This is a genomic window from Chryseobacterium sp. AG363, assembly GCF_003610675.1.
GTDB classification, from domain to species: domain Bacteria; phylum Bacteroidota; class Bacteroidia; order Flavobacteriales; family Weeksellaceae; genus Chryseobacterium; species Chryseobacterium cucumeris.
This window is the reverse complement of the sequence record NZ_RAQF01000002.1, coordinates 295,459-353,129: the sequence shown is the minus strand read 5'-3', so window position 1 is coordinate 353,129 and position 57,671 is coordinate 295,459. Positions and strand designations below refer to the sequence as shown.

The 57,671-nt window shown below is 37.8% G+C and carries 48 protein-coding genes and 1 pseudogene (2 of these 49 only partly in view); 15 read left to right on the top strand and 34 right to left on the bottom strand.

The window, feature by feature from the left end; all coding sequences use genetic code 11:
- Positions 1–272, bottom strand: partial view of a hypothetical protein gene (locus DEU39_RS01600; RefSeq protein WP_120230679.1) — the start only. 1,129 nt of this gene lie to the left of the window's left edge; 272 of the gene's 1,401 nt are visible here — the first part of the coding sequence; its start codon is at positions 270–272; its stop codon lies beyond the left edge, outside the window.
- A gap of 656 nt (positions 273–928) precedes the next feature.
- Between DEU39_RS01600 and DEU39_RS01595 the strand changes: the two genes are divergently transcribed.
- From DEU39_RS01595 to DEU39_RS01575, 5 genes are all read left to right on the top strand, one after another.
- Positions 929–1,414, top strand: a complete 486-nt coding sequence (locus tag DEU39_RS01595) for a sigma-70 family RNA polymerase sigma factor (protein WP_183037357.1) — start codon at positions 929–931, stop codon at positions 1,412–1,414.
- 93 nt (positions 1,415–1,507) lie between these two features.
- On the top strand, positions 1,508–2,404 hold the full coding sequence (locus tag DEU39_RS01590; RefSeq protein ID WP_120230677.1) for a FecR family protein: 897 nt from the start codon (positions 1,508–1,510) through the stop codon (positions 2,402–2,404).
- A gap of 159 nt (positions 2,405–2,563) precedes the next feature.
- The gene (locus DEU39_RS01585; protein ID WP_120230676.1) at positions 2,564–5,662 is read left to right on the top strand and encodes a SusC/RagA family TonB-linked outer membrane protein; all 3,099 of its coding nucleotides are present in this window, start codon (positions 2,564–2,566) and stop codon (positions 5,660–5,662) included.
- A gap of 10 nt (positions 5,663–5,672) precedes the next feature.
- Positions 5,673–7,034 carry a RagB/SusD family nutrient uptake outer membrane protein gene (locus tag DEU39_RS01580; protein ID WP_120230675.1) on the top strand — a complete coding sequence of 454 codons (1,362 nt, stop codon included), beginning with the start codon at positions 5,673–5,675 and terminating at the stop codon, positions 7,032–7,034.
- Entirely contained in the window at positions 7,034–9,535 is a 2,502-nt protein-coding gene (locus DEU39_RS01575; RefSeq protein WP_120230674.1) for a prolyl oligopeptidase family serine peptidase, read from the top strand. Before DEU39_RS01580 ends, DEU39_RS01575 begins: the two co-directional genes overlap by 1 nt.
- A gap of 15 nt (positions 9,536–9,550) precedes the next feature.
- Here DEU39_RS01575 and DEU39_RS01570 read toward each other — a convergent pair whose 3' ends face one another.
- From DEU39_RS01570 to DEU39_RS01495, 16 genes and pseudogenes are all read right to left on the bottom strand, one after another.
- The gene (locus DEU39_RS01570; RefSeq protein WP_120230673.1) at positions 9,551–9,808 is read right to left on the bottom strand and encodes a DUF6520 family protein; all 258 of its coding nucleotides are present in this window, start codon (positions 9,806–9,808) and stop codon (positions 9,551–9,553) included.
- A 110-nt stretch (positions 9,809–9,918) separates the two neighbouring features.
- Positions 9,919–11,409 carry a DoxX family protein gene (locus DEU39_RS01565; protein ID WP_120230672.1) on the bottom strand — a complete coding sequence of 497 codons (1,491 nt, stop codon included), beginning with the start codon at positions 11,407–11,409 and terminating at the stop codon, positions 9,919–9,921.
- Positions 11,410–11,533: 124 nt separating this feature from the next.
- A complete protein-coding gene (locus tag DEU39_RS01560; protein ID WP_120230671.1) occupies positions 11,534–12,292 on the bottom strand; it encodes a helix-turn-helix transcriptional regulator in 759 nt (252 codons plus the stop codon).
- 281 nt (positions 12,293–12,573) lie between these two features.
- Positions 12,574–13,050: a DUF3872 domain-containing protein gene (locus DEU39_RS01555; RefSeq protein WP_120230670.1), complete on the bottom strand. Its 477-nt coding sequence runs from the start codon at positions 13,048–13,050 to the stop codon at positions 12,574–12,576.
- A 15-nt stretch (positions 13,051–13,065) separates the two neighbouring features.
- Complete coding sequence (locus DEU39_RS01550; RefSeq protein WP_120230669.1) at positions 13,066–13,623, bottom strand: conjugal transfer protein TraO; 558 nt, start codon at positions 13,621–13,623, stop codon at positions 13,066–13,068.
- A 10-nt stretch (positions 13,624–13,633) separates the two neighbouring features.
- Positions 13,634–14,518: a conjugative transposon protein TraN gene (gene traN / locus DEU39_RS01545; RefSeq protein ID WP_120230668.1), complete on the bottom strand. Its 885-nt coding sequence runs from the start codon at positions 14,516–14,518 to the stop codon at positions 13,634–13,636.
- Between the two features lie 24 nt (positions 14,519–14,542).
- Entirely contained in the window at positions 14,543–15,877 is a 1,335-nt protein-coding gene (gene traM / locus DEU39_RS01540; RefSeq protein WP_120230667.1) for a conjugative transposon protein TraM, read from the bottom strand.
- Positions 15,858–16,139, bottom strand: a complete 282-nt coding sequence (locus DEU39_RS01535) for a nitrogen regulatory IIA protein (RefSeq protein ID WP_120230666.1) — start codon at positions 16,137–16,139, stop codon at positions 15,858–15,860. The genes traM and DEU39_RS01535 overlap by 20 nt, the downstream gene beginning before the upstream one ends.
- A gap of 54 nt (positions 16,140–16,193) precedes the next feature.
- Positions 16,194–16,817: a conjugative transposon protein TraK gene (traK, locus tag DEU39_RS01530; protein ID WP_120230665.1), complete on the bottom strand. Its 624-nt coding sequence runs from the start codon at positions 16,815–16,817 to the stop codon at positions 16,194–16,196.
- 2 nt (positions 16,818–16,819) lie between these two features.
- A complete protein-coding gene (gene traJ, locus DEU39_RS01525; protein WP_027374822.1) occupies positions 16,820–17,845 on the bottom strand; it encodes a conjugative transposon protein TraJ in 1,026 nt (341 codons plus the stop codon).
- A 15-nt stretch (positions 17,846–17,860) separates the two neighbouring features.
- On the bottom strand, positions 17,861–18,493 hold the full coding sequence (locus DEU39_RS01520; protein ID WP_120230664.1) for a DUF4141 domain-containing protein: 633 nt from the start codon (positions 18,491–18,493) through the stop codon (positions 17,861–17,863).
- A 21-nt stretch (positions 18,494–18,514) separates the two neighbouring features.
- A pseudogene (locus DEU39_RS01515) lies at positions 18,515–21,090 on the bottom strand (TraG family conjugative transposon ATPase).
- An 8-nt stretch (positions 21,091–21,098) separates the two neighbouring features.
- Positions 21,099–21,455: a DUF4133 domain-containing protein gene (locus tag DEU39_RS01510; protein WP_120230663.1), complete on the bottom strand. Its 357-nt coding sequence runs from the start codon at positions 21,453–21,455 to the stop codon at positions 21,099–21,101.
- Position 21,456: 1 nt separating this feature from the next.
- Positions 21,457–22,281, bottom strand: a complete 825-nt coding sequence (locus tag DEU39_RS01505) for a DNA adenine methylase (RefSeq protein ID WP_228436755.1) — start codon at positions 22,279–22,281, stop codon at positions 21,457–21,459.
- A 41-nt stretch (positions 22,282–22,322) separates the two neighbouring features.
- On the bottom strand, positions 22,323–22,631 hold the full coding sequence (locus DEU39_RS01500) for a DUF4134 domain-containing protein (protein ID WP_120230661.1): 309 nt from the start codon (positions 22,629–22,631) through the stop codon (positions 22,323–22,325).
- 189 nt (positions 22,632–22,820) lie between these two features.
- Positions 22,821–23,615 (bottom strand): hypothetical protein, encoded by a 795-nt coding sequence (locus DEU39_RS01495; RefSeq protein WP_120230660.1) that lies wholly within the window; start codon positions 23,613–23,615, stop codon positions 22,821–22,823.
- A gap of 437 nt (positions 23,616–24,052) precedes the next feature.
- On the opposite strand from DEU39_RS01495, the gene DEU39_RS01490 reads away from it, so the two are divergent.
- Together DEU39_RS01490 and DEU39_RS01485 are read left to right on the top strand one after the other, a co-directional pair.
- Positions 24,053–24,772 carry a hypothetical protein gene (locus DEU39_RS01490; protein WP_120230659.1) on the top strand — a complete coding sequence of 240 codons (720 nt, stop codon included), beginning with the start codon at positions 24,053–24,055 and terminating at the stop codon, positions 24,770–24,772.
- A 31-nt stretch (positions 24,773–24,803) separates the two neighbouring features.
- Entirely contained in the window at positions 24,804–25,574 is a 771-nt protein-coding gene (locus DEU39_RS01485) for a hypothetical protein (RefSeq protein ID WP_120230658.1), read from the top strand.
- Positions 25,575–25,676: 102 nt separating this feature from the next.
- Here DEU39_RS01485 and DEU39_RS01480 read toward each other — a convergent pair whose 3' ends face one another.
- The 5 genes from DEU39_RS01480 to DEU39_RS01460 form a co-directional block, all read right to left on the bottom strand.
- Positions 25,677–26,078, bottom strand: coding sequence for a hypothetical protein (locus tag DEU39_RS01480; protein ID WP_120230657.1), 402 nt, complete (start codon positions 26,076–26,078; stop codon positions 25,677–25,679).
- Between the two features lie 63 nt (positions 26,079–26,141).
- A complete protein-coding gene (locus DEU39_RS01475) occupies positions 26,142–26,747 on the bottom strand; it encodes a hypothetical protein (RefSeq protein ID WP_120230656.1) in 606 nt (201 codons plus the stop codon).
- A 4-nt stretch (positions 26,748–26,751) separates the two neighbouring features.
- On the bottom strand, positions 26,752–27,048 hold the full coding sequence (locus tag DEU39_RS01470; RefSeq protein WP_228436593.1) for a DUF3408 domain-containing protein: 297 nt from the start codon (positions 27,046–27,048) through the stop codon (positions 26,752–26,754).
- Between the two features lies 1 nt (position 27,049).
- On the bottom strand, positions 27,050–27,451 hold the full coding sequence (locus DEU39_RS01465) for a DUF3408 domain-containing protein (RefSeq protein ID WP_120230654.1): 402 nt from the start codon (positions 27,449–27,451) through the stop codon (positions 27,050–27,052).
- A 1-nt stretch (position 27,452) separates the two neighbouring features.
- The gene (locus DEU39_RS01460) at positions 27,453–28,220 is read right to left on the bottom strand and encodes a ParA family protein (protein WP_120230653.1); all 768 of its coding nucleotides are present in this window, start codon (positions 28,218–28,220) and stop codon (positions 27,453–27,455) included.
- A gap of 695 nt (positions 28,221–28,915) precedes the next feature.
- Between DEU39_RS01460 and mobA the strand changes: the two genes are divergently transcribed.
- Positions 28,916–29,344, top strand: coding sequence for a conjugal transfer protein MobA (mobA, locus tag DEU39_RS01455; RefSeq protein WP_120230652.1), 429 nt, complete (start codon positions 28,916–28,918; stop codon positions 29,342–29,344).
- Positions 29,341–30,618 (top strand): conjugal transfer protein MobB, encoded by a 1,278-nt coding sequence (gene mobB, locus DEU39_RS01450; RefSeq protein WP_120230651.1) that lies wholly within the window; start codon positions 29,341–29,343, stop codon positions 30,616–30,618. Before mobA ends, mobB begins: the two co-directional genes overlap by 4 nt.
- A 40-nt stretch (positions 30,619–30,658) precedes the next feature.
- Here the strand turns inward: mobB and DEU39_RS01445 are convergent, their stop codons facing one another.
- Together DEU39_RS01445 and DEU39_RS24620 are read right to left on the bottom strand one after the other, a co-directional pair.
- Positions 30,659–31,276, bottom strand: coding sequence for a hypothetical protein (locus DEU39_RS01445; protein ID WP_120230650.1), 618 nt, complete (start codon positions 31,274–31,276; stop codon positions 30,659–30,661).
- 165 nt (positions 31,277–31,441) lie between these two features.
- Positions 31,442–31,696, bottom strand: a complete 255-nt coding sequence (locus tag DEU39_RS24620; RefSeq protein WP_120230649.1) for a hypothetical protein — start codon at positions 31,694–31,696, stop codon at positions 31,442–31,444.
- Between the two features lie 181 nt (positions 31,697–31,877).
- Here DEU39_RS24620 and mobC point away from each other — a divergent pair, with 181 nt between their 5' ends.
- From mobC to DEU39_RS01415, 5 genes are all read left to right on the top strand, one after another.
- A complete protein-coding gene (gene mobC / locus DEU39_RS01435) occupies positions 31,878–33,863 on the top strand; it encodes a conjugal transfer protein MobC (protein WP_120230648.1) in 1,986 nt (661 codons plus the stop codon).
- 154 nt (positions 33,864–34,017) lie between these two features.
- A complete protein-coding gene (locus DEU39_RS01430; protein WP_120230647.1) occupies positions 34,018–34,833 on the top strand; it encodes a hypothetical protein in 816 nt (271 codons plus the stop codon).
- A gap of 18 nt (positions 34,834–34,851) precedes the next feature.
- Positions 34,852–35,925, top strand: coding sequence for a ComEC/Rec2 family competence protein (locus tag DEU39_RS01425; RefSeq protein ID WP_120230646.1), 1,074 nt, complete (start codon positions 34,852–34,854; stop codon positions 35,923–35,925).
- Positions 35,922–40,808, top strand: a complete 4,887-nt coding sequence (locus DEU39_RS01420; RefSeq protein WP_120230645.1) for an ATP-binding protein — start codon at positions 35,922–35,924, stop codon at positions 40,806–40,808. The genes DEU39_RS01425 and DEU39_RS01420 overlap by 4 nt, the downstream gene beginning before the upstream one ends.
- 4 nt (positions 40,809–40,812) lie before the next feature.
- Complete coding sequence (locus DEU39_RS01415) at positions 40,813–41,343, top strand: hypothetical protein (protein ID WP_120230644.1); 531 nt, start codon at positions 40,813–40,815, stop codon at positions 41,341–41,343.
- Here DEU39_RS01415 and DEU39_RS01410 read toward each other — a convergent pair.
- The 8 genes from DEU39_RS01410 to DEU39_RS01375 all read right to left on the bottom strand — a co-directional run bounded on the left by DEU39_RS01410 (position 41,340) and on the right by DEU39_RS01375 (position 53,737).
- The gene (locus DEU39_RS01410; RefSeq protein ID WP_214588873.1) at positions 41,340–41,876 is read right to left on the bottom strand and encodes a hypothetical protein; all 537 of its coding nucleotides are present in this window, start codon (positions 41,874–41,876) and stop codon (positions 41,340–41,342) included. The genes DEU39_RS01415 and DEU39_RS01410 overlap by 4 nt on opposite strands.
- 33 nt (positions 41,877–41,909) lie before the next feature.
- Positions 41,910–42,650: a hypothetical protein gene (locus DEU39_RS01405; protein WP_120230643.1), complete on the bottom strand. Its 741-nt coding sequence runs from the start codon at positions 42,648–42,650 to the stop codon at positions 41,910–41,912.
- A 238-nt stretch (positions 42,651–42,888) separates the two neighbouring features.
- On the bottom strand, positions 42,889–48,210 hold the full coding sequence (locus DEU39_RS01400; protein ID WP_120230642.1) for an N-6 DNA methylase: 5,322 nt from the start codon (positions 48,208–48,210) through the stop codon (positions 42,889–42,891).
- Positions 48,197–48,634 (bottom strand): DUF1896 family protein, encoded by a 438-nt coding sequence (locus tag DEU39_RS01395; RefSeq protein WP_120230641.1) that lies wholly within the window; start codon positions 48,632–48,634, stop codon positions 48,197–48,199. Before DEU39_RS01395 ends, DEU39_RS01400 begins: the two co-directional genes overlap by 14 nt.
- A gap of 174 nt (positions 48,635–48,808) precedes the next feature.
- Positions 48,809–50,893 (bottom strand): type IA DNA topoisomerase, encoded by a 2,085-nt coding sequence (locus tag DEU39_RS01390; RefSeq protein ID WP_120230640.1) that lies wholly within the window; start codon positions 50,891–50,893, stop codon positions 48,809–48,811.
- 5 nt (positions 50,894–50,898) lie between these two features.
- Positions 50,899–52,284, bottom strand: a complete 1,386-nt coding sequence (locus DEU39_RS01385; protein ID WP_120230639.1) for a DUF3945 domain-containing protein — start codon at positions 52,282–52,284, stop codon at positions 50,899–50,901.
- Positions 52,285–52,355: 71 nt separating this feature from the next.
- Positions 52,356–52,655: a helix-turn-helix domain-containing protein gene (locus DEU39_RS01380; RefSeq protein WP_061084772.1), complete on the bottom strand. Its 300-nt coding sequence runs from the start codon at positions 52,653–52,655 to the stop codon at positions 52,356–52,358.
- A 239-nt stretch (positions 52,656–52,894) separates the two neighbouring features.
- Positions 52,895–53,737, bottom strand: coding sequence for an RteC domain-containing protein (locus DEU39_RS01375; protein ID WP_120230638.1), 843 nt, complete (start codon positions 53,735–53,737; stop codon positions 52,895–52,897).
- Between the two features lie 472 nt (positions 53,738–54,209).
- On the opposite strand from DEU39_RS01375, the gene DEU39_RS01370 reads away from it, so the two are divergent.
- Positions 54,210–54,821, top strand: coding sequence for a Crp/Fnr family transcriptional regulator (locus DEU39_RS01370; RefSeq protein WP_120230637.1), 612 nt, complete (start codon positions 54,210–54,212; stop codon positions 54,819–54,821).
- A 562-nt stretch (positions 54,822–55,383) separates the two neighbouring features.
- On the opposite strand, the gene DEU39_RS01365 is transcribed toward DEU39_RS01370, so the two are convergent.
- Both DEU39_RS01365 and DEU39_RS01350 read right to left on the bottom strand, forming a co-directional pair.
- On the bottom strand, positions 55,384–56,529 hold the full coding sequence (locus DEU39_RS01365) for a hypothetical protein (RefSeq protein ID WP_120230636.1): 1,146 nt from the start codon (positions 56,527–56,529) through the stop codon (positions 55,384–55,386).
- 850 nt (positions 56,530–57,379) lie between these two features.
- On the bottom strand, positions 57,380–57,671 hold the final stretch of the coding sequence (locus tag DEU39_RS01350; protein WP_120230633.1) for a site-specific integrase. Its footprint extends 1,019 nt past the window's final position; only the last 292 of its 1,311 coding nucleotides appear in the window; the start codon falls outside the window, past its right edge — the gene reads right to left on this strand; the stop codon is at positions 57,380–57,382.

Genomic DNA, 57,671 nt, shown 5'->3' with positions numbered 1-57,671 from the left:
CGTTTTGCATCAGCTTCTTCCCTGATTAAAGCCATCTGGCGTTCAACCTCTTTGTTAATCTCTTCCTGATCGTCTTGGTGGGTAGTCTTTTTTTTATAAAGATTTGAATTAGCATTAATATTTGGGGAGGCAGGTCTAGGGGTGGGTTGATTATTCAGACCCGCAGGTATACTGTAAAGATTGCTAACACTAGGTCTTTGCGGCAGATTTGGAATCTGTCCATAGATATAGTGATAGCATAAAAATAGGCTAAATAATAATATTTGTCTCATCTCATAGGTGTGTTTTTAAGGTTAATTTTGGCTTCGCAATATATTTTAATTTATAACACTACGGTATCCGTATTTTCACGGAAATATTATCAGATTCTCTGATAGATTGTTCTTTATCAAAGATCTATAAGCGAAATTATTCTGTCAGAACGACAAAACATGTCGTATAATAGATAAAATTATAAGGTATTAAACTGATGCATTCCTGGGAAAATACAAAAGGCATGAAACCAGATACGTCATCTTTGAGAGGTACTGCGAAGAACCCATAACCTAATGACGACCTAGCCCATGCCCGTATGACGATGCACAGGCGTAAGTCTGTCAATAGGAGGTTATTTGGAAGTTTCGCAGTTTTCTCAAACCTTTTTGACAGCTTACGCTTTATTTTCGATAAAATTTAGGGTACTAAGATATAAATATTTTTATAAACGATAATTATTATCACTAAAATATGATATAGCTTTCAAAAATTCTGATAAATGGCTAAAATCGCCGATAAAGTACAATTCAGTTAAGTGTTTACACCACAAAAATGCAAATATATTACTAAAATATACAATTTTAATAAATTATACTTAAATTTGTAGAACTGCGAAATTCCTAAATAACCTAGAATGCCGTTATTTTCACGTCATACAAACAATCACGATCTTATGTTTCAGCAAATTTATGATACATATTGGAATCGTATTTTTGTTATGGTGGCCCGAAAAGTCAAAGACCGCGATGATGTATTCGACGTTATGCAGAATATTTTTTTTCATTTATGGATTTACAGGAATTCACTTAACCAGCAGAACACTGAAAGTGCAATCGTAAAAACTTGCGTTCAGGAAATTTCAAAATACTTCTCGAATCTGAATAAGCAACCTTTTACCACAGAACTAAGTAATCTCCAATTATTCGATGACTCTGCCGAACTTCTCCAGGCTCAGCTTGAAAAAGACAGAGAACTGGAACTTTTGAAGTTGAATATTGACCAGCTTCCTCCCATAAGAAGGAAAATTTTCACCATGAACAAGTATGAGGGCATTACTCAGGAAAAAATCGCAATACAACTCAATTTATCCACTAAAGCTGTAAAAAAACAGATCGGAAAGGCACTTATATTTCTTCGAGAACATCAAAACAATTCTTAAAATTTGTTAAAATCAGTTAATTTCAGTTAAAGTTCTGTTTTACAGGGGGGCTATTATTTCCGTTTTCGGGTATACATAATAAAGCACTTTATTATGAACAGGAGAAAACACTCACAACCAACTGCGATAAATGAAGCAAAAGAGTTATGGGATAGCCTCACAAATGATTCAGATGTAGATATAGAGCCTCCTACAGAGCAGGAAGCAAAAGAGTTTCATCGAAAACTTTATGCGAGAATAGAAGCACATGAAGCACAAAAGAGAAGGAGAAAGACGTTCCGTTATTCTTCCATGCTGGTCGCCGCTTCCCTAGTTATTATTTTCAGTATTATAGCCTACAGAACGCTCTTTCTTCCTGAAGTCTATAGGGCATATCATGATGATTTGAAAGTTACTTTAAAGGACGGATCAACAGCTATCTTGGCAAAGGGAGCCATATTAACGGTAGAGAAATCATTTCCAGCAGCAACAAGAGATGTCTTTCTCACAGGGGATGCAGTTTTTAATGTAACCAAATCCAAAAATCATCCCTTCATCGTACATGCCGGACTTTATGAAACAAAAGTTTTGGGTACAGTTTTTAAAATCACGCAGGATAAAACAACCTTCAATGTTGACCTGTATGAGGGTAAAGTGCAGGTTATAAAAACTGAAAAACCAGCAGAAACATTTATTATACATCCGAAAGAAACATTCTCCAATCAAGGATCTAAAAATGTTGCGACCATTGTTGATACTAAAAGTACAGGTCAATCTCAAAGCAACAATTCGGCAACAGTTTCACTAACTGATTTAGAACTTTCTAATGCCATAAAAATATTAGAAAATACCTACGGCATAGTAATTCAGTTCCCGCCAGCTTTTGCAAATTCAAAAATTAGTGCTACAAAAGAAAAAGCCACAGCAGCGGATTTGATAAGACTCATCTCACTCAAACTGAACCTAAAAACCACAAAAATAAATGATAAAACATTTCAATTGGAGGAATAGACTATGGTCGATCCATACTCCTGCCTTGATTCCATACTCCTAATGAACCTGGTGTTGAAGAATACAATAAAGAGACCGACGGGTGCAACCGTCGGCCAAGAAGTATTCAACCAATAACTGTTCGATAGATTATTAATTATAAATACTAATGCAAAAATAATGAAAAAACTTTGCAGAGCAGTACTATTGATTCTCGTCTTATCAATAGGCTGCCAAGGGCTGTATGCCCAAGAAAAACTCTCCACAAAGAGGGTAAATTTTGAAACTGGAAAAACAACTGCATCAGAAGCTGTAGGGAAATTTCTATCAGAAAATGTAAAAGATAAGATTTACTCAAACGATGATCTTAAAGATTATTCAGTTCAGCCAACTAAATGTAAAAATGAACTGGTAATGGACTGTCTCAATAAAATTTTGAGGGATGTTCCCGTCGAAATTTTTATCGACAATAATAGCGTTATCATCAGGCCGAAAAAAGACAGCCCCAAAGCTTCTACTACAGAATTATCCCAACAATCAACCGCTCACAGAGACACCGTAAGCGAATCATCTGATATCCACACCATTGATGAAATAACCATAAACGCCGGATACTACAAGGTCAGGGACAAAGATAAAACTGGAAGCATTGCGAAAGTTTCAGCGAGGGATATTGAGAACCAGCCTGTGACAAACGTTCTATCAACTGTTCAGGGACGAATGTCAGGGGTTAACATTGTTCAAAATAGCGGTGTGCCCGGTGCAGGATTTGAGATTCAGATCAGAGGTCAAAACAGCTTAAGAACAGGATCTTTTACAGAACAAAACGGTAATGTCCCACTCTATGTTGTGGATGGCGTTCCCTTTAGCGAAATAAGTCCCCAGAAATCCCAGATCTCATCGACAATCATTCCCGGAGGGAATATCAACCCGTTAAATACAATCAATCCAAATGATATCGAAAGTATTGAAGTGCTAAAGGACGCCGATGCCACTGCAATCTATGGTTCAAGAGGAGCAAATGGTGTTATACTGATCACTACGAAAAAAGGTAAATCTGGCAAAGTGAGCCTGAATTTTTCTACCAATTATGGAATAAGCGAAACTATCTCCAATCTTACCCTCCTCAATAAGGAGCAATATCTAAACATGCGCCGCACAGCCTATAAAAATGATGGTATTGCCACCTACCCAGCAAATGCCTATGATGTGAATGGTGTATGGGATCAGCAGAATGAAATTGATTGGCAAAAAATTTTGATAGGTAAAAAGGCTACAACAAGCAATACCCAGTTATCGGCAAATGGAGGAAGTAAAACCACAAACTTTTTAGTGAGTTTAGGGCATAACGAACAGACAACGGTATATGGACAGGACTTTAAATACACCTCTAATAATTTTAGCTCAAATCTATCTCATCGCTCAGAAAATAACCGATTTCAGATCAACGTTTCAAATTTGTTCACACAACAAAAAAACAATGTTATTTATAGTGATCTGACAACGAGAGCGTTCACACTATCTCCTATATCACCTCAGCTCTACAATCCTGATGGAAGTCTGAATTGGGCTAACAATACATTTACAAATCCGCTAGCAGCCTATAATGCATCATATAACAATGACACAAAATTGTTCCAAACAAATTTAAACTCAGAATACAAGCTTTTTAAGGACTTTAAACTTAAGGTCAACACAGGACTAAATTATACGACAATCGATGAGTTGGCCCTACAACCAAATACCATCTATAATCCAAACATTGGAAGTGGTCTTTCGAGTGCAAATTCACAGGCACGCCAGAAAAAGCAAAACATTTTCTCATTTATTATAGAACCACAGATAAACTGGTCAGAAAGCTGGGGCAATCATAATCTACAGATCCTTTTCGGAGGAACTTTTCAGAGTATGGTCCGAGATACCGAAGAAGAGCTGGGTTTTGGTTTTGAAAGCAATCAGTTCATCAGTAACATAGCCGCTGCAAAAACTTTAATGAAGCTCGAAAATTCCAATATTGAGTATAAATACGCCGCAATCTATGGTAGGCTTAACTATCAATTTAAAGATAAATACATACTGAATTTAACAGGTAGGCGTGACGGTAGTAGTCGATTCGGACCAAATAATAGGTTTGCAAATTTTGGTGCAATAGGTGCAGCCTGGAATTTCTCGAAAGAAAATCTATTAAAAAATCTTGAATGGTTAAGCACAGGTAAGTTACGTGCCAGTTATGGATCGGCCGGAAGTGACAATATCGGTGATTTTCAGTTTCTTAATAATTACATTGTTTCATCAACATTGATCTACAACAATATTACCGGCCTATCCCCTTCCCGCCTTTACAACCCAGATTACAGCTGGGAAATAACAAAAAAAATGGAAGCCGCAGTTGAGCTAGGCTTCTTTAAAAATAGATTAAACCTCAGTACAGCCCTTTACCGCAACCGTTCTTCAAGTCAGCTAGTAGGATATCAACTTTCGGCAGTGACAGGCTTTTCCAGTGTTATGGCAAATCTGAACGCGACCATCGAAAATAAGGGACTGGAAATAGAAATTACGGGGCGCCCGATAGCAAAGAAAGACCTTCAGTGGGAATCAAGTTTTAACATAAGCTTTCCCAGTAACGAGCTGCTATCATTTCCCGGACTGGCAGGCTCATCCTATGCAAATCAATATGTTATTGGCCAGCCCACAAATATTGTAAAATTATATCAATTCGAGGGAATTGACCCATCAACTGGTCAATATAGGTTTAAAGATTTTAATGGTGATGGTAAAATTACTAGCCCGGAAGACAGACAGGTTGTGGCCGATATTGGTATCAAATATTTTGGAGGATGGAGCAACAACTTCCGATACAAAAACTGGGATCTATCCATTCTCTTTCAATTTGTTAAAAAGAAAGGTTGGAATTACAACTCCATCATGTCACTACCGGGAACAATGAGCAATCAGCCCACACAAGTGCTTGATGTTTGGTCACCACAGAACCCTACAGGTTACTACATGCCATACAGCACCGTAAACACCAATATACATAACCTCTTCCGTACAAGTACTGCTGCCGTATCTGATGCTTCCTTCATACGTTTAAAAAATATTCAGCTTGCATACACCATACCACTAGCTGAGGGTATTTTTAAAAATGCTAAGATTTACTTTCAAGGCCAGAACCTTCTGACCTGGACAAATTTTTTTGGCGTAGACCCTGAAGCATTGACATCCGGTTTTTTACCTCCACTCCGAACATACTCTTTCGGAATTCAATTTAACCTTTAAAAAAAAGAAAATGAAAAAGCTAAATTTTATTATACTGACGATATGCATTTTAACAGTCGTATCCTGCGATAGATTATTAGATGTAAACACTCCTGATAATCAGATCGACCAAAATAAGGTTTTCGAGGATGTTCAGACAGCAAATGCTGCTCTCGCTGCACACTATGCAGACCTGATGAAAAGTTCTCCAATTGCAGGAGGTGATTTTGAGACTTATTTGAGCTCATATACAGATGAACTCCGAAATTATACGACAACTGCATCTGATAGCAGAGATCTGTTTTTAAATCTGCACACCGATACAAACAGTATCATGTTGAACGTGTGGTCAACAGCGTATAAGCACATCTACACTGCGAATGCAATTATAGAAGGAGTCTCAGGTTCAAATGGAATTTCAGCCACTGACAAAAAGTGGTTCCGCGGGCAGGCCCTTCTAACAAGAAGTATTATGTTCTTCTATTTAAACCAGCTTTTTGGGGATATTCCTTATCCAGAATCGACAGATTACAAAGTCAATAATGTCATTGGAAAAACAACCTCGATCACGGTGCTGACTAATTTGGAGCGTGATCTTCTGGAAGTCACTTCGCTACTTCAAAATGAATACAAAGATCCCGAAAGGATATACCCGAACAGATATGTAGCGAACTTACTACTAGCTAAAGTATACATGGCGGGGCAAAATTGGAATAAAGCTGAAATTTTATTAAAAGAAATTATACAGAGTCCATTGTATCAGATCGAACCTGACATTACAAAGGTTTTTACAAAATCTGGAAAAGAAGTATTATGGCAACTAAAACCTCACAATAACGCTTCTTTACAACAGGCCACCATATTTTATTTCAATAATTCATTGCCAAATATTTACGCGATTTCTGAATCACTGATCAACACATTTCAGGATAATGATCTCCGTAAACAGAACTGGATAGGACGTGTAGATTTTGGTGGTGTTTCCTACTATCGAGTGGAAAAATATAAAAACCGTAATAATACCAATACCAACGAGTATTCGATTGTCTTTAGGCTTGAAGAAGCCTATCTCTTATTGGCAGAAACACTGGCTCAGCAGAATAAATTTGATGAGGCACTGCCGTTTGTCAATAAAATAAAACTGCGTGCGCAACTTGCTCCCCTTACAATGCCTATCTCTAAGGAACAACTTCTGCAGGAGGTCCTACTTGAAGATAAGAGAGAGTTTTTTGTCGAAATGGGCCATCGTTTTTTGGATTTAAAAAGAACTGGAAAATTGAACACTCTACAGGCGACAAAACAAAACTGGAAAGATTTTCATCAATTATGGCCAGTACCTCAAAAAGAAATTCTATTAAATGCTAACCTGAAACCTCAAAATCCTGGATATTAATGCTAAGTATAATAAAAATAATACTGCTGTTTGCAGGCTGCATATGCGTTTCTGGACAAAGCCACCAGGACACTATAACGGCTTGGAAAACGAAGTTCTCCCAATTGGCAGGGTCACCACAACTCGCCCCAGCAGGTAGGTGGATAGCTATCAATAAAATTTCCAGGAATGCCACAGATACTACCTACATTGCTAAAAGTCTGTCGGGAAAACACCTCCACAAGATTGTCGGCAATGCCACCTTCTTAAACGACCAGCTGGTCATTGGAAAAAATAGGGATAACGTCGAAGTTCTCAACCTTCAAAATGGAAGTAAATCTGTGCACGAAAATATCAGCAACGTATATGTATTGCATGCTGCAAACCGTTATGCCTTACTGACAAAGGCAAAGACAATGAAAATATATAATCAGAACGGTAAACTTGAACAATTAAACAATATTGAGGGATTCGGTATTAATAAACTAAATAGATTGTATGTGGTACGCAAAGTTGAAAACAGACGTGAAATCTGGGATCTCTCCTCGGAACATAAGCATTGCGCTTATAGTACGCCTCATGCTATAAGAAAAATTGATATAAGTATTTCTGGCGACCAACTGTTCGTAACCGAAGACATTAAAGGTGAGCCAGACGACCAGCTTGTAATTGTTGGAACAAATGGAAATAACACTATAATCCCCATCCCCAAGCTGGCAGAAACAAGTTTTACGGAGATCCAGAAGGGTAAGGCATTTTTACTGCAGGCAAAGGTTAAATATGATGAAGAGCAGAAGGGAGATGTAGAAATTTGGTATGGTAATGATGCCTATCTGGGAAAGGATAAACTATTTTTTAGAGCCAGAACACAAAAATTTTGGTTTTATAATCCAAATGAATCGATTGTTAAAGAGCTGCCATTAACCAAAGACCTCGAAGTTAAATCGCTAAATAATGAAAGATTTTTCTTAACCTATATACCCCGTAAAAACTTCAATTATCAGACATCTAATCTCAGTCCAGAGGATCTGAATGATGCAAATATATATGACAGTTTTTTGAATACCTTTATTCCAGTCGGCAATTTTAAGGCCGTCAGAAGGCTAAACCGCAGAAAGGTGCGTAAAACAATTTATGAACAAATTATATGTTCGCCCGACGGCTCTAAATTTCTTGGGAGTCCTGACGGAATTAAATGGAGTATATTTTATGTCTCAGGAAAAACTAAACGTGTAATTGACAAGGAAGGATTAGAGCTTCCTGTCTTTTCGCAAGACGGAGAAAACATCTTTTTTGAAAGTTCGGATGACCTCTGGATTTATAACCTTAAGAAAGAACAGCTTAGTCCCATGAATATTGCACATGGTCAAATAACTAGGATAAAAAATAACGTTTATAAAAATGATAACCGCGCTCCATCTCTGTCTGTGCAAGAACTACTGTTGATTGAAGGTTATAGTTTGCTGAATAATACGACCTCCTACTACCTTATCGAAAATGGAAAGTCAAAAACAGTAATTCCGCCTACTGATAATCGGATCAACCACATCGTATTTGATCAAAAGTTTCGGAACTTTTATACGATAGAGGAAAATTTCAATAAACCTCCATTTTTACGACATTACAGTAGAGCACAGGCAGCAAAGACCATAATGGAATGCGATGGTGGTGACAAAAATGCCAAAGCGATCAAACAGGAAATCGTGTCTTTTGACGCCATCGGAAAAAAACTGAATGGTATTTTATACTATCCTACTAAGTTCGATCCAAAACTGACATATCCCATGGTTGTTCACATTTACCAAAGACAAAGGCAGGAGTCAAATGAATACCTTTCACCCAATAACGAATTTCCAGTTGGATTCCAGATAAGGACTTTAATTGAAAGAGGCTACTTTGTTTTCCTACCAGATATTTTATACAATTCCTCAGGAACTGGGTTATCAGCACTAGAATGTGTTGAACGAGGTTTAGACCGCGTACTGCAAAACCCTAGTATTAACGCGGCGAAAATTGGGCTCGGAGGCCACTCACATGGTGGATATGAAACAAATTTTATCGCCACTCATTCGAATCGTTTTGCCACTTACGTTTCCGGTGCCGGTAACAGTGATCTTATTCGCTCTTACTATTCCTATAATTACAACTTTATCAGTCCCTTTTATTGGCAGTTTGAAAATGAACAATACGAACTGGGAAAATCCGTTGCAGAGGACAAGCCGTTGTACCTGAAAAACAGTCCGATTTTAAATGTAGAAAAAGTGAATGCACCAATACTCCTTTGGGCGGGCAAAAAAGATGAAAATATTCAATGGGATCAGGTAATGGAATTTTTTATAGGCTTAAAACGCTATAAAAAAGATGTTGTAGCTTTATTTTATCCAAACCAAAGCCATGCATTTATCAACGGCACATCAGCAGAACAAGATCTTAGTAAACGGATCATACAATGGTGGGATTACTATTTGAAAGATGAAAAAAATACAGACTGGATCAATCAATTGCAAAAGGATGCCAATTAGGCATCCTTTCTTTTTTTACGGCTGACTTCTGTGCATTTCAGTTGAACAGGTTGTTTCGTTCAATTTGAATTGGTACAACTGCACTGAACTTGACCCATCTAAAGTACATAGAAAAGAGCCTGCATTATCACAGTCCTGTTCTACTTGTACACATTGATTCCCTTCAATACGGTAAGTAGGAATAATTTTAGATGATTTGCTTACCTGATTGCCGGCAAAAGCCGCCCCTATGCCTACTGCTACAGTAAGAACAGGAATAAGTAATTTTTTCATGCGATCATAATTTAATTGGTTATTGCCTACTCTATTACAGGGTTTTCGGCTAATTCCCTATATATCCCTATCCACCGACCGTTCCTAGAACTGTCGATTTCTAAAAAATTCTATTTAAAAACCTCCCACCTAATTTTATAGCGCCGTAACTCATTGCCAACTATTGCATATAGATAATTTCCCCTTACTAGCCAGGAAGATAATGCTTCGCCTTTCTTATGATTGATGTAAAAACTACCAATATATTGCTGGCGATCGGTGTTATAGACGTCAATTATAGACGAGTTCCGCCAAGACTCGGAGGTCTCATATTGCCCCTTCAAATTAGATTCATTAAATAAGAATTTACCAGCAATAATTGATCTTTTATTTACTGTAAATGGAGGTGCCCCCATTTTTTTGCTCCCGTCTGACAATCTTGTAATTGTGATTTTCGCATGTGTGGTTGTGTCAATTGTATGAATACGATTATCAATTTTCATCGTACTATCCATCACAATAAACTGATTTCTATAAACGTAAGTATACACCAAATTTGTCGCACTATCATTGCAAATCAGTGAGCCATCGACGTCAAATACACCGTCGATCTGTGCCTGAAGTATATCCGATTTTAACTTTACCTTCGGACTTCGTTTAAGGTCCAACAAGCCTAAAGTATAACGACGGTCTGATCCGCGCTGGGTTCTAATGCCAAACCTCATGGAATCAAGAATAACCATCTGATTGAAAAAAGCATCATTATGACTTATTGTCCGTGCTACAGAATCTCCAAGAGATCCTCTGTAGATCACAGGAACTGTGCCGTCATACAGATAAAAGTAAGGTTCGCGGATTTGAAGCTTGACATTACGAAAATTATAATCTTTCCTATCAATTAGAATATGATTTTGATTAAACAAGTTGAATGATGTGTCAATTGTCGTTACAATTAATGGTGCACTGATATTTCCAAGATAGAGCAGTTCCTCTTCCATTCCTGCCAGATAGAAAGAGTTCACATTCAAGTCTTTTGTTTTTTCAATAAGTACTGGATGTGGCAAAAACCTTCTGGTGAAATTATTCTCACTTTTAATAATATGTTCTGAACTTCGGAAAAGGGCAACCACTACAAGACAACTGAAAATAACAATTAGTCCTCCAGTTCCAAGTTCTTTAAGTCCAGACTTCCCTAATTTTTTCACTAAAACATCTAGCGCAATAAATGATAAGACTAAAAAGAAAATATTAAAAATTAGATGTTCTGTCCACCCCAGTTTTTCTAGGATGCCTCCACAAGAGCAAGGGACAAAATCACTATAATTCAATATCAGATATATGTATAATGTGAATGCTGACATAAGGCCAATGGAAGCATACAAACCTATCTTATTTGTTTTGGGGATAAGTAACAGAATAACGACTGCAAATTCTATGATCAAAATTGCATAAGAAATAATGCCGGCATAAGCACTTAATAACGGAGATTGCGCCAATTGAAGCTGGAATGCTTCGAAGTCAAACAATTTACTGGCAGCTGCATATATGAATAGCAATGCAAGAAGAATGCTTACCGTCTGTACAAAATACTTTTTTATGAGCCTTATCATAATCACTGGCATTGATTATGACAAATTTCGGTCTTGTGGTAAAAATAAATATTGACAATATTAACAATTATATACCAATATGTAATAAAATTATACCAATATGCAACAAAAGTATGTACAATAGTAACTGAAGGAATTATAAATTAGCTAATCGAGGAATTGTTGTCAGACCGACGCCATGACGCGTAAAAGCTTTATACATATTCTGATAATCCAAAAATCTATTTTTAAATGCCACTTGCTTTAAGCTCATCGGCGTAAATATTATATCGCCTACTGCGTCCAGCATCTTTCCCTTTAACCAGAAACTGTAGAAAGAATCACCGAAGCAGATTTTACAGTCACGCCGGAAGTGACTATAATTAAATCCTTTGGCTTCAATAAACTCCTTTAAAGTCTGACTATTATCGGGATTATAGGATTTCAATATCTCCTTAACATAAATAACATTTTGAGGGGTGTTTTTAATTTCTTCTTTAGGCAAATTGAGATCAACTATGTGCAAAAAGCCCCTCTTTACACTCTCTGCCCGGCATAAACCTACAACCAAATGCATATTACTTTTATCCGTATAACGCACCTGAACCGGAAATACATCATTAAAGGCAAGTCTAGTCTGGTTAAGATTACGGACCACCTCTTTAATCGACTGATCATAACCATTGTCTTCCGTAAAGCTATAATAACCAAAATGGTCTCTTCTAAACGCATTTTCCGGTATAAATTCAAGGTTTTTTAAAAAAGAAAAGTAAAAATCAGTAACGACTTTAAAGTGCTTAGATATTACATGCAGATCAGAAAAAAGGACTGCGGACTTCACAAAATTTAGTTTGCAAAAAACAGATAGATTTTGCTCAGCTAAAGCATCCAATAATGAGACGATGTAGAAATTCATTGTATCTTCTTTTGTTATCTTAAAAGACCGATGTCAGCGTCAGCAATAAAATAAGTTTCCGTATAGTGTAATTTATGGTCTATCGTATGGTCAATTTAATCTTTTTACCCTAATAATGAAATAATAATGTACAAATCACATTTAATGTGCCCCGAACTTAATGGCCAAACTATTAATTGTAACAAGAAAGGACAGCCTATTGGCTGTCCTAACAAGCATGCTTCCACTCTGGTAGTGTATGGTTTCTGCTTTACAAATATCACAAAATTTATGAAAACAAATTATCTAACTGGCCCAATAATGATCGGACCTAGCTTTTTGTTATTGAATTGAAAAGAAATTTGCTTTTCATTACCAAAACTATCAACTATCCAGACGTCAAATTGTTGAGAAACTAAAGATTCTGATGTATAATACAGACGAAATTCTTTTTCCGCCAATGGATACAAATCGTTTGGCAAATAAGGTTTATATCCCGCATAATTTAAACTACCTTGCCCATCATTTTGAAAATATCTTAGCCTGTAAGTATTACCTGTGTAGTTTCCAGAGGAAATTATGGAAAACCGCATTTCCACACTTTCACCAATCCCGATCTCCTTTGGAACAGGCATCACCTTCACTTCAAAAGGAAAAACCTCCTGCACATCCAAAACCTCTTTCTCACAGCCGGAAAGTAATGCAATTCCCAGAATTGCAATAAAGCCTAAAAAAACCGATCCTATCGACATTTTCATAGTATTAAATATATTTTTCATTTTATTCGCTGATTTTCAAAAATTAAAACGTAAACCGATACCCGTTGATGGTCTAATTTTCTCTAGATCGGTCCCCCATAAGATCCTGATCCGACTTTGCAGCATAAAAACAACGCGGTCTGAAATATAGGTCTCCAATGACAACCTTCCTCCAGTACCAAAAACAAATCCATTTTGATTTTTCAGAACTCCACCGTCAAAAAGGATGCTATCTCCCCTATTCACAGATTCGTAGCCAGCGATACCCGTTAAGGCCCCGTTTAAGGTTATAAACTTTTTTGAATCGGAAAGAAGCTTTATACTATAGCCAACCTCTCCAAAGTAGTTTTCTAAAGGGATTTCCCAATTTTTATAGTCTACAGCCTTCTTTTGATATTCAAGCCCCCAGATCCAGTAGTTTCCGTGCTTTGCAAAACTGTTCAATGTCAGATTGATATAGAAATTTTTGCCGACTTTATCAGTATTTAGAAGCCCTGTATTCATTTCCAACGATTTCTGTTTATACACCATGCGCTGCGCACACAATGGACTACTCATAATGGCAAGTACCAAAAAGATGATATATTGTTTCATGATTCTCTGCTTATTGATTAACCTTGATATTCATCTCAGATACGGGCTTTGCTGTAACCAAGTCCGAATTCTCAACCTCCAGCACCTGGTTTCTTGCTCCATTCCTTTCAAAAATTTCAATCCGGAGTACCTGCTCATCGGTGATTGTAAACTGATCAAGAAGTATCACATTGCCAGCGATCGAATTATCTGAGATTACTTCAAGACCTGGATACTGCCTTAAAGGAACAAATTGTTTTTCCTGAGAAACCGTTCTTTTTGCAATCTGCTTATCCTCTATTTTGTAGGTACAAAAGTCCACGACAAAAGGTACGTTTGATCTATTTTTAACTTCCACATGGAGGTAAAACTTACCGTTATGGACATAGATACCTTTAAGAACGGACTGAATTCCATACGATCTGGACGCGATATGTCGCACATATCTTTTATTCTGCTGATATATGGTTTTTAGCGCAACTTCTGTTAAAGATGGTGGATTAAAACCTAGCTCCTCAAACTGAACGTTTCTTCCTTCCTCACGCTCAACATCAGTTTTCATTTTCTTTAGATCATAACTCAACGTATAAGGATCAGCATTATAAATAACATTAAAGCTATAAAATTGGCCATCCTCCGTAATTACAGTAAAGTTGGTTTCCTCCGCAAAATCCTTAACTGCTGCCTTTATACGCAGGACGTTCTGTGCATCCTCAGCTTTTTCCGCAATCAGATAATTCGATCCCAGGTCTGTGTACCTGATCGCTACCGGAAAAATCAGGTGGCAGGTTTTATTATAGGTAACTTCGAGCCTATAAGGTTCGACTCTTCCCGCTTCAAGCGACTGTTGTCCAAAGGTCTTGATGAACAGCCCCACAAAAAGTAGGATCATAAGTATATTTTTGATTGATATCATAATATGATTATTATTGTTGTTATATTACTTTTTTGTCAAAAGCAGTACCGGATGCCCAGCTCTCACCGTTACCTTAACAGCTCTCAGCTTCTTAGAAAAAAAGCCAGAAACTCCCTGTATCAGGCCCCGACTCATATCACCGACAACCTGCTGGCCCGCAGAACGTGACATCGAAATATTCATTCCTGAACTCTGGCTCATGTTAGCCGCGATTTCTCCTGCGGCATTGATCTCATCTGTTCGTGGGACAAGTAAACCGAGCTGACCGTCCGTGCCGTAAACAAGGATTTCAACCGGAATTATATTTCCAGATACTTCAACTGCGCTAATCTTTAGCTGCAACCTGTTTCCCTGAAATTTGGTATCGGCAACGAGTTCTGTTCCTTTGGGAACATGATGTCCACCGATGGTTGCATTTTCGGATAGCCTCAACTTTAGTGATCCATCGCCTGATATTGTTTTTGTTTCCATCACCATTGCATGTATACTGTTGCTGACAATATCGCTTTGGGCAACCTGTCCGGGCGTTATAAACCCCATGTTACGCTCTGTGGTTCCATTTAAAATCTCCGATGCGTCCTCTTCCCGATAGAGGGCTGAGACCACACTCTTTTTGTCTGCCTTCAAACTTTCGGTTTTCCCTTTTTTGCCTGTTAAAGCAGTTGTTTTAACTGTAGTTGAATCCATATTCTGACTAACATTGACCGTAGGGCTTACGGGGCCCGCATTTGCTGACGGAAGATAGCGCGAAGCCATTTCGTATGATTTTTCCATTAATGCGAGCTGATCCTTATAGGTAGGTGCCTGCGGTACATCTTTTTCTGAAAGCCTATCTTTGAGTTCATCTACCTGTTTGCGCAGCGCCAATTTCTCACGGTCATCATCCCTGTAAAAAGAGCCCAGAGTTTGCTGAGCATTCTGATAACTGCTCAAGGAACTATTCTGTCCACTGCCGATCCCATATCCCCCAGAGTTTCCTGCTATAACCTTCGAAACTGGAGCTTCAACGTTAACCGATGTGTCTGCACCACTCCAATAATCTGACAAAGACATCAGTGAATTACGCTTTGCCGCTTCCCTTTCCTCAACCATCTCTTTTTCATATGCTTTTTGTTTATCGGCCTGCAGTCCTTTATCCGTGGCCTCGGGCACGGCATTTTTTAACCCTCTGTCTTTATTTTCCTCACCACTATTTTTAGGCTTAAATATTAAGTAAAGACAGGCGATGAAAACGATGGCCATCAGGCCAAAGATGATGGGCTTTTTAAGCTTATCATTTTTTGAGGAACTGCTTTGCGAATTTTCTGTAGAATCTTCATCCACAATTAAGCTGATCCTCTTATTCTCTTTCTCTTTCATTGTGTATAGTTTTAGGATTTCTAGCAGAATCTTTCAAAGAAGATTCATTATGAATTACTGCGGGCACCTCGATATGGCTTATATCTATTTTATCCCCTTTTCCCAGATCATAAAATACCTTGACCAGTACTCCTACGCCCATAAGCAGGTAGAATGCGAATAAATAAAGTACATATCTGATCTGTTTGCGCACGGGTAAATTCCGCCATCTCAGATCGAGCTTCTCAAGCTCATTATCAATTGTTGTTCTAATATTTTTCATTTTCTAAATTTTGAACCATAACACCTCCCCATTTATGGAGAGAACTAATTTTCTCTACCGCTCTATCACTTCCTCATCCTTATTGGAAAGGACTGAAAACTTTAAAATCTGGAAGCCCTGTGGATTGCTGTCTGACCGGACACTGTTGAGGAGATTGCATGATGTAATAAGGCTCCTTCGTGTGAGATTACTGGACCTGATGATAAACTGCTTGGCGTAAGTGGTCACAGAATAAGGATAAGTATTAAAATCACAGACCACACTGTCCACTTCAACTCTTTGCTGAATGTTCCCGGAAATGATCCTGTTATAATACCCCTTTTCAGATAGGTCACGGTAATAATCAAAAGCACTTTTATCCGCCAGATCGAATGCCCGTTTCATATTGCTTTCAATCGCAGCTTTATCTGGTGCTAGCGTAAAAAAAAGCTCATGGAACCTCCTGACATGCTCACGTGCCTCAACGGGGCGGTTTATGCTTGCATCTTGTGAGAGTGCCAGCATCAGCGATTTTCCCTGATCAAGAACATATATTTTCTCTCGTTGTACCGATGCAAAGGAATACGATTTCCAAACCGCAAATGCTGTGATAATCAGGCACAATACTGCAAAGACAATTGCGTAAAGCCGAATCTGTTTGAAACTATTTTCAATGTTTCTTAGCGTTCTGAATTCCATAATCAATTGCTTTTTTGTCCTTGTCCATTACTTTTATTATCCAGCAGCTGACCTCCAATATTTCCCACTGCTGCCCCAGCCGCAGCAGCACCAACATTTCCTGTGCGCATAGCCGCCTGACTTACGTTACGGGTAAAGTTTCCCGCACCGCCAGCCTGAATAATCCAACTGGTAACAGTTGGAATGGTAAAGTATCCAACAATTCCTATGATCATAAAAATCAGGTAAACACTATTCTCGGGATCTGGAACAAATGAGGGATCACTTAATAGTTCTATATCCCGCTGTACACTCATCGCGTTTATTTTCGCAAGCATGGCACTGAAAAGATCGGCCACAGGAAGCCACAGATAAACACTTATGTATCTGCTGAGCCACTGGGTAAGAGTGCTCTGAAATCCATCCCAGACAGATATGGCAAATGCAATCGGCCCCAGTATCGAAAGAACGATTAAAAAGAAAGTCCGTATCGTATCAACCACCAGAGCCGCAGCCTGAAAAAGCAGTTCTAGGATTTCCCTTAATTCCTTTTTGATTTCCTGCTTGATATTGTAGACTGCCTGATCCCTATACATACTGACCATCGTTGCGATATCATCAAATGACCATCCCAGATCATCAAGCTTTTTGTCAAACTCCTCGTCTGATACCAAATAAGCTGTTGCAGGATTGCGTAGCATCGCTTCCTTTTCCAGTACATCTTTTTGCTGTTGCAAGGTATTGAGATCAAGTACCTGTCCTTCCAACATTGAATGAGTTCCCTTAACAATTGGACTAAGTACTCCGTTAATTGTCCCTAGTACGATTGTAGGGAAAAACATAATGCACATGCCTATCGCAAATGGTCTTAACAGTGGAAAAACATCAATTGGCTCTGCCCTACTTAATGCCTGCCAAACCTTTAACGCCACATAGAACAGTGCGCCCAGACCCGCCACGCCTTTTGCTACAACAGCCATCGTTTCAGAAAGGGGCATCATTTCATCATAGAGGCCTCTTAGGATCTCATGTAAATTGTTAAATTCCATAACTGTGAGAATTTGTTACCAATATTTTTGATTAGCTGTGCCATATAAGTCCATGACGCGTTTCGTGTCATTCTGCTTTTTAGCTCGTAGGATGCTCACAGAGATATTTTTATTGGTGTAATATCTTACAAGGCTATGGTATTCTTTAACCTCTTTATACACTCGGTCAATAATCTCCATACGCTCCTTATCATTCAGTGATAAGCTGCTCGAACTAATAATCTGCTTAAGTTCTTTCAGCAATTCAGTACTCTCGTTAAGCAACGCGGAATAACCGTTTCCTATCGCTACCAGCTCGGCAGTAGAAAAATTCTTATCATTCAGCATTTTTCCAAAATTGTTGACGTATAAGTTGCTTACATCCCCGACCAGTAAAACGGTCTGCTGAACTTTTCTTGCATCTTTAACCAGGTTATTGACTGCCTTCAGCTTGTCGTAGTACTCTTTTCCCTGTTCATAAACTTTCTTAACTTCATTGAAGTTCTTGACCACATTGCTTACTGTACTTGAGGTTTGTACTATTTCATTGGCGGAGTTCAAAATCCCCGAAGCCAGGTTGGTTGGATCAGTAACTACCCATTGCGCATTTGCCTTTTGTGTGATGACAAGTGATAATGCCATCAGCACTGTCATTAATAAATTTTTCATTCTTTAAAATTTTAGGATTATTTAATTTTTTGCATTGTCTGTGGCCGAAAGCCCTTTAATTTTCCGAAGCGAAATCTTTTTGATGGCTGCTTCCACATCGCCGCCCATTTCGTGGGCTAGATCCATCACTTCCATTTTCTCCGATTCCTCCGTGGTGTATGCCAGATACTCCTGCTCGCTCACTTCTGTCGCGTAGACCGCCGAATGCGTTCCTCCAAGTCCGATCCATACTTCCTTATATTTGCGCTTTGGATCATTGTCCTGATTGATCGAAAGTATCTGCGATTTTTCGCGTTCCGTAAGTCCGAGCATTTTTTGGATGTCGTCAAATTTGTTGGCGTATTTCCGCTGGTCGAGTAAGATCTTGCAGTCACTGTTGTTGATGATTGTTTCCTTGACTATCGGAGACTGTATGATATCATCCACTTCCTGAGTCACCACGATAGCTTCACCAAAAAATTTCCTGACGGTCTTAAATAAATAACGAATATATTCAGCCATTCCTTCTTTCGCTATGGCCTTCCACGCCTCCTCTATAAGTATCATTTTACGGATTCCTTTTAACCGTCGCATCTTATTGATAAAGACCTCCATGATGATGATTGTAACCACCGGAAACAGGATTTTGTGATCTTTGATCGCATCAATTTCAAAAACAATAAATCGCTTATTAAGCAAATCAAGCTCTTTTTCTGAGTTTAGTAAGTAGTCGTATTCACCGCCTTTATAATAGGGTTCCAGCACATTTAAAAAGTTCGCCAGATCAAAATCCTTCTCCCGTACTTCCTTGTCCAAAAGAACCTGTTTGTAGTCGCCTTTCACGTATTCGTAGAATCCGTTAAAACAAGGTATTTCATTATTGTTTTTAATTCTTTCGATGTATCCTGCGACTGCATTGGACAATGCCACTTCCTCACTACGTTTAGGAGCTTCGTCGTCCCTTTTCCATAAGGTCAGGATCAAGGTCTTAATGCTTTCTCTTTTCTCGATGTCAAAGACATTATCTTCGGTAAAGAACGGGTTGAATGAGATCGGGTTGTCTTCCGTGTAAGTAAAATAAACCCCGTCCTTTCCTTTTGTCTTACCTTTGATCAGCTCACAGAGCCCCTGATAGGAATTACCTGTGTCCACTAACAGCACATGGGTTCCATGTTCATAATATTGTCTCACCATATGATTGGTGAAAAATGATTTTCCACTTCCATTTTTTGGGTGGGCTGGCGGGCTACTCAATTAAGAATAGCCCGCCAGCCCCCGCTAGGCCCCAGAATAAAGCGGTTTCTATTCGTCGTAATCCCCTTTTTCATCGGTAGGTCACTGATATCGACGTGGACGGGTTTCCCCGTCAACCTGTCGGCAAGCTTAATCCCAAAAGGAGAAAGCGAATCCTGATAATTTGTCTCTTGGGTAAAAAAACATAATGCTGGTTCGATGAAGGTATAAAAGGATTCTTCGGCGGGGAAATCACCTGCATTGCCGGGAATTCCCGCCCAGTATAAAGTCGCAGCATCTACGGTATTATGGCGGGACTTACATTCCATTAGCGCAAGCGCACTTCCCACATCATTTTTCAGATTCCGTAGCTCCTGGCGGTCTTCGCTCCATGCGAAAACATTATAATGCGCTCTGATAGAGGGCGATCCGTGGGAATGAGCCTCGTTCAGATAACGTTCTATCCATTCCTTATTGATCTGATTGGCTCGGCTATAACGTGCCAATGAATGCATATTCCTGGCTGACTTCTCAAATTTTTTGAGGTTTTCAGAACTATTATCAATGAACAGGTACTGGTTATAGATATGGTCGCAACTGAGCATCAGCCCCACAGGGCTGGCAAAAGACAACATACAATCACTGCGATCTGTGGAAAGCCTGTCGTAGCGATTGCAGTCAGAAACAGTTCCCGGAAGATCGTCTGTACTGGATAATGTATGAAGTACCATCCTCTTACTTCCGATCCTCAGTTCCTCTGCTCCCAGAGCCATATCCTGCAGAACGGGATTGGCCTCACGGGACAACGTAAAATACTGTTCAAGGATTCCGGTTTTCCCTTCGCTGCCCAATATTTCAGCTTCACTCAACTGATCCATTGTTATATGCCCACTGTCATTGATGATACGCTGGAACTGGCTTACCGATTCCAGAAAACGTCGCATTCCTTCCTTATCCCGTATTTCTTTTGGAACAAGATTACCCTTGCATAAGCTGCTAAAATTACTCTGGGACTGCATCCGTGCCTTTGTCGTTTTCGTCAGGAAAACATAACAGTAGTGGTTTAGAAACGGCCGCTCATTAAAGTGAAGCTGAAAAGAACGCGACAAAAAGCTATGTTCACTTCTTTCCAAATCCGGCTGGTAGTTTTCCTTTAAATACCAGTCCTGCTTGTGCAGGATACTATAATCCGGCAAAGTCTTGATTGCTTTACTCCACGAGGAATGAATGGATTCGTAAACATCCGTCCCTACCGTAAAAATTTCCGGGAGTCTTAAACGGAAACACACCGTAAAGTCTCCTTCTTTCGAAATGATGCAATCGTTCTCAATTGCAAGGAGGGGAAAACGGCTTTCTAACGTAGTTGTTTTAGAGATATTTCTCATGATAGCCTTTAAGATTTAGTGTTAAAATTTTGAGTTTTCTCACCTTTCGCAGCTGAGGATTTAAGGTAAGATTGCACGGGTTGACGGGAGATAATATATCGTGGATGCTTTCTTTTTGCACCTAATTTCATCAGTCCATGTTCACCGTATTTGTTGTTCAGGCTGAAAGTTTTCCAGATGATCAGGGAAGCAGACATAAATCCTATCGAAAGGCATATATACGTATTTACGTCTGCCATGTACAGCACCATGACAAGGATCAGTACCAGTAATAACCCTCCGGCAAATCCAAAAAGGTATTGAGCTTTCAAACCTTTAAATTCAACTGTACAGCCGATGCCTTTATTTATGTTCCAGGTTTTCATTTCAGTATGATTTAAAGTTTATGGTTCCCTGAACGAAACCCAGGTCATAGTTGGCGGTAAGCACTTCAATCTTTTTCTTTGGTACTTTGCCTGAATGTTTATCGACTAGCACCTCTTTCTGCATTTTGACCGTGTGCCAGTCAAGATCCTTGCTGAATTTGTTTAGGATATCACTTGGATAGCTACTCAAAAGAAACTTTCCCTTCGCATTGGATAGACATATTAGCAGAGATTCAAAATCATGTTTGCTGTACCCATCGTAATGACCGCAGTCACTGTTAAAGTAAGGCGGATCACAATAATGAAAAGCCTTTTCGTGATCACGTGAATTGATGATCCTAATGGCATCCGTATTTTCGATCTGAACATTCTGAAGTCGTATAGCGTATTCCTCACAGAACGATACTCGCTTATTGCTCAATCTTCTGGTAGAAGTCTGATCCCGAACATCATAACCCCATGAATCACCAATCTTCGCGCTAAAAGACTGGTTGCATAGGACCCAGACCGCCCAGGCGCGTTGTAATCTGTCAAAGAGATGTGGATTGTTATAGATCACGAGCGCATCGCTATGAAGAGATCTACTGTGAAGCGTTATACGGATCATTTTCTCCAGTTCAACAAACTGATTTTTAACCATCTCGTAAAAATTGATCAGCTCACGGTTGTAATCGTTGATCACCTCAACCTCAGATCTCGGTTTCGACCAGAAAATTGCGCCTCCCCCCACAAACGGCTCTACGTAGGTATAATGTGGTGGAATAAGCGGAATAATGATCCTGGCCAGCTGTTGCTTTCCACCATAATAGGTCAATGGGGTAGCCATCTTATTTTTTGCCATAATTGAAAAAATTTAAGAGGGTTAGCCTAAAGGAAAAATGACCGTAAAATGGTAGCTGCGACGATCAGGAATATACAGGCGCCGAACCAGCTCGCCGCTGTCTTTGAAGTGTCAGGGTCACCCGAACTGAATTTGTTGTAAACTTTCACGCCGCCTATCAATCCGACCACAGCACCGATAGCATAAATCAGCTTGGTGGCGGGATCAAAATAGCTTGTAACCATTTGTGTGGCCTCCTGAATACCTGCAGCGCCATTTCCCTGCGCAAAAGCCCCATTGCTGATAAGCGAAATAAACAGCAACGCCAGCAGATTTTTTTGTCTTGATTTTTTCATGTTTCATTACATTTTAAGTTTGTAATACCCGCCTGTGCGGGCTTGGAAACAAAGGTGTTGCAGATAGTATCGGATTTATGGGCAGGTGGTATCAGACGTACTAGGTTTGCCGTTGTTGTCCTAATCGGGGTTCGGAAAAAGCCAAAAAAAACGCCAAACCTTTAAGTCTGGCGGCTGAACTACTGCTGGCTACATTTTACGTCCCTTTTTATTTTCTTTTCTTTCATTTTCTTTAGGTGACTGACTGATATGCTGTTTAAGTCTATTTTCCCGGATAAGTTCATCGATTCCTGACTTATTCCATGGGATCAACGCGGCTTTAAAGTCAAGTCGGAGACCTGTTTCTTTTAAGCCCTCTAATTCACCCCACCCCCATTTGCGGTTCCACCCTACCGGATCAAGTGTCTTTACAAATGGTATTTCAACAAATAAAAGATCTTTCGGATATTCTACAACTTTATCCCATTCGATTTTACCTATTTCATGTGTTTTAGGGTCATAAGGAAATGCATAGGTGTTTTTTGGGTCAACGTACCAGTCCTCCAGCTCATCAAAACTTATCCCCATCGTAGAAAAATCATCTTTGGGCCGTAAAAGATCTATCCGCGCATCTGCATAAAAGATGTGTCCCCCAATTTCAACGGTTGGAAGTTCTCCATGTTTAATTCTTCTTGACAGTGCCTCCTGATCGACCATAAGTTCAAAATCGGTCAGCAAAAGAATTTCCTCAACAGCCTTATTATACTTTTCTGCCATCTGCTTAGGGGCAACTGTAACAAACTGTGGCGGAGTTATGGTTAAATCCCGTCTACTCGTCTTGTCAAAATGATCAAAACGGTAACCATCTTCGCCCAGATCGATCATATCCTCCAATGTGTAGCGGTTATCGGGGTTAGCCTTTTCTCTAAATTCAAATTTGTTCACATCAGCAATAAATTCGATTCCGTAATCAGGATCTCTATAGATCGGTAGTTCTTTTTCCATAACTCAACATTTTTTTATTTGTATTAACTTAATTGCTGAGCCAAATTCCGCCATAGAACAAATAATTGGTGAAGTGCAGAACGCTGAGGCATTATTTTTCCCAGATTTTCCTATTTGCAAAATGGTGATAGTTATATTAACATTTTTATATTCAATTTGGAATTGGAAGATCTTCCTTTAAAAGTATATTTTTAATTCCTCCAAACATTACCTTAATAAAATGCATAATTTTTATTAACACACAATTATCTTTCGCAAAAAGTGCCATAATTATCTATCAGCAATCTGTTTTACGCTTATTTATTTCGCTAAAACAAATTTCAAAAGTTAAACATGTTAAAATCAAATCCATACTGGTTAAAATCTAATCGTTATTCGTTCATTGTAGTTATTACTTTTGATTCAATATCGATTTTTATTTAACCTTTATTTAGATTATGTACTATTCCCCATCTTTTATAAAGACCGCTTTCAAAGGGATTTTCCTTGCTGCTTTCTTATTATTCTTTACTCACAGCAAAGTTTTTAGTCAAAATCAGGTTAATGACCAGGGCCACGGTAAGATGGTTCTTAAATGGTATCTATCACATATTGACCATCAGGAGAAAAGGGAGCTATACTATAAGTTTACTTACTACATGAATGGTAATTTAGTGCTGCGACAAGAAATAAAGAATGACAGTAGCTTACTTGAAAAAAGCTATTCTGAGAACGGCTCTCTGACTGTAAGTAAGATTATGCCTACCTATCTTATTAATATCTCGAAAGCACTTGTTAGATACAAAAGCGAAACCGATTCTAGTAAAGTTGAAGAAGTTGCTTTAGCTGATTATGGTCCTGAGCTATTTTATAAATGCGCGGTAACACCACCTAAAATAACAATGCTTGATACATTAAGCCAACAAACTCTGACAGTAGCAGGACACACATGTATTAAAGGTAAGGCACATATATTAAACTCAGATTTTGAATTTGCATATACCAAATCACGACTAAATGTTAAATCCCCTTTAAATCTATTTGTTCCTAATTTTCCTTATCAAATCCTTTGGATTAAAATTCCTCTTGACAATAATCCACAGGGCATACAGACCTTCGTAATTGAAAGTACTTCCGAAACAATACCTGAAAATATTAAAAATTCAATAACCTGGTAATCGATCATTATTTAACTTAAAATATATTATTATGAGAACTAAAAATCTGGTATTGACAGCAATGTCATTATCCCTCCTCCTTGCGTGTAAAAAGCAAGAAGCAATCACAACGGAAGTTGATTACAAAAAGAAGCTAGAGCAAGAATTTAACTTAACTTCAATGACTTCTTCTGTTAAAATGTCTAATAAAGAAAGTAAGCCAGTTCATAATTTTGCAACTTACGAGGAGCAATATAAGTATCTAAAAGAATTGGTCAAGAATACTGTCATTCATGATACTGTCATTATCTATCCATCAAGCAAAATTAACTCTAAATCGAGTTCAACCGATGGGCTTAAATTGGTTGGAAAAAATAATAAAGCTTTCGGACCAGGCACTAACGGAATTGAGCAAAACTTTTATACGCACTATCTCTCAAAATCAGCAAAATCTTCTGTTACTAATACCTTTACACTTTCATACTCAGTTTCAACAACTGTGAACTGGCCTTGGAAAAGCGAAACACCAAGTTCGCCACCAGCGTATCTTGGATACTGCTACTTTTCAGACACCAATGCTTACGGTCCGTATGTAACATATGCCGGCTTTATGCAATTGACCAATTCCAACGTAGTTCTTAGCGCAAATAGTGGGGGTGGCTCAGCTAATGGCGCCGCGCAGCTTTACGCGACCACCGGGGGTTTTACAAATTCTGTATCCGTAGGCCTACAGGGTACTTTCACATTAGCTTCACCGGCAACACCGCAAAGCCCGCTAATGATCTATTATACCTTTACAGCCACGGAACCTACATTACCTTAATGGTGATTGAAACCTAGTTTTTGTTTAATGGTAACATAAATCCACTTCTTTGAAATAAAGAAGTGGATTTATGTTTAATAATGTCTATTTATTTGGGGTTCCTCAGATTCTCCTACCCTTTTTCCCTGATTTAATTGGCGACTTCGCATCTTTATTTTCCATTCGTTTGAAAGAAACCTCAGATAAAATCTGGCCCACAACTTCTTTTATCGGCATGGGAACAGAAACAGACCTATCTTTCTGTATGTCTTTTTTATTGGTCACTTCTGATAGCCAATCGATATAAATTCTAGCATCTTCCATATTTACTGGTTCCATCTTTCTGCTACCCGTGCTTTTTGAATCATCAACTCCGATAAAAAATCCATAATCCGGAAAATCCAACTTATCATACACAATGATCACATTGTCCACTGATTTTTCTGGAATATTGTTTTTATGACTGGCAATTATCCGTCCTTTGTACTCTTCTATTATATAATCAGGATCATCCTTTGCTATCATGTCTGTTTACTTTAGTAATTATTGATACTTAATGCTTCCAACTAGTATTGAACGAATACATTATCAGATAAAATCTACGATGTCGAAATCGTCTAGTGCATTAGGGTTGTCTTTTGGAATGACACTTTTCTCTTCCGATATTGATTTATCCAAAAGCTTTGCAATTTTTTGGGATGCGCCATCGATAGAATCCTGCATCATACTAAAAAACTCGGTTCCCTCAATTTTTTGAATGATCCCAGCGGTTTCTCTTTCCTGAACTGTATCAAGACTGTCCTGTTGCAGCAACTTTCCAACTTTCGTCAGCTCCTCTACAGAAACCGCCTGAACAAAACGATCATCATCTGGTGGGACATCATTATCATCATCTTGCTCTATAACATCACTGGATTTAATGTCATCATTATTTTTATTCTTGATAGCGTCGGTATTTTCCTGTCCTGCTTTAGTGGCGATCAATTTTTCTACCAACTTTTTCCGATTGGCCAACCACGCAGGCATCGTTTCTTTCTCAGCGATTACGACCTTTCCTATGACATCTGGTAAAGTCTTCTCTTCGACCTGTTGGGCCTTACGTTCAGCTCCCCCTATTTTCACTTTCTCAACCAGCAGTAGTATAATCACCACTATCAGACAGATCAGTATTGCAATCTCTATTAAATTGTCCATGATCCTAAAAAAGTGGCTTAGATTTGTTAATGAATTCCTTTATCAGCATATCTTCAAATACCGTGAAATGATGCCTCAATATGTTATCCAGCAACGCATAGAGTGGTATTTTATCCTCTCCTATAACATTCGCGATTCTTGACAATCTGGTATGATGCTCACTGCTGACATAGATACTTTTATGACCCCGTTTATCCATAAAAGTATCTGATAGGAACAGTGATTCGTAATTCACATTATCATAAGCTACCTGCTGATGTAGTTTTACGGTAACTTCAACTTGATTTTTTGGCTTCTTCATCTTATAAAATGGGTTTAAATTTTTTATTGAAATAATCGGTAATCTCCTCGCCATATTCACGGAAATGATTTTCCAGTATATTGTCTATATAGGAATACAGCGTTACTTTGTCCTTACGGGTCAGCTGCACTATGCGCAAGAGCCGTTCGTGATATTCAGACCGTATATAGACAACCTTCCCGCTCCTGCCCGTAGGGAAACGGTTGGCAAGAAAAAACTCTTCGTAATCTACCTTTTTGCCGGACCTTGTCCTAGACTTCTCGGCTTTAGCCGTAGGATCTGCAATTTTATCCGCGCTCTCCTCTGTATTTGCCGCAGGTAAAGGTTCATCGCCACTCATGATATTCATCAGGTACTCCTCATCGATGATCGGTTTCTCAAATTCTTTATGATCTTTCTTCATCTCAGATATGAATTATTTTTAGAAACTCCTTAACAAATTGATCCACACGCGTTGTTTTTAAAATTTGTGGATCAGCGGGTAATAATGTTGATTTAAAAACATAATTTCCCGTATCATCAATTTCTTTCCGGAAACGTTTACTGTCCATGATCCGCGTTGCCATAATCGGAAGTGATAAACCATCTATTACTCTTTCATAAGCATCGTACAGGCCTGTTTTCTCTCTACCGTCAACCTGGTTCCAGAATAGGAATAAAGACTGCTCGATGGGATTTTTATTCTGCGCGGGAAGTCTTAGGAAAACCTCACTGAACGCCAGTGTGCTCTCCACAACAAGGCGGTCTGCCGTAATAGGTGAAAAAATATAATTCAACCCCTTTAAAGCACCGATAACCCCCTGGGTGTTGGCTGTACCCGGTAGGTCAAAAAAGATAATATCCGGCGGAACGGAACTGCTCTCACAGTAGTCAAAAGCCTTTTCAAGTGCGTTATCAGCCTTACACTTGATGATCGGATAAGCCTTTTTATTGATCGTATGGAATTGTTTAACGGCCTGTCTTTTGTGAAAATCACTTTCCATTACCGTACGTTTATCTCTTTCACGAATACCGATCAGGCTATATTGCGGAAAATCGCAATCGAGTACCAGGATATTATATCCAAGGCGGTAATGCAGAACGCTCGCTAGCAATGTCGTCATCGTAGATTTACCCACTCCCCCCTTTTGCGCATAAATGCTTACCTTTAAAGGTTCTTTCTTTTTTTCCATATTATATTATTTTATAGCTTCTTAATTTTAAAGTTGTATTAAAGAGCAATTGCCTAAGTTTACAGATGCATAGTAAAATATAAGTAGAGTCAGTTATACGAGTTTAAAAAGGGCCTTATATAAATACTCACATCTTATCTGTAAATCATACATACTTCTTAGAATTTTGTAAACTGGTAAAAAATCTACCAACATTTATAACTTCATATTTTACCGTTTTTATCCTTTTACCCTTATATGCTTTTACGCTTTTATAGTTTTATGCTTTTACATTTTTAAAACCTAACACTTTTATGCTTTTACAATTACTTGATTTGTAACTGGCTAAATTAACCATAGTCACTACCAACAGGCCATATGCAAAAGAAGCCAACTGTAGGAGCTGTAAAGCAGAAGTTTTACTACCTTTCCTCTTTTTACCTACGGTTTCCGAGAGCTCTTTATGATGCGAGCTTTATTCTATTCTTTCTCATATCTGTTCCCAAGAACAGAGCAAGTTGTGTTTTGAGGCACTCAAAACTCGTTTTGTGCCCCAAAACTACTTGCTCTGCCGAGGGCCCGGTAATCCTCCGAAGTCGGATTTACCTTTTATGATGTTATTGATCTTGGTTGTGAATTTTTAGGAAAAGAAAGGTTCACAGAAGCTATTAAGCAATATAATAATTGATCTTTTGGTAGGTTTTGGAAAAAAGTATATGGCAACAAATCGTAAAGGTGGTCGCAATCCTAAACTTGAGAAAGCAACACACAGGTACGTTTTCCGTCTTACGGATTCGGACAACGCAAAATTTCAAACGCTATTTGAACAATCCGGACTGGATAATAGAGCAAAGTTTATCGTATCCATTCTATTTGAAAGAAAGATAAATTCAGTTATGGTCGATAAAGGAGCTATGGAATATTGTACAAAATTATCGCAATTTTTCGCACAGTTCAGGTCAATTGGAGTCAATTACAATCAGATAGTAAAGATTCTGCACACTAATTTCAGCGATAAAAAAACCGTGTATTATATCTGGAAACTTGAAGAACACACTAAAGAACTTGCTCAGATCTGCCGGGACGTTTTAATGCTCAGCAAAAAATTTGAAGCGGAACATCTTGTCAAAAAAGGAAAGTTATGATTGCGAAAATCGGACGTGGATCAAATTTATATGGTGCTTTGAATTATAACAACTTCAAAGTAATTCAAAACAATGCTTCAATATTACACCTCAATAATATGTTTGAAACACCCGATGGCGACTATACGACAGCTCAGCTGTTGTCCTCATTCCTTCCCAATCTTGCGGCAAATAAAAATACAGAGAAGACAGCAATCCATATTTCTTTAAATCCCGATCCAAATGATATGGTGTCAGATGAAGACTATGTCGGCATTGCTAAGGAATATATGACGAAAATGGGATATGGTGATCAACCCTATGTGGTTTTTAAACATGATGATATCGACCGTAGCCATATCCATATTGTTTCATCAACAGTGAACCAAAATGGAATCAAAATATCTGATGTTTTTGAAAAGAGAAGATCAATGGAACTCTGTCGCCAAATTGAAAAAAAATATAAGTTAATACGAGCAGACGAAAGGATAAGTTCCAATGAAAGTCTCACTTTCGTACCTGTTGATCATATTAAAGGCAATGTAAAGAGTCAAATTGCCGCTGTTGTGAGATATCTTCCGAAATATTATCATTTTCAAAATCTTGGAAGTTATAACGCGTTGCTATCGCTATTCAATATCTCGGCTGAAACCATCAAAAAGGAATTCAATGGGGAGATTAAAGAAGGCTTGATCTATTTCGCGCTGGATAAAAATGGGGAGAAGGCCACAAATCCCTTTAAAGCATCTCTGTTTGGGAAACACGCAGGGCTTTCAGCCTTGCAATCTCACTTTCTAAAGTGTAAAGAAGCCCTTGCCGAAACTAAAGAAGAAACCAAAATAATTATTTCACAAGCCCTCGCTAGTGCACAAAGTGAAAAGGACTTTAAAGCGTACTTAATAGAAAATGGTATTAATGTAGTGATACGAAGAAACGAGCAAGGAAGATTGTATGGAATTAGCTTTGTAGATCATAACACACGCACCGTATACAATGGCTCACATCTTGGCAAACAGTATTCTGCAAACGCGATCAATGAGATTTTTTCAAGGACCAACAACTCTCCGGTACCGACGGGCATAGAATTCACAAAAAAAAGCGACACTTCAATACCTGTAATTCCTCATAAAAATGCACTTCACCCCTTATTCGATTTTATGCTAAATTGCGAATCTAATTTTCCTGACTGGGGAATACTGAATGACATTTTACTTAGTGGAAATACAGAAGATCCGGAAGAACATCTATTTGAATTTAATATGAAGAAGAAGAAAAGAAAAAGAGGTCGTAATTAATTGCTTATAGAGCAATTGGACTAGAAAACTTTTTAGACATTTAGGATTCAACGATCAAAATAATATTGATTGTACCATTGTCTGTTTCATGAACTTCGATACCGCTTAAGTCCAAATCAGATAAGTCATGTCCCCAAATCCCATATTTTCCCTGCGTCTCATTTCTGTTGATAAGTCCCGTTCTTTTATCTACAGGAATTGTTTTAACACTTGAAGTTAGCTCCTCCTCTTTATATAAATCATGATATTTTTTGCTGATTAAAAGGATTAAATCCTTTCTACTAAAACCATTTTCATTGGTAAATGCAAAGGTATGTGGATTATTTAGAGGATAGTCAAAAATTACATTGATCGTTTTTTCCTTTATCACTACTTCATCAGCACTTATCAACTGAGAGATTTCCGGGCCAGGATTTTCTAAACTAATCCATGGTATAATTCCGTCCGGCCAGTCCTTTTTTCGTTCTTCGGTAGGTTTAAGGTTAAAATCAAATTCACTTACAAGTTTACCAGCACTATTATATAATTCATCATTTTTCTTAAATTCTTTCTTCTGAATTGATTCAACGACCTGCTCTTTGGATGAGTTTCCTGAATTCGGATTGCAACCACAAAAAATGGCAATTAGTACACATGCAAAAAGTTGTTTAATATTCATTTATATGGTATTAGATTTAAATTAAATCAGAGTATTGGTAATGCTACAATATTAAAAGAAAATTTGATTTTACCTAATGTCGTGTATGCCTATTACCGACTGTTAATCTACAAAAATAATTTAAAATGTACAGAGGCCTCAATAAAAAAGCGTTATCAGGTAATGTTATAATCTATATCGCAGTGCTACCTGACGAAAGATATCTTCGGCTAAATCCTGGTCTTCACCATGTTCAAAATTCCATTTTCCGTTTTCCTTTTTTAGTTTCTGCACCAGTCCATCCAAAAGTATCTGAAATTCCGACATATTCTTAGTCAAATCTCTCTTCAATAATACAACTTGAAAATCACGATTTTTAAAGGTGATTCTGAATACCTGTTTATTAAATTGCTCTTCAAATTGTCCTATAGTATCAAACATAATCCACTTCCGAAATTCAGCCTAATTATAGGAATTTTATCGCAGATAAAAAACATAATGGGAAGTCTAAATCTCACAAAATTTCAAAGGTATTGGAAGTTATAGGCAAATGTATACCATCTTATGCACTAACAGAAAAATTGTTCGTCAGGACTAATATCTATGGTGAAACTTTTCATATATGCAAGAAGACGATTTAAGAGGCCTCGCAAAAATTATGGCTTTCATGCGAGCTGTAAGCATTCTCCTAGTTTTGATGAATTTCTACTGGTTCTGTTACTCCTTTTTCTTTGAACAGGGATGGACGCTCGAAATTGTCGAGCGAATCCTCAAAAATTTCCAAAAAACCTCTGGTTTATTTACTAATTCCACATACAGCAAACTGTTTGCCCTAATCTTATTGGCACTGAGCTGTCTGGGAACTAAAGGCGTGAAAAACGAAAAAATTAAGTGGAAAAATATCAATACATGTCTACTTGCTGGATCAATACTATACTTACTCAATTTCCCGCTTATTGAAATATCAGGCATTCTATATATGCTTTCTACATCTGCAGGCTTTATCCTGCTTATGGTTGCTGGATTATGGATGAGTAGGCTGCTTAAAAACAAATTGATGGATGATCCTTTCAATAATGAAAACGAAAGCTTCATGCAGGAGACAAAGCTTTTAGAAAATGAGTTTTCCGTTAACCTGCCCACAAAATTTTATTATCGTGGAAAATGGAATGACGGATGGATATCGGTGGTGAACGTCTTTCGCGCATCTATCGTACTAGGTACTCCCGGAAGTGGTAAGAGCTACGCTATAGTCAACAACTACATTAAGCAACAAATCGAAAAAGGATTCTCGATGTACATTTACGATTTCAAATTTGATGATCTTTCACTAATCGCTTACAACCATCTCCTGAAACACAGTGACAAGTACGATGTAAAACCCAAATTCTATGTGATCAACTTTGATAATCCACGCAAAAGCCATCGCTGCAATCCCTTAAATCCTCAATTCATGACCGACATCTCTGATGCGTACGAAGCATCGTACACCATCATGCTAAACCTCAATAAGACGTGGATTCAGAAACAAGGGGATTTTTTTGTTGAGTCACCAATCATCCTGCTAGCAGCGATCATCTGGTTTTTGAAGATTTATGATAATGGTAAATTCTGCACTTTTCCGCACGCAATCGAACTACTTAATAAAAAATATGCTGATATTTTTACAATACTAACAAGTTATTCTGAGCTTGAAAACTACCTTAGTCCCTTTCTTGATGCTTGGGAAGGCGGGGCACAAGATCAACTACAAGGCCAAATTGCCTCGGCTAAAATCCCGCTATCAAGAATGATCTCTCCGCAGCTCTACTGGGTTATGTCCGGGGATGATTTTTCATTGGACATAAACAATCCGAAGGAACCCAAAATCCTATGTGTTGGCAATAATCCAGATAGACAGAACATCTACTCGGCTGCCCTTGGCTTATATAACTCCAGAATCGTAAAAATGATAAATAAAAAGGGAAAACTTAAAAGTTCCGTTATAATTGACGAACTTCCCACAATTTATTTCCGTGGATTAGATAATCTCATTGCAACAGCCCGAAGCAATAAAGTGGCTGTCTGTCTTGGTTTTCAGGATTTCTCTCAATTGATCCGGGATTATGGTGATAAGGAAGCGAAAGTTATACTCAATACCGTCGGAAATATATTCTCAGGCCAGGTCGTGGGTGAAACAGCCAAAACACTTTCAGAAAGGTTTGGAAAGATTGTCCAAAAACGTCAATCGATATCTATCAACAGAAATGATACCAGTACATCTATATCAACACAATTAGACAGTCTGATTCCGGCGTCTAAAATATCTACTCTTTCCCAGGGAATGTTTGTTGGAGCTGTTGCTGACAATTTTGGTGAGAAAATAGAGCAAAAGATATTTCATGCCCAAATCGTAGTAGATACGGAAAAGGTGGCCTTAGAAAGTAAAAACTATAAGCCTATTCCAGAGATCCGTTCTTTTATTTCAGAAACTGGCGAGGACAGAATGGACAAAGAAATTGATCAAAATTATCGCCAGGTCAAACTTGATGTTTCAAAAATTATTGCAAGTGAACTTTCGAGAATTGAGAACGACCCGGAATTAGCCCACCTTGTGAGAAAAACTTAGCATTTTGTTTTGTAAACATATACCAATTTCAAACCAATTAATGTGCTTCCCGTAGTTTTAAACTACGACATAATAAAAGACTTATTTATTGAATCATTTTTATACTTCGAGAAAGAATTTTCAGTATATTTCTGTCAATAAAAAGCCTTTGTTAATGCCTTACAAGTATTCGGATGAACAGCGAATAGAATGGTTAAGAAGCCTACATCCAAAATTTGATGAACAGAATTGGCACGACGACGTCGTAGCCCATTTCAGCCCTATCAAAAACTTTCATTTTTTCAGATCTGCAGGAACGTTTACGGAAAAAATAGATCCCCGTAAGATTTGTGGGATTGATTATTCCTATGGTTACAACTGTATTATGCACAAACCGAAAGATTGGCGATATTATTGGTTACAATTTTTTACTGATTTGCGCAGGTTAGATCGTGTCATTGACAATTTTCCAACCAAAGAAAAGGTTATTGACCATATCCACAAGGCAAAAGAAGCTAAAACTGTAGTTCAATATGGCGATCGTTACTTTACTATAGGTGGTCAACATCGCTTATGCCTTGCAAAATTTTTGGAGGTCACTGAAATTGAGGTAGATGTAATAAAATATGTTTTTGATCGAGTTCATTTCGTTCGTGAAATGCGTTTTCAAAGAACTATTCCTTTTTTGCAGGAATTAGGATTACTACCACTTGATTATTATACAGATCTTAATTACGATTTTTTTATCATAGAATTCGCAGGCCAACACGTGTCCATAAAAAAAAGGTATGCAACTTTTATATTGAAAAGATATACGACCTTAAAAAAGATACCATTGAAAGGATTTATAAATTATATAAAAGCTATGGAGGCGAATTATTATGACAAAACGAGGATAGATGAAGATGTTAAGCTTTATATCTTGGATGCCTACTTGTTGAAGCATATTAAAGCACATAAAAAATTGTTGCATGTTAATGCAAAAAACTAATTAATTGATATTGTTATTATGCTTCAAAAAACACATAAAATTAGTTTCCATTTTTATGATACTGGTGGCGGTGACGCCATTCACATAAGATTTTTAGGAGAAGATTCGAACTGGCACAATATACTTATTGACGGTGGATACGCCCGTGAATATAAAAATGCTTTTGCTCCACTTATCAAAGAAATTTTAGCTGCTGATGAAGTCGTTGACCATTGGATAATCAGCCATATAGACAGAGATCACATCGGTGCAGTTTTGGGTTTCCTACAAGATAAAACCATAAAAGATAAGCCCAATGCTGTTAAGAGATTTATATTTAACAGTACCACCGAACCTATCCAAATACCCAGTGAGAAAATTTCAGTCCGTGATGGCATTACTTTAAGAGAATATATCAAAAAGATCTACATTCAAAGCGAACCTTCTATAAATACAAAAACAAAATCTATTCAGGTTCAGGGACTGCAGTTGACGATACTTTCGCCTACGCCTGAAAAACAAAAAAAAGCGGAAGATTTATGGACCGAGGAAGAGCGGACAATGAAAGTTGGCAGAAAAGCTTCAGAGTCAGATCATGCGAAAACTATCGCTGAATTGAAAGATCTTCCGTTTCATCAAGATAAAGATGAAGTCAACGGCAGTTCGATTGCTATTCTTGCTGAATTTGGCGACATTAAGGCCTTACTTCTAGCAGACAGCCACCCATCAGATATTGAAGATAGTCTTTCTGCCTTACGATATAGTTCAACAAATCCCATTCCTCTTTCCTTTATGCAGTTATCTCATCACGGAAGCAAAGCAAATACAAGCATTGGATTACTAGAAATGGTCAAAACAGAGGATTTTGTTGTAACTGGTAATGGCATCCACAATCGACATCCAGACAAGGAAGCATTGGTAAGACTGCTGGAACATGGGAAGAAAAATGAAATAAAAATTAAAATTCATTATTCCTGTGACACAAATGAATTGAGAGATCTATTTAAAATTGATGCAGAGGTCGAATCGTGCTACAAATTTGAAACTACCTATAAAGAGATTGGTCCCGAAAATGAACTATTTTTATTTGAAGAAATCACTGACGATATATGAATCTAAATTTACCCCAGCTTTCGACCATCAGAATTCAATGCAATGAAGACATTGGGACCGCTGTTATATACTTTCCAGATGCTGATACTGATTATGTATATATTTTAACCGCTAAACATTGCTTAGTTGGAGAAAAGTTTAACAAAACATATTCTAAAGAAGGAATACTACTGGATCAAATTTTCAATGATGAGTCTTTGACCTATCATTCATATGTTCTTTCAGATACTGCAGTCGTGATAACCTCTGTAAGTAATGAAGAAGATTTGGCCCTAATTATTGTACCTGCGAATGATATAGTAGCGCTAACCGGAAAGAGGTTTTTCAGTCAGGTTATTGATGCAGATGATACTATCCCGGAATATAAAGTTAGGGGATTCGCAAATTTTAATGATCAAAAAGACGACCAGCCTTTTTCGCTTAAATTTCTTGAAAATAAAAAGCATAATCCGAATATTTTCACATTGCATCATGAAGGATCACTAGATACTTTTTATCAACAGGCCATGTCAAATGTAGCTGGTCTTTCAGGATCAGGAGCATATGCCGATCTGTTCGGAAATCTCTATTTTGTAGGAATAATTCATACTTACGTAGATGGAAATACATTTATAGTAACGAAGGTTTTAGCTTATAATAACCTCATTGATCCTAACAAATTCAAACTCATCGAAGAATTGAAACCCGAAACTAATCCTGAAATATTGGATAGTTATGGGAAAATGGATAAAAATAGAGAAATAATTAATTTGAGAACTAGGGAGTCAGTTGGTTCATTCACTGTTCATCGTGATACATCCTATTTAATCCGTGCTATTAAAGAAAATAATCTTGTCGTTATCCATGGAAAGCCCGGTGTAGGAAAATCAGCGCTGGCGAAAGCTGTCGTGACAAAATTAAAATCTGAAGGTGATTATACTGTCATTACCCTTACTCCAGAAAATCTCTACTGCAATACCTTAGATGAAGCGATGAAGAGTGCCGGATATAATGCGACAATCCAACAAATTGTCGGTAGTCCTTTATCCGCACGAAATGTTTTGATTTGGATTGAAAGTTTTGAAAAATTAATAGAATCCGAATTCTCGGGGGCATTTAATGAATTGCTCCAAATTATGAAATCAAATTCTCGCATTATTCTTTTAATAACACTTAGGGAATATTTATTACAGAGGTTTCGCATTCATTTTTATTTTGAGCTTCCAAAAAATAATACATATTTAGAAGTCAATGATTTTACTGATGGAGAGATACAACTAGTTCAGGATGCCATCCCTCAACTTAAAACATTACTTGAAAACCCAAAAATCAAACATTTACTTCATAACCCCTATTATCTTGACAAGGCAGTTCGTATTATTCCTTTCCTGGAAAGTGAGCAACAATTAGATGAAATAAAATTTAAGAAGTTGATGTGGCAGCACATAGTAGAGAATGGAAATACCGCTAGAGGAGCTGTTTTTTACGAAATTTGTGTAAAAAGATCACGAGAAATGTGCCTCTTCACCGACTTTCCAGGAAGCGAAGACACGATTTCTCAACTATTGAGGGACAATATTATACTACAGAACGATATCGGAATAAATCCTGAATATAGTCCCTCACACGATATTTTAGAGGATTGGGCCCTGATAAGGTTTATTTCAGAGCAAAAAAAGCTGATGCCAGACAGTGGAACTTTCTTAGAATCCATGGAAAATAACCCTGCAATGAAAAGAGCATTTCGGTTGTGGATGGAAGAGTTCTACCTTACTGAGCCGGTCAGATCGGTAAGTTTAGTTCATGAACTTTTGCAAGATAGCTTATTGTCGCAATCATGGAAAGACGAACTTTTAGTTGTATCACTCCGTTCCAAGAATGCTGCAATACTTTTAGATGCACTAAAAGATAATCTTCTTAACAACGAAGGGCGATTCCTGAAACAGATAATGTTTTTACTCCAGATCGGATGTAAACGTATCGACCCGGCCAAGCAAAGTTTAGATCAGTTATTGCCGACAGGTTCCGGATGGGACTATATTATTGACTTTATTTGGGATAATTATGCTACAATTTCATCGTTCAAAATCGATACCGAATACATAGCACTTATTGAGGCGTGGTCGAAACAACTACCCGACTTCAATCCTCAAATAATCCCACCAAGCTCCAAAAGTGTTGCCAATTTCTTGGAAGGCTTCGTTCATCGAGTTCAAAGAGCGTTTAGTGCCGCAGTAAGATACGATTCTGTGAGTTCGGTATTAGAACCCTACGTAAGAATAATTTTTAAACTGACCGCAGCATGCCCTTCCTTAGTTGAAAACTTAATACAAGCTGCTAAAAACCCACATGTTGGAAATGAGCGATGGAATAATATCCAATTTTTAAATCAAATTCGAAAATGTATTACGGAAGGCGTCATGGCTGACCAAATATGCCGTTTTTTCCCAGATGATGTATTGGAAATGGCGAGGGAGGATTGGTTAAATAAAGAAGAAGAAGACAGAAGACCACCTTATAATCCAATCCATTTTCGTAGGTCTGATGCTAGGGATTTCGGTTTAAGCAGACGATTTAATACCGAACATGGTTTTCCAAGTGCCTATCACACATTTTTTTATTGGATGTTTCTCTATCATCCAGATAAAGCATTAGATTTCATCATCATTTTTTTAAATGCTGCATTTGAAAAAAACCAAAGCGTTTTAAAATCGCAAGGTGAGGATATTGAAGATATTACTGTAAGTTTTCACGATGGCACTTCAAAGACTTATTATGGGACCTATGACTATTGGTCTATGTATCGGAGTCAACGATCTGAAAACCGGCATATCGCTTCCTTGTTAATGGCACTTGAAGCTGGACTTTTAGACTTAAGTGGGAAAACCACAGATCGACAACTCAGAGGATACTTGCAAAGAATTATCAAAGAATCTAACAATGTTGCATTTCTGGGAATTACCATAAGTGTAATACAAGCACATCCTGAACTTTTAGATGAAAATTCAGTTTGTCTATTAGGTATACCAATTTTTTTCTGGTGGGAATCAAGCCGATGGATGTCAGAATTATATACTAATGAAGTATTCAATGATGATGAATACGAGAAAAATGAAAGAACCAAGTCCAATTCAAAAGTTCATCGGCGCAAATACTATCAGGGCCTCGTAGGTTTTGTTTTTGATTATATGTTTATCTATCGGACTCAAAATGATCTATTATATAAGGAAATTGATAAAATGTGGGAACAGGCTCCAGCTGAGGAATTTCAATGGAGAAAGTTTCTATTTGATATGGATGCCCGTAAATACCAGCATATACCCGTTGAATATAATGGCAGAAAAATGGTCCAGATTCAACCCGGCTATGATGAGGAAGTTCGAAAAAATGTGACAGAAACTAATGATATTGGTCAAGCTCCAACTGTAAGTGTTCTCTGGGCGAAAGAAGCGTATGATAACAATCCTATTAATGATCATAATTATGAAAAGTGGCGAGTTGGTTACGATTATATTCAAAATTCAAAAGGTCAGTTTGATTTTATGACTTCGAAAACTCTGATGGCATCACTTGGTCTACGTGATTTTTTTAACGAAATGAATGCAGAGCAATTAATATGGTGCCGGAAAATTATCATGGACTTTGCAGAAAAAAATCTGATGGGCCAAGAATCTATAGATATGTATCTTGACGTTTTTGGTAAGCAAGCGGCTCTTACTGGTCTTTCATATAATATTAATTGCGGAACAGACGAAAAAACTATACTGAAAATAAAGGAATTAATTTTTCGATTGCTCATAGGTGGATTGGATGAAACGGAACGAATTGCGCTTGAACATGGAATCGTCCATCACCTTCAAAAAGATGATTCGGAATTTGTACTAAATTGCTGGTATGGCTTATTAGCTTTCATAGAATACAAAAAAGAAACAAATTCTATTGAACAACGCCGCAGGGACGCTATGTGGATGTATGGTGAGGAAGCAGAAAATGAGAGTAGAGATATCGTAAAGGAGGAGGAATTTGTGGATCATTTAACAACAGTGGTTCTTAATGGCAGTATTGAAAAACCTGCAAAACTATCATTCACTCTTGATATGCCCACTCACTGGCTTCTTGATGATGCTCTGCGCATTATACCTTGGACAACGACAGTTGCGGAACAACATAACATGGTACAAGAAGTTCTTAAACTTCACCTGGAATTTTTAGGTGACAAAAAATCTTGGAGCAAGTCTGATTTTTTTGAAAGTAGACGTGCATTCACATTATTTTATCCAAGATTTTTACTTTCACAATCCGTTGAAATTTCAAAGCCTCTTTTTAAGGAATTATTGGATCTTACCATAACTGAAGACAAAAAGCTAAATACCACTGATGTAACAAATTATTTGTATCGGCTCCTCAAAGAATTTATCCGGTCTGTTGCAAATGGCTCACCTAAAGATAATTTTTGGACACTCTGGGATGTTTTACGAGAGTGGACACTTGAGAATGAAACAACGGTTTACATACCGCTCTTTTTTATGGATCTTGATTGGACTGCGGAATCGGAAAATTGGCATGTGCTTGAAGGAAAAAGCCTTTATTATAAAGAGTTTATTACCAAATATGGATTTAACAAAATAAACGAGTGCATCAAATTTTTGAGTGGTGTGGCTTTTCAGCAGTTTATGCCGGAATCTTTAAGTTGGGTGGCCTTGATGCTTAAAAGCCAAAATGCTTACGAAGTGAATAGAAAGCTATTGGAAAACTTCGCTGAGAAAGCTTTTTACAAATATGGAAACGACATAAAAACTAACAAAGAATTGCTGGCTGATTATCTCTTTATCCTGGATTTTCTAATAACTATCATTTCCCCAAAAGCATACATGTTGAAAGATGAATTAATACAGTACAAATAAAAATATGAAAATAGAAATCATTGTAAAAAATATCAAAGACGCCATAAATGTTCTACTTGAAAAAGAAACTGGTAATCTAGCAAGAGGTCTTAATGAACTTAATATTTCTACTCATCTGGCCTTTTATTTAAAGCCTTTTTTCCCCCAGTTCGACGTTGATCCCGAATATAATGGTGACATAGATAAGCCAAATGATAGGAAGGCGCTGGATATAGCAGAAAATCGCATGATGGAAATAGGTTTTAAACCAAATGAAAATGATAATTACAAAATAAGTCCTGACATCATTATTCATCGAAGGCAGACAAACGACCATAACTTAGTTGTAATCGAAGTAAAAAAGGACAGCCATACAAGAAAACATAAAGAATTTGACCTGATTAAACTTGAACACCTAACCATTGATTTTCTTGGCAATCATTACAATTACAAATTAGGTGTAGCAATAATTTTTGGAACAAAAAAAAATACGGGCAAATTCGAGATTCGTTTTTTCCAAAACGGCAGAGAATTCTTGGAAGAGAACTTAGTCTAGTACTTATAGTCTATGTATTTTAATAGTTGCATCACTGAATAGTCTATTTTCATAATGTATTCGTCTTCTCCGCCGTAATTTCGTAGAAATCGATCAGAAAAACCGTACCCGCCATTAGCTTTTGCTTTTTTTAGTACATCGCTAAGGGGGTAAAAGGTATTTCTGTATTTCCCTTTATTAATTTCCAATGATGGCAAACAATCTTTTGTATCGCATATAATCCAATAGCCTTTTCGCTCACCGAATCTTACAGCCGAATATGCCGTATTTGTAAAGCTCGCAATGTATTCTGCTTTAGATCTACGGGGAATGCTTCTGATCAGTATAGGTTTTGTCTTTGGGATGAAATTTCTTAATACAATATCCCACACATCATAATAAGCCTTAAATTTTTCACTTCGGTCCGTATAGACCCAGTTACAGATAAAGGTTATTGTATCGGCTGAAGGTATGATATCTTTCTCAAAAATATCAATTAAGTTTTGAGCTATTTCTTGCTTTTTGGAAGTTGTTAGGCGATAATAATCCTTCATGATTGCTTTATTTTTTTGGGAGAAAAGGGTAAATTAATTATTGTATTTAATGTAGCGCTCTAAAGCGCTTTGATATGCGAGAGAATCTATAATTCTGTCGCTCGGAAGACTTGCAAGATACATTTCCAAAAGATCTTCCGTCGCATTATCATACTTCACTCCGATTACACTTCCAAGGAAAACAAAAAGAAAATTTTGACCAAAATAAGTATATGTTGCAGATTGGTATATTCCTCCGCAACCTTGTTGTTTTTTATTATTTGATTCAAATGCTGGGATTAAATTCAAAAAATATTTGTTAAAAAGAGCTTGTAATTGCTTTTTATTTTCAATCGCAAAAGCGGGATATAAATCTTCAAAAAGCTGATATCTAATATTAATAAACTCTCTTCTAAATAGAGGATTGTCATCTTTTACAACATCAAGCCTCGTATCAGTAATCGTTTTCCAATCAGAATATCTATCAAGCCGAACTTTATCAATATTTGCCCTTTCCGCAGCCCTAAGCCTTTCAATACCATAATAAGCGACAATGAGTGTTATTGTTGCGGCAAATAATCCGTTGTATTTAGCGAATTGGTTAATGTAAAAATTAATACCATCCGGTGAAAATTCGAAATGATTTCGGCAGAGCGTTTTTTGTATTGAAAAAAAGGCGATACTGGATAGCACAAACATGCACATGGCAACGATTATAATTATAGCCCTAAATATCGATCCTATGTTTAAAATCGATTTTACTCTATGAAACAAACGTTGATTGATACTTTTCATAATAATGGTCTCTTGTACTTTATACTAATTCCAATATAAGAAAAAATAGCCAATGCATGCGGTGTTGCCTTACTTTTCGCAATTGAATTGATCTAAATAATAAATTACCACGATAATTTTGTTAATAGGCTATTAAATTGCGGAACAGCCTAAAAAGGCTATTCTATTCATTTTCAGTACATAAAAATTGTAAAAGTTTTACCGAAAGAAACTTACAGCAAAAGTGTTGGCTCTCCTCCTATAATTTAAAGGCAGAGGAATTTTTGAGTTTTATTTCAGCTTCTGCTTTAATATGTCTACCGCTATCACTATCATCTTTTACCTCCAATGATGACTGTATTTTTCTTTCCACACCGGCGAGTTCAGTTTTCAGAGCTGCAAGCACTTTTTCTTTGTTCCAACTGCCATTCACAATATCATTTAATACAATCTGGTCAGCTTTTAGCTGATTTATCTTCTTTTTCTCTTCGTCAATGAGTCCAGGAAGTTTTTGTAGGGCACTAATAAAATTTAAGCTTGCCCGCTCGGGATCGCTTGCCATAATACCATTATTGTGCGTATACTTAATATTTCCTTCACCACAGACAAAGAACCTGTTATCTCTTTCAATAGAGTCGGATCCCTCTTTTTGGATCATCTCCGTTTTTACGAGCAGTCTAAAACCATATAAAGTACCAATTTCTTCATAATCCCCGCCTGTTCTTGCAGTTCCTGCAAGTTTAGCCAGTTTTGCACCAATTTCCTTAACATCTGAATCTTTAGGCAAGCCATCCAACATGATCGGGTTCAAAACTTTTCCGTCTTGCGATTTTTGGACACGATTTCGATAGTTTTCCCAGTCTACATTTAACCTTGCTAACCGCGACTTTCTCCCTTCAAGTTCTTCTTGCAGACTTTCCAATTTTGAACTGGAACTCCACTTTGATCGTAAGAAAGCATGTTTCTCACTTTCAAGAACAGAAATTTTCTTTTCGACTTTCGCTTTTTCCAATAGATCGGTATTACCTGATAATAAAGCCACATACTCGGAAAAATTCATACCCGAAACTTCATCCATTCCTCCTTCATCAAGTATCCGTACTGCGATGGTATTACTCTTTAACTGTCCGATAAAACGCTGCTTATTTGCTAGTGTATTAAATTTGTACGCATCCAATGATTTTTCAACAGCATAAATAAAAACATCGACCTTATTGTCAGCAAAAAATTTAGAAATCTCATTGCCTTTTCGAACAGCGCGACCGTCTCTCTGCTCCAGATCCGAAGGCCGCCATGGAATATCCAGATGATGCACAGCTACTGCCCTCTTTTGGGCATTTACCCCCGTTCCGAGCATTTCTGTCGATCCAAAAAGGACCCTAATTTTCCCTTCATTGGTAGCTTTGATCAGTTCTTTACGCTGATCCTCCGTTTTTGCTTCCTGAATAAAGCGGATCTGCTCTGCTGGTATCCCATGATCTTCGACAAGTTTCCGCTTAATCTCGCTGTATATGTTCCACTCGCCCGGTTTAAAAGTCCCGAGGTCTGAAAAAACAAATTGAGTGCCTTTTTGCGCATTGAAATTTTTATAATATTTTGCAATATTTGCTGCACAAACAGAAGCTTTGTTTCCCGGATCGTCTGTATATCGCGAAGATATAAGCCGCATATCAAGGGACATTTTCCTTGCAAAATCTGTCGCGATCAACATCTTGGCTTTCTGCTCTGTCGGCGTTAGCGGAGCTCTACCAAGTAACTCAGCATTGCCACTCTTTGCAAACTCCATCAACTTTTTAATGAAAATTTCCTGATCCGGGGTCGGCGGTATATTGTAGAGGATCTCATTTTTTATCGGCCTATCAATTCCGATATCAGCCGCAGTACGGTAATCGGTGATTTCAGTGTAAAATTGGGACAGTTCGGGCACTTTTATAAAATGTCTGAACCGCTCCTTCTGAACGATATTATTGGCAACAGAGAATTCATAATCTATCGATTTACGGGAATAAATAGCAGCCCATGCATCAAAACAATTAATCCCCTGTCTTTCCAGCGCTTTTGGTCTTAAAAATTTAAAAAGGCAGTATAACTCTGTAAGTGAATTTGAAATAGTGGTTCCAGAAAGAAAAGTTGCACCAAGATCTTTCCCATTTCTTTCCTGAATTGTACGGATGGCAAAAAGTAGGTTGAGTGCCTTTTGGCTGCCTTGTACATTGCCCAATCCAGCGACGCGCTCATGACGCGTATTGAAAATGAGATTTTTGAATTTATGGCTCTCATCAACAAAAATATGATCAATACCCATCATTTTAAAGTCGACGACATCATCCTTTCGGTTTTCGATATCATGCTCCAGTGTCTTAAGCTTCACAGCTAAGTTTTTCTTCCGGATTTCTACACCTTTCATCATTGCACCAGATACATCTTTCCCCTGACTGCGCAGTGCGTCAAGATTTTGCTCCACAGACATCAGTTCCGCTTGAAGTATCTCTTTCTGCAATTCTGTTGATTGGGGGATCATACCAAACTGGTCATGTGTGAGGATAATGCAGTCCCAATCATTGTTCTTGATATCGCCAAAAATCTTAAGCCTTTTCTGGGGTGTGAAGTCCTTTTTACCGGGGTATAATATTTTTGCGAAAGGATAAGCTTTTCGATAGGTTTCTGCAATTTCGTGAACATTGGCCTTTAGCGCTATGATCATTGGCTTGTGAACTAGCCCCAACCTTTTCATTTCTTGCGCTCCTGCACACATAATAAGTGTCTTGCCTCCCCCAACTTCATGATCACAGATACCGCCATTATTACTTTTAAGCATATAAATAGCATCTTTCTGACTTTGATACAGATCCTCTATGCCTACTGCCCTGCGGTCAAGCCCTGGAAATGTTTGATGGCTACCATCATAATACGGTCTGACATGACAATTAAAAAGCTCGTTATATCTTCCGGTAAGTTTCCTTTTAAAATTATCGTCCTGCTGATAAAGCCAATCCGTAAATTCATGCCGGATCTCATCAATTTTGCCATTGGCCATCTGGATAGCATCCATATCCTTAACCTTGATGGCAGTCCCATCCGCTAAGTACTCAGTTTTGGTGATATCCGGAGTGGTATTAACAAGAGCATGCCGCAGCAGGTTCAAACCATCAAATGTCCGGTTCTCAGATTTAATAGCGTATTTTTCTGAAATCCTAATATTGCTGGATTTTGCATTTACAGAAAAATCATCGCTGCTCTCTGAATAGTAAATCCGGACATCGGTATCAAAGAGATGGCTTGCGAAACGGTTATAAATTTCTGTGCCGATCCACCGCTCCCCCAGGTTAAAATCTAGCTCCTCAAATTTAATTGGTTCAGGAATGACTTTTTCAAGCGCTTCCAGACTCTGCCGTGCTTCCATGTCTTCCGCATGGTTAGCAAGGTAATTATTCAGTTGCGTCGCTTTTAAAACAACATTTCCAGCAAGAAATTTCTGAGATACTTCCAATTCACCAGATAACGGATTGAAGAAAATTTGGCCCTGCAGATCTTTCCGTAATTCGTTTTCGGAAAGGCCACTCACCTGAATCATAAAAGCAAGATCTATGGAGCCCGTTTGATTAAGTGAAGCCGACAAAGCCTCTGAAGCGCTGCTTACAGCAACTTCTGCCGTGGAGAAACTAACTGGATGTATAAAAATATCTGCCTTATGGATGACACCACCAACCACCCGCTCAAGAAAAGGAACTTCATTTCCGGAAGAGTCCATTTTAATGAATCTAATATTTTCGGCTGTATTTAAATTTCCATACCGTCCAGTAAACTCATCATAGGTCCTATTTAAAAGCTGTCGCCCCTCTTTATCCTCCGCTCTACTTTTAGCTTCAATTTCATATAGCGAATGGTAGCTATCCCTTAGGTTGATATAGCTCTGGATTCGCTCCTGATCCTTTTTGGATAATTCAAGTGGATGAAAAATATAGGTCCCATCACGACGCTTAATTTTTAGTTTCCCGATACTGCTACCCGAAATAATTATAGTATCTTCACGGTAAAACGCCTTCACTTCGCCGTCAAAGGCTCTTACCTCATTTTTTAACACCGAATCGTCAGGTAGTTCATGGAATAACGATGCGACCTCTGTAGGATTCGTTAAGTTTGTTGATAGAGGCTTTTTTTGCACACTTCCTTTCTGATCCGATCTACTTGCCCGTCGCGGTTTATTATGACTTGTATTGAATTCATCTGCATCAAAAAAGGAAAGCTGCTGAAAATTTGTAATCTTACTTTGCCTTGTGCTTTTCCTACTTTTCTTTGCCTTTTTAACCGAAAAATCATCAATAACCTGATCGGAAAAAAGGCTTAGTTGAGTCACTGTTTCAGAATTACTAGCATCAGGTTTTACGCTTTTTGGAGTATTTAGAATTCGTTCTGATGTCAAATTAGTACCAACCTCTTTCATGCTGTGTTCATCATAAAGCTCGCGGTTGAAATACTGCAGGAAAGCCTCTGAAAGCTTTAGATGAACATCCTTTGCAATTCCAGCAACTCCACCATCATGCACATGCACCGTTGTCGGCTTCCCATATTGATCAGTATCCTGAAAAGAACGCGTAGCAATAATGTAGTTTGGATTATAAAATAAGAGGTTGCAGTTTTCTGTGGTCCCCATAAAATCGCGTGCACGAATAGAAAAGGACCGAGGTTGTGTTTTTTTTTGCAGAACAATGAGGTCTGTGCCCACCGACGTGCCACTTTCTTCAAATAAATTATTCGGTAACCGTAGCGCAGCCACGAGATTGTGCTCACGCATCAATGCTTCACGGATCGGATAGTTGGAAGGACTGTTCAGAACCCCTTGCGAAGTTATAAATGCTAGTAGCCCTCCTTCGCGCAGTTTATCGGTAGCTTTTAAAAAGAAATAATTATGGACGCTCTGTGCAGCAAATTTCCGGACCTTATCTGTGCCCCTTGAATAAGTTAGATCAAATATTGAAGTAGTTCCGAACGGAATATTACCGATAACGACATCATACCCTGTATCTCCTTCTCCAATATTCTCAAAGCTGTCTATTCTGATTTCAGCATGGGAACCATACAAATTTTTCAGGATTTTCCCCGTTATTAAGTCCTGTTCATAAGCACAAATATTTACATGATCCAGTTCTCTAAAGGGCTCAATAAAAGCTCCTACACCGGCCGATGGCTCAAGCATGCTACCAATATCTATTCCCGTTTCCAGTATTGCCTTTGCTATGCTGCCGGTAATCTCTTTCGGTGTGTAAAATGCATCTAGGATAGAACCCTTAACTTTTGCCACATAGTCGGCATACTTACTTTGATCTTCTGTATTTTCTCTGATGAGCGTAAATAATTCCTGCGTCATCGCAAAATAAGGCCGATCAGAAGCCTTCCAGCCATTGATGTCATCCGGTAATGAGACGGGATTTAAGATAAATTTCAAGCCTCCAAATCCCGCAAAATTACGTAGTAGCAGTTTTTCAGGCTCAGTTGCTTCCCGCCCCTCCTTTTCAATACTGAAACTTGTTCTGATGGCATCAATGTTCTGCCGTAAATGGCGTTTCTTATCGAATACCATTTTGCTCAATCCAAATAGCAATAAAACCTGTTAGCTCCGTATACAGCAGATCGTAACCAGTTGTATAGGCGAAATCATCAGTCAATTCATAATGCTCAAAGCATTCCTGGCATTTTGGAAGGATCTTCAGTGCAAAATCGCGATAATCGAGTTCATCAAAAACATCAGAAAATTCGTAGGACAGCACCTCAAACAGAGAATCAAATTTAGAAAAGTGCAATCCCTCATAAAGAATACCGTCGGCGATCTCATTACATTCGTTAATAGGATTGCCTGCCCTAAACGCGCCATCGTATGCGTTTGCTGCCCACCTGGCGCGCTGCTCAATAAAATTTGTATCAGCAGATCTTTCAGGAAAACTTGAATCAACGTGATCCTGCAACTTTAATTTGTAATAGGAATAGTCCTGGTTATGCTTTTTCATATCGCTATAATTTTTATAAGTTTTATAGCGGTAAACCTAGCTTGGTTGAGCTGCACTGTTGGCATTGTGTCCTATCCGTTCCTATTCTTGCATCGATATTCCTAAAACCTTATAAAAAAAGAAACCCGGAACCATCAAAGGCTCCAGGCTTCACTAACCAAATCACATCATGAACTATTTGTATTTATGTTTCTTTTTTTCTTCAAATTCAAAAGTGGTTGAACCAGATCCGTCCAGTAAGATATAAGCACTAAATGGTTTCTTATTTCTACCCACCATTTTTTTTATTAAAGGTGTCCGCCGTTTTGTTAAAAGCGCTTCAATTTCTTTGTAGTGCAACTGGACGCCGCAAATGTTCCGGAATAATTTCCAGCCACACTTCTGATCTGTACATCTGATTATTTTTTCTCCGAGAATTACTGAGGAACTGCATTTTGGGCAGTTGAGATGTACGGTATTCGCTGATTTTCTTTTAATATTCAGCAGCTCATCGGTAACCTGCTGTACGATCAGCTCTACCTCAGAATGAAAAATCCCGGCATCCAGTTCTTCATTTTCGATTTTCTCAAATGCAATTTCCCACTGAGCAGTCATTGCAGCATCAGCAATCTTCTTATCGGCTACAATTTCGTAAACAAGCATTCCCTTATCTGTAGGGACAATAGCCTTGCTTTCTCTTCTGACGTACCCGTGGTCAATTAAGGTTTCAATCACGGCAGCCCTTGTTGCCGGCGTTCCAATACCTAAGCCTTTGAGCATCTTGCGCTCCTGTTCATTTTCTACCGTAGCGCCAATATTTTCCATCTTATGAAGCAAATCAGCTTCCGTGTATAGCGTTGGAGGCTTGGTCTTCTTTGGAAGTACCTCTAAACTGTCTATTTTAACCTGGATTCCTACTTGCAGATCTGGAAAATCAGTGACCAGATCATCACCTTCCTCATCAAAATCACCGTTAACAACTTTCCATCCTGCAGAAACAATTTTGACAACTTTCAAATTGAAATCATAATGGAGAATACCAAATTTCACATCTGTGATTTCTTTATGGCATGTAGGTGAAACAGCTTCAAGCACGCGCCTGGCGATCATATCATAGAGAGCATCCTCATCAGCGTTCAATCGGGTCGGAATATTTTCCGTAATCAATATACCATGATGGTCTGTGACTTTTACATCATTTACAATGTGTCTGTTGTAGCGTTCCCACTTGATTGTGTCAACAGCATCTTTGCAGGAAGATCGAGAACCTAAGGCTAGAATCAGCGCAGGTATTTCAGGCCAGACATCTTCGGGAATATATTTGGATCCCGTTCGAGGATAGGTTATAAATTTTTTTTCGTAAAGTTGCTGGGCAACTTCCAGGGTCCGCTGAGCAGAGTAGCCGAGCTTTTTATTCGCCTCTTTCTGCAGTCCTGTCAGATCAAATAGAAGTGGCGCTTGACTTGTGCCAGCTTTCTTTTCTACCTGTTTTACTTCTGCCACTCCGACACGTTCCAGGGTCCTCTTTACTGATTCAGCTTTTTCTTTATCTTCAAACTTATCTGTCGAAAGACTCTTAATACGAGCACCTTCTTTTATAGAAGAAAGTTCAAGCTGAAAGTAGTTTTTAACCTCAAATGATTCACACGCTAGAAAACGCTGACAAATTAGTGCAAGAGTGGGCGTCTGTACCCTTCCAAGAGAAAAAAGTCCATCACCCAAGGCAACGGTCAGCGCCTGCGTAGCATTTATTCCAACAAGCCAATCGCATTCAGACCGCTGCTTACCGGCCAGAAAAAGACCATTGAAATCACTTCCCGGCAAGAGATTTTTGAATCCATCGATGATGGCCTTTTCGGTAAGGCTGTTAATCCAAAGCCGTTCAAAGGGCTTTGTGCAGCCCAGATATTGGTAGATAAACCGGAAGATAACTTCGCCCTCACGCCCTGCATCAGTCGCCACGATTATACTTTCGCACCGCTTAAATACAGACTCAACTACTGCAAGCTGCCGTTTCGATCCCTCATCGTCAATAAGGCCTTTACCCGACTTTATTTTTCTTCCTATTAATTTGAATCTTGATGGAATAATGGGAAGGGATTCCCTACTGAATCCCTTAATCCCATAATCTTCCGGCATAGCGGGACCTACCAGATGTCCCACTGCCCAGGTCACCAGAAAACCTCCGCCTTCACAATATCCGTCTTTTTTGTCTGTTGCACCTACGATACGTGCAAGCTCATAAGCTACTGAGGGCTTTTCCGCAATAATTGCTTTCATCAGGATCAATTCATTTTTTGTTTTCTGGTATTTTCCTTCTTCACAGTACCGTTCTGAACCGCATTTTTATTCGCAGAAGTCCCCTCTTTTTCTTTCCCCTGCCCCTGTTTCTGTATCTCTGTCTGTTTTTTAGATTTCTCCTGATTGGGATGATCAAAATCGAATTCTAATCTTCCGCTCTCTTTATTTTGCCAGACATAGCCCGAGTAAAGTTTTGTGCCTTCTTTATTGACAATATCTTTCACATGAATCACTTCACCATCCTGCAAAAGCTTCTTTTCCTTTTCATCCAAAATTTTACCTCTAAATTCATCAGGGATGCACTCAACCTGCGCCTGTTGTTGGCTCTCCCCCTGTCCGACAAAAACAAGTTTTTTCGCGTCGGCGTTATATTGTAGATGCTGATTGAAGACTTCTCCCGTTTTCGAGTTTACCATACCTTCCACAAGGACCTGTTTACCCTCCAGCAGTTCAGCTTTTTGCTCCGGACTAAGTTTCACACCACCAAATTTTTCACTGATCTTGATCAGATCTACTGGAAAGGACACAACCTCATTGGTTAATTTGTCAATACTGATGAGAGCCTTCACCTTCGAACCGTCGGAATAATTTGTAAGTTCCGCAACGCGCCCCATGTTTCCTGTTTTCTTTAAATTATCCCGATCCTCAACTGTAAAAGAATGGCCATAAAACTGATTTTTAAGATCTGGTTCCACTCGGACTCCATGAGCCATCACGACAACTTTGTCCTGTACTTTACGTAATGAGAGACGTGCATCTCCTTTCATCACAACACCATCAAAATTCCCTTCAATTCGGTAAATCCCATCAGATTTATATCCTTTCAGCAGTTTCTCAAGTTGTCCGTTTTTTTCAAGCAGTTCACGATTTAAATTCAGTTTTTCAAGTGATGTCCAGTCGATCTCCTGAGCATTGTACTTTTGAGGTCTACTCTCTGTTGTAGGTGCTGTGCCCTCCGATGTTTGATTTGTTTCCATATTTTTATTATTTAACTTATTGTCATATTTGATTTCAAGTGCATCAAGAAGCTTATTACCCTCGGGAGTGGGATGGTCAATGGCTTTCTGTAGGTTCTTAGCAACTTCATCCAGATTAATTTCAGGTGACCTGAAAAACCGGAAGGATAATGGATCATTGAGCCGGCGCCAGAAGTTCGAAAAGAAATTGCTTATAGCGTCCCCCTTATCCACACGCATAAAATCAAGAAGATTTGACTTCTTAGGTGTAGAGGTTTGCAGATTCCCTTCCTCATCCACACCCTTTACCGCATCGATACGATTCTTTTTTTTATCAAGTACTAAAAGAATATCGGAAAGAGCTTCAAGTACTTGCTGCGGCTGGTTTTCTTTAGAAATAGTTTGTTCGTTCATAATAGAAAGTATTTAAGTGCTTGAAATTATTGGAAGGATTCTAAGAAGGAATTCCGCTCTCTTTTGCGTTCCTACATAGGCGTAAACTTTCCTCCATGGTAACTGTCACGGATAAACTGGTGGACGTCAGAACTCTTGTAGAAAACTTTTCCGCTTATTGTAAAGTATTTGATCTTACCAATGGTACGATAGCGTTGCAGACAACGGTAGGTTATCTTTAACATTTGCAGAACGTCCTGGTTGTCCAATAATTCTTCGCCGTCGATGCTGAGCCTTTTTTTCTCTCTATTTTCGATATCACCGGCAAGGACGTCGAATCTTTTCATGATTCGTTCCATCCAATTCAAAAATTCAACTCTGTCAATATTCATAGCCTTTTGCTGTTTGGTTTACAGAGCCAAAATTGGCCTTGTTTTTCCGGCAAAATCTAACAGTGCACATACCAATATGCTAGTCAGATATAGTTTTTTTTTCAGGCTTTCTTTGTGTGACTGTTGCCTGGGAGAGGGGATTAGAAACATCTACATGGGTAAGATATGACTAGGTATGGGTAAAAAAAAGAAGGATAACCCGTTGGATTACCCTTCTTATATATTAATTCTCTTCCAATCTATAAATCATTGTCCATATATTGTTCAAGATTGTATTTTAGCGAATGTAAAAAGCGAGCTCTTTGACCTGCTCTAAATTTCATCTGGTAAAACGCATGATGAATGTCACCGAGACTTACCTCGAATATATCCTCAAAAAGCTGGCTGATCTTTCGAATTCCAACACGGCCATTTGAAACACTTCTTGAAATGTGAAGCGCATAAATAAGCTCAATAAGAGCATTCTTCGAATCAGTCCAAGAAAATTCGGCATCTTCACTGATATCGAAATCATCGTTATTTGTAGGTTCAACTCTGCCAAATTTTCCCGAAAGGTAAGAATGATAAAGATCGTAAGCCTTGATCTGCGCGACCTTATAATCGTAGTAAGTCGAGAAATCCCTGTCAACCTCAAAGAAGAAGCTATCGACTCCATCAAAGTAGTTTATATTTCCTAGTCTGTAATAGAACTCATCTTTATCTGACCTACCGGTACGATAATAACTGTAGAAATCTGAAGAAGCTATATTTTTTTTATATTCCTTGTTGAGTAACTTAAGCTGCTCCGTATAATAAGCTCCGGTCAATTCCGAATTTAAAGGGCTATATGCTTCAATTTTTACTACCTTATTGTAAAACATAAGCCTGCCCAGAATTTCGGGCTTTACTCTTTTAAAGAAAGTAATTTCGTCCAAAATACTTTCAAAACCTTTCTGATTGATTTGTGCTTTTAATTCAGATAGAGTTTTATCAAGGAATGAAACCATGTGAAAAGCTTCATCAATTGCACTTTTTGTGCTCCTTGATATACTTATCTCTTCCTTTTCAATAGTTAATAAAATGTTTTTATATGCCTGTTTCATATGATTGTTTTTTAAAGTGATTATGCCCCACACTTTAAAATATATCCCGCTGTGTTGAGATAAAACAAAAATAAATATACACTATAATTTATTTCTTAATCATTGATTATGAAGGGTTTTAATTATTCGCAGTAAGTTAATTATTATCCGCTCGCATCTAACTAAGATTTGAGTACATAACAGAAGTTGCTTAATTTGGCAGATAAGTTTTAGGTATTACAATAAAAAATAATAATACTATAAAGAAATACATATAGCGTATTTGTATTAATTCTAGAAATACAGTGTACTTTTTCTAACAGATCTTTTTCATAGGTCAAAAATTGCAGTGTGGTTTTCATAATAACAAATTAAATACTATTTCCCACCATTTTTTTTGACAAAAAGCAAAAAAAATCAGGTTTAATTGAAATTTTAATCGTAAATTACCTTTATCATTAATAACCACCAATCCAACTTCTACAAAGTGTAAATGAAAAATATGGTAAGTACATTGGAAGAAAATTCAGCAAAAGAAACTCTCTTAAAGTTTCTTGATAGTATTCATTCCATGTCGCCAGAACTCCGAGACGCTTTATTCTTAAATACATATTTGCAAAAAGTAAACAAGAAGCATATTCTACTTAATATCGATGAAATCCAGAAGTCACTTTTCTTTGTTGTCAAAGGTTTAGTACGCTCCTACTACCTTGACAGTTTTGGAAAGGATATGACGTCTTGGCTACTCTTTGAAGGGGATCTAGCAATTTCTGTATATAGCTTTTTCAGTCAGAAACGATCTTTTGAAGTTTTGGAAGCTATAGAAGAAACAAGTTTTCTTGTACTTAGCCATGAGAAGCTCATGCAGCTCTATCAGCGGTTTCCCGAATTCAATTATATCGGTAGAATTCTTACTGAGACCTATTATATAAAAGCCGAAGAGAAGGCCAATGAATTACGTGTTTTTAGTGCAACAGAACGCTATCAGCATTTAATAAGAAAATACCCGAATATCGTTGCGCGCGTCCCCTTAGGTATGATTTCTTCGTACCTCGGAATAACGCAGTCTACATTAAGCAGAATCCGTTCAAAAACGGTACTTTAACCTATTTAGCAAATTAATTTTGTTCGCTAATTTTTTTTTTAGGACACTCTAGGAAAAGATAGGTTAGGTTAACTATCACAGGCCGATCTAGTTTGTGACTTTTGTAGTATAGCAATTATTTCTAAAAACGGAACGGATATTATTTTTTATCCTCCAAATATTTATTCTAACGAATTCACTTAAAACTATTTATCAAATTAGAAACATAAAAGTTGGACAGCTAACTTATGAGATGCTAGAAATACGTTATACCTGTTCACTTTCCCAAACCAAAATCTTAAACTAAAATTAAAAAAGATGAAAAAAAGACGTAAACGACCACCACCTAAGTTGCTCAATCCCCGTAGAGGAGAAAATTCAAAACAGTTAATGCCCCACAAATCTGTTAATCCCAACTACACCCGAACCTAATAAGCAATTTGCAAAAATTTAAAAATCTATGGATAAACAATTAAAATATGATCCACAGTTTTTGAAGATAAAACAAAATATAGAGTTGGTCATTTGCCAACTCTATAAATTCCTTAAATACTATATCTTATCCTTTGGTTTGTTTGAATGCTCATTGTTTGTTAACAAGTGCATAATATTCTTCGGAGATTGCTTTATATTGATCCATAGTAGAACGTAAAATATCTGCATAGCAATAGTACATATTCATTAACACGTGATTAGACTTGCAAGGGCATACTGTAAAATTTTGAAATAAAATATCTTCATTATTGGCTGCTCGCTCAAGAGTTTTTTCGAAGGTTTTGACATGAAATTGATAATGTAGTAAAGATTGCACTACTTCGTCATTTGCCACAGCAGTTCGAAGATGATGAAGAGGAAAAAAAGTTTGGTGATGCAGGTGAACTTCCTCAAACCATAAAGTGTTGTATCCTGTATTAATTATCGTATTATATACCAACTCGTCAATTTGTCGACCTTTCTCCAATTCATATAGGGATGGTAAAATTCTAAACACATCTTCCCAATTATTGAATAGCAAACTTGCTCTTGTCACACCGTATTTTTCATACTCCTCAAGATTTTTTCCCAAGTCTGCAAAGATCCCCTTTACTAATTTGTTAAGTTCCGCTACTGCCGTAGATTGTTTTTCTAATAGAGATCCCGTCTCACACATTGAAAGATAATCGAAATTATTTGGAATATCTTTTTCAATCTCCATAAAAACTTCGTCAGTAACATCTTCAAAAAAAGCACAATTCTCGATGTAACCAAAGTGTGCGTAATAAGGTTCATCATTAGTTGAAATATCAATTCCTCCAATGTAATATGGCAAAGTTACCATAGAGGTGCAGACAATACCACTTACCCATCTCTTTTCACTATGAAATAAATCAATTACATCGGCAGGAATTGTTCTATCGGAAATAGCTGCTAACTGTCTTAAATTGTAATCACAATAAGACAGCCCTCTTAAAAAATTCTCTGCTTTAACTATGTCAAAATTTGATCTATACTCTTCTTTAAGTCTTATGACCTTAACATTTTCCAAGTCTTTAAAATGATACCGATGGGTTGAGAATAGTGCTACAACAGGCACATTGCCCTCGATGAATGAGTCGTCTCCGATATAGATAATTGCATGGCTATAATTAGAACGACATTTTTCTCTAATATTTTTTGACATTGCATTTCCAGGGAATCTTACAAGAATTACATCAAACGGCTGTAAAGTTTCTCGATTAAATAAAAACATATAATTTGTTGATTAGATATTATCACAAATTAAGTTTTTTTTAAATTTAAAACTAGAACCAATGAAATAAAATAAATACTTCTGCTCAAAAAGCTGTGAGAATACTCTCAATTAATTATTATGAGAGAAAACATAGGACAAATACGGAAACAGAAATCCTATACTCGATCTGATATATTATCAAAAATTATCTTGCATTACAATAATATTTAGAATATGGAAATTGTAACAAAAAAAGACCTGCAAGCATTTAGAGAAGATTTAAAATCAGATTTGAGTCAAATACTTGAGACCAAATGTAACAGTTCGCAATCTTCGCAATTCGACTGGTTACGCAGTAAAGCCATCAGACGGATGATGGACATATCGCCAGCAACATTGCAAAATTTACGGATATCTCAAAAAATAAGACATAAGAAAGTAATGGGTTCATACTATTATTATAAGCCAGATCTATTAAAACTTTTTAACAATGCAGAATGACGCATCAAAAAAGGGATTGGAATACCTAGATAATATTTGCGCAGATTCCCGTTTGACTGTTTGGCACATAAGCCTGCTTCTGGCTATCGTAAGGCTTGCCTACCGACAAAACGAGAAAATGGTTATTAGGATCAGTAGAAGTAAATTGATGGCGATGTCTCACATAGATACTGCTCCAACATACCATAAATATTTCAAGCAACTACAAAATTTCGGTTATATCAAATATTTTCCTTCATATCATCCTGGATACAAAAGCACAATTGAACTGTTGGATCCTTTTTTCCAGCAGTCAAATAAAAAAGCCTCGTGAATATATTCTGAGGCTTTTTTTATCCAATCAAAAGAACTCTTCTCAGTGAAAGACTTAACGACTTTGAGATCTCTTAAAATCTTCAAATTCCTTTTTAAACTGCAGCAAGATCATTTTTAGATCGTCTTCTGGCCTATCTTCCTTTATAGGCTTTAGCTTGTCTTTCAATATATTCATTTCTCTACTGATCGACTCCTGTTCAGTTATGGCATACTCCTCCGTCTGTTTAACTGAATAATGCCCCAGCATTTCTTTGACGACATGTATCGAAACTCCGTTGTTAAGTGTTACTGTGCTAGCAAATGTTCGTCGCGCTTTGTGGGTATTGAGATTTTCATGTACATCG

What these genes read in the sequence shown, in the direction of transcription:
- DEU39_RS01595 (WP_183037357.1), top strand. Translation starts at nt 929, where the DNA reads ATGTTTCAGCAAATTTATGATACATATTGGAATCGTATTTTTGTTATG.
- DEU39_RS01590 (WP_120230677.1), top strand. Translation starts at nt 1,508, where the DNA reads ATGAACAGGAGAAAACACTCACAACCAACTGCGATAAATGAAGCAAAA.
- DEU39_RS01585 (WP_120230676.1), top strand. Translation starts at nt 2,564, where the DNA reads ATGAAAAAACTTTGCAGAGCAGTACTATTGATTCTCGTCTTATCAATA.
- DEU39_RS01580 (WP_120230675.1), top strand. Translation starts at nt 5,673, where the DNA reads ATGAAAAAGCTAAATTTTATTATACTGACGATATGCATTTTAACAGTC.
- DEU39_RS01575 (WP_120230674.1), top strand. Translation starts at nt 7,034, where the DNA reads ATGCTAAGTATAATAAAAATAATACTGCTGTTTGCAGGCTGCATATGC.
- DEU39_RS01570 (WP_120230673.1), bottom strand. Translation starts at nt 9,808, where the DNA reads ATGAAAAAATTACTTATTCCTGTTCTTACTGTAGCAGTAGGCATAGGG.
- DEU39_RS01565 (WP_120230672.1), bottom strand. Translation starts at nt 11,409, where the DNA reads ATGCCAGTGATTATGATAAGGCTCATAAAAAAGTATTTTGTACAGACG.
- DEU39_RS01560 (WP_120230671.1), bottom strand. Translation starts at nt 12,292, where the DNA reads ATGAATTTCTACATCGTCTCATTATTGGATGCTTTAGCTGAGCAAAAT.
- DEU39_RS01555 (WP_120230670.1), bottom strand. Translation starts at nt 13,050, where the DNA reads ATGAAAAATATATTTAATACTATGAAAATGTCGATAGGATCGGTTTTT.
- DEU39_RS01550 (WP_120230669.1), bottom strand. Translation starts at nt 13,623, where the DNA reads ATGAAACAATATATCATCTTTTTGGTACTTGCCATTATGAGTAGTCCA.
- traN (WP_120230668.1), bottom strand. Translation starts at nt 14,518, where the DNA reads ATGATATCAATCAAAAATATACTTATGATCCTACTTTTTGTGGGGCTG.
- traM (WP_120230667.1), bottom strand. Translation starts at nt 15,877, where the DNA reads ATGAAAGAGAAAGAGAATAAGAGGATCAGCTTAATTGTGGATGAAGAT.
- DEU39_RS01535 (WP_120230666.1), bottom strand. Translation starts at nt 16,139, where the DNA reads ATGAAAAATATTAGAACAACAATTGATAATGAGCTTGAGAAGCTCGAT.
- traK (WP_120230665.1), bottom strand. Translation starts at nt 16,817, where the DNA reads ATGGAATTCAGAACGCTAAGAAACATTGAAAATAGTTTCAAACAGATT.
- traJ (WP_027374822.1), bottom strand. Translation starts at nt 17,845, where the DNA reads ATGGAATTTAACAATTTACATGAGATCCTAAGAGGCCTCTATGATGAA.
- DEU39_RS01520 (WP_120230664.1), bottom strand. Translation starts at nt 18,493, where the DNA reads ATGAAAAATTTATTAATGACAGTGCTGATGGCATTATCACTTGTCATC.
- DEU39_RS01510 (WP_120230663.1), bottom strand. Translation starts at nt 21,455, where the DNA reads ATGAAAACCTGGAACATAAATAAAGGCATCGGCTGTACAGTTGAATTT.
- DEU39_RS01505 (WP_228436755.1), bottom strand. Translation starts at nt 22,281, where the DNA reads ATGGCTACCCCATTGACCTATTATGGTGGAAAGCAACAGCTGGCCAGG.
- DEU39_RS01500 (WP_120230661.1), bottom strand. Translation starts at nt 22,631, where the DNA reads ATGAAAAAATCAAGACAAAAAAATCTGCTGGCGTTGCTGTTTATTTCG.
- DEU39_RS01495 (WP_120230660.1), bottom strand. Translation starts at nt 23,615, where the DNA reads ATGGAAAAAGAACTACCGATCTATAGAGATCCTGATTACGGAATCGAA.
- DEU39_RS01490 (WP_120230659.1), top strand. Translation starts at nt 24,053, where the DNA reads ATGTACTATTCCCCATCTTTTATAAAGACCGCTTTCAAAGGGATTTTC.
- DEU39_RS01485 (WP_120230658.1), top strand. Translation starts at nt 24,804, where the DNA reads ATGAGAACTAAAAATCTGGTATTGACAGCAATGTCATTATCCCTCCTC.
- DEU39_RS01480 (WP_120230657.1), bottom strand. Translation starts at nt 26,078, where the DNA reads ATGATAGCAAAGGATGATCCTGATTATATAATAGAAGAGTACAAAGGA.
- DEU39_RS01475 (WP_120230656.1), bottom strand. Translation starts at nt 26,747, where the DNA reads ATGGACAATTTAATAGAGATTGCAATACTGATCTGTCTGATAGTGGTG.
- DEU39_RS01470 (WP_228436593.1), bottom strand. Translation starts at nt 27,048, where the DNA reads ATGAAGAAGCCAAAAAATCAAGTTGAAGTTACCGTAAAACTACATCAG.
- DEU39_RS01465 (WP_120230654.1), bottom strand. Translation starts at nt 27,451, where the DNA reads ATGAAGAAAGATCATAAAGAATTTGAGAAACCGATCATCGATGAGGAG.
- DEU39_RS01460 (WP_120230653.1), bottom strand. Translation starts at nt 28,220, where the DNA reads ATGGAAAAAAAGAAAGAACCTTTAAAGGTAAGCATTTATGCGCAAAAG.
- mobA (WP_120230652.1), top strand. Translation starts at nt 28,916, where the DNA reads ATGGCAACAAATCGTAAAGGTGGTCGCAATCCTAAACTTGAGAAAGCA.
- mobB (WP_120230651.1), top strand. Translation starts at nt 29,341, where the DNA reads ATGATTGCGAAAATCGGACGTGGATCAAATTTATATGGTGCTTTGAAT.
- DEU39_RS01445 (WP_120230650.1), bottom strand. Translation starts at nt 31,276, where the DNA reads ATGAATATTAAACAACTTTTTGCATGTGTACTAATTGCCATTTTTTGT.
- DEU39_RS24620 (WP_120230649.1), bottom strand. Translation starts at nt 31,696, where the DNA reads ATGTTTGATACTATAGGACAATTTGAAGAGCAATTTAATAAACAGGTA.
- mobC (WP_120230648.1), top strand. Translation starts at nt 31,878, where the DNA reads ATGCAAGAAGACGATTTAAGAGGCCTCGCAAAAATTATGGCTTTCATG.
- DEU39_RS01430 (WP_120230647.1), top strand. Translation starts at nt 34,018, where the DNA reads ATGCCTTACAAGTATTCGGATGAACAGCGAATAGAATGGTTAAGAAGC.
- DEU39_RS01425 (WP_120230646.1), top strand. Translation starts at nt 34,852, where the DNA reads ATGCTTCAAAAAACACATAAAATTAGTTTCCATTTTTATGATACTGGT.
- DEU39_RS01420 (WP_120230645.1), top strand. Translation starts at nt 35,922, where the DNA reads ATGAATCTAAATTTACCCCAGCTTTCGACCATCAGAATTCAATGCAAT.
- DEU39_RS01415 (WP_120230644.1), top strand. Translation starts at nt 40,813, where the DNA reads ATGAAAATAGAAATCATTGTAAAAAATATCAAAGACGCCATAAATGTT.
- DEU39_RS01410 (WP_214588873.1), bottom strand. Translation starts at nt 41,876, where the DNA reads ATGAAGGATTATTATCGCCTAACAACTTCCAAAAAGCAAGAAATAGCT.
- DEU39_RS01405 (WP_120230643.1), bottom strand. Translation starts at nt 42,650, where the DNA reads ATGAAAAGTATCAATCAACGTTTGTTTCATAGAGTAAAATCGATTTTA.
- DEU39_RS01400 (WP_120230642.1), bottom strand. Translation starts at nt 48,210, where the DNA reads ATGGTATTCGATAAGAAACGCCATTTACGGCAGAACATTGATGCCATC.
- DEU39_RS01395 (WP_120230641.1), bottom strand. Translation starts at nt 48,634, where the DNA reads ATGAAAAAGCATAACCAGGACTATTCCTATTACAAATTAAAGTTGCAG.
- DEU39_RS01390 (WP_120230640.1), bottom strand. Translation starts at nt 50,893, where the DNA reads ATGAAAGCAATTATTGCGGAAAAGCCCTCAGTAGCTTATGAGCTTGCA.
- DEU39_RS01385 (WP_120230639.1), bottom strand. Translation starts at nt 52,284, where the DNA reads ATGAACGAACAAACTATTTCTAAAGAAAACCAGCCGCAGCAAGTACTT.
- DEU39_RS01380 (WP_061084772.1), bottom strand. Translation starts at nt 52,655, where the DNA reads ATGAATATTGACAGAGTTGAATTTTTGAATTGGATGGAACGAATCATG.
- DEU39_RS01375 (WP_120230638.1), bottom strand. Translation starts at nt 53,737, where the DNA reads ATGAAACAGGCATATAAAAACATTTTATTAACTATTGAAAAGGAAGAG.
- DEU39_RS01370 (WP_120230637.1), top strand. Translation starts at nt 54,210, where the DNA reads ATGAAAAATATGGTAAGTACATTGGAAGAAAATTCAGCAAAAGAAACT.
- DEU39_RS01365 (WP_120230636.1), bottom strand. Translation starts at nt 56,529, where the DNA reads ATGTTTTTATTTAATCGAGAAACTTTACAGCCGTTTGATGTAATTCTT.